This is a genomic window from Pseudomonas cichorii (genome assembly GCF_003700275.1).
GTDB lineage: Bacteria > Pseudomonadota > Gammaproteobacteria > Pseudomonadales > Pseudomonadaceae > Aquipseudomonas > Aquipseudomonas cichorii_B.
Genome location: NZ_RBRE01000042.1, coordinates 1 through 56,838, shown reverse-complemented (window position 1 = coordinate 56,838; position 56,838 = coordinate 1). Strand labels below are relative to the sequence as shown.

Annotated in this window: 53 protein-coding genes (1 of these 53 only partly in view); 26 read left to right on the top strand and 27 right to left on the bottom strand. The window is 59.6% G+C overall.

Annotated features, from left to right (window positions below; all coding sequences use genetic code 11):
- The 4 genes in view from rsmA to ALQ04_RS11775 are tightly spaced (each overlapping or abutting the next) and all read right to left on the bottom strand, a layout consistent with a single transcriptional unit that may run on beyond the window.
- Positions 1–158: the beginning of a 16S rRNA (adenine(1518)-N(6)/adenine(1519)-N(6))-dimethyltransferase RsmA gene (gene rsmA, locus ALQ04_RS11790; RefSeq protein ID WP_122315941.1), read on the bottom strand. Its footprint begins 649 nt before the window's first position; 158 of the gene's 807 nt are visible here — the first part of the coding sequence; the start codon lies at positions 156–158; its stop codon lies off the left edge, out of view.
- Entirely contained in the window at positions 155–1,144 is a 990-nt protein-coding gene (gene pdxA / locus ALQ04_RS11785) for a 4-hydroxythreonine-4-phosphate dehydrogenase PdxA (protein WP_122315940.1), read from the bottom strand. The genes rsmA and pdxA overlap by 4 nt, the downstream gene beginning before the upstream one ends.
- Complete coding sequence (locus ALQ04_RS11780; RefSeq protein WP_183142157.1) at positions 1,141–2,463, bottom strand: peptidylprolyl isomerase; 1,323 nt, start codon at positions 2,461–2,463, stop codon at positions 1,141–1,143. Before ALQ04_RS11780 ends, pdxA begins: the two co-directional genes overlap by 4 nt.
- On the bottom strand, positions 2,444–5,215 hold the full coding sequence (locus tag ALQ04_RS11775) for an LPS-assembly protein LptD (RefSeq protein ID WP_122315939.1): 2,772 nt from the start codon (positions 5,213–5,215) through the stop codon (positions 2,444–2,446). The genes ALQ04_RS11780 and ALQ04_RS11775 overlap by 20 nt, the downstream gene beginning before the upstream one ends.
- A gap of 129 nt (positions 5,216–5,344) precedes the next feature.
- Here ALQ04_RS11775 and ALQ04_RS11770 point away from each other — a divergent pair, with 129 nt between their 5' ends.
- From ALQ04_RS11770 to ALQ04_RS11760, 3 genes are read left to right on the top strand one after another with little or no spacing between them, the layout of a single operon-like run.
- Entirely contained in the window at positions 5,345–6,370 is a 1,026-nt protein-coding gene (locus tag ALQ04_RS11770; RefSeq protein WP_122315938.1) for an aminoglycoside phosphotransferase family protein, read from the top strand.
- A 46-nt stretch (positions 6,371–6,416) separates the two neighbouring features.
- Entirely contained in the window at positions 6,417–7,088 is a 672-nt protein-coding gene (gene murU, locus ALQ04_RS11765) for an N-acetylmuramate alpha-1-phosphate uridylyltransferase MurU (protein ID WP_122315937.1), read from the top strand.
- A complete protein-coding gene (locus tag ALQ04_RS11760) occupies positions 7,089–7,856 on the top strand; it encodes a DnaJ domain-containing protein (RefSeq protein WP_122315936.1) in 768 nt (255 codons plus the stop codon).
- Positions 7,857–7,927: 71 nt separating this feature from the next.
- On the opposite strand, the gene ALQ04_RS11755 is transcribed toward ALQ04_RS11760, so the two are convergent.
- Entirely contained in the window at positions 7,928–8,878 is a 951-nt protein-coding gene (locus ALQ04_RS11755) for an alpha/beta hydrolase family protein (protein ID WP_122315935.1), read from the bottom strand.
- Between the two features lie 112 nt (positions 8,879–8,990).
- Here ALQ04_RS11755 and ALQ04_RS11750 point away from each other — a divergent pair, with 112 nt between their 5' ends.
- The 9 genes from ALQ04_RS11750 to trpE all read left to right on the top strand — a co-directional run bounded on the left by ALQ04_RS11750 (position 8,991) and on the right by trpE (position 19,517).
- Positions 8,991–11,003 carry a histidine kinase gene (locus ALQ04_RS11750; RefSeq protein ID WP_122315934.1) on the top strand — a complete coding sequence of 671 codons (2,013 nt, stop codon included), beginning with the start codon at positions 8,991–8,993 and terminating at the stop codon, positions 11,001–11,003.
- Positions 11,000–11,629, top strand: a complete 630-nt coding sequence (locus ALQ04_RS11745; protein ID WP_122315933.1) for a response regulator transcription factor — start codon at positions 11,000–11,002, stop codon at positions 11,627–11,629. Before ALQ04_RS11750 ends, ALQ04_RS11745 begins: the two co-directional genes overlap by 4 nt.
- Before the next feature lie 274 nt (positions 11,630–11,903).
- A complete protein-coding gene (locus ALQ04_RS11740; RefSeq protein WP_122315932.1) occupies positions 11,904–13,028 on the top strand; it encodes an ABC transporter ATP-binding protein in 1,125 nt (374 codons plus the stop codon).
- A gap of 81 nt (positions 13,029–13,109) precedes the next feature.
- Positions 13,110–14,141, top strand: a complete 1,032-nt coding sequence (locus ALQ04_RS11735; RefSeq protein WP_122315931.1) for a polyamine ABC transporter substrate-binding protein — start codon at positions 13,110–13,112, stop codon at positions 14,139–14,141.
- Positions 14,142–14,219: 78 nt separating this feature from the next.
- The gene (locus tag ALQ04_RS11730; RefSeq protein WP_122315930.1) at positions 14,220–15,467 is read left to right on the top strand and encodes an ABC transporter permease; all 1,248 of its coding nucleotides are present in this window, start codon (positions 14,220–14,222) and stop codon (positions 15,465–15,467) included.
- Between the two features lie 9 nt (positions 15,468–15,476).
- Positions 15,477–16,301 carry an ABC transporter permease gene (locus ALQ04_RS11725; protein WP_122315929.1) on the top strand — a complete coding sequence of 275 codons (825 nt, stop codon included), beginning with the start codon at positions 15,477–15,479 and terminating at the stop codon, positions 16,299–16,301.
- Between the two features lie 174 nt (positions 16,302–16,475).
- Complete coding sequence (gene rpe / locus ALQ04_RS11720) at positions 16,476–17,150, top strand: ribulose-phosphate 3-epimerase (RefSeq protein ID WP_122315928.1); 675 nt, start codon at positions 16,476–16,478, stop codon at positions 17,148–17,150.
- On the top strand, positions 17,147–17,965 hold the full coding sequence (locus tag ALQ04_RS11715) for a phosphoglycolate phosphatase (RefSeq protein WP_122315927.1): 819 nt from the start codon (positions 17,147–17,149) through the stop codon (positions 17,963–17,965). The genes rpe and ALQ04_RS11715 overlap by 4 nt, the downstream gene beginning before the upstream one ends.
- 70 nt (positions 17,966–18,035) lie before the next feature.
- Positions 18,036–19,517, top strand: a complete 1,482-nt coding sequence (gene trpE / locus ALQ04_RS11710; RefSeq protein ID WP_122315926.1) for an anthranilate synthase component I — start codon at positions 18,036–18,038, stop codon at positions 19,515–19,517.
- 63 nt (positions 19,518–19,580) lie between these two features.
- Here the strand turns inward: trpE and ALQ04_RS11705 are convergent, their stop codons facing one another.
- Positions 19,581–20,609 carry a bile acid:sodium symporter family protein gene (locus ALQ04_RS11705; RefSeq protein WP_122315925.1) on the bottom strand — a complete coding sequence of 343 codons (1,029 nt, stop codon included), beginning with the start codon at positions 20,607–20,609 and terminating at the stop codon, positions 19,581–19,583.
- An 85-nt stretch (positions 20,610–20,694) separates the two neighbouring features.
- Between ALQ04_RS11705 and ALQ04_RS11700 the strand changes: the two genes are divergently transcribed.
- Positions 20,695–21,498, top strand: a complete 804-nt coding sequence (locus ALQ04_RS11700) for a helix-turn-helix transcriptional regulator (RefSeq protein WP_122315924.1) — start codon at positions 20,695–20,697, stop codon at positions 21,496–21,498.
- 234 nt (positions 21,499–21,732) lie between these two features.
- Positions 21,733–22,629, top strand: a complete 897-nt coding sequence (locus ALQ04_RS11695) for a PA4780 family RIO1-like protein kinase (RefSeq protein WP_122315923.1) — start codon at positions 21,733–21,735, stop codon at positions 22,627–22,629.
- A 281-nt stretch (positions 22,630–22,910) separates the two neighbouring features.
- Here ALQ04_RS11695 and cueR read toward each other — a convergent pair whose 3' ends face one another.
- The 3 genes from cueR to ALQ04_RS11680 form a co-directional block, all read right to left on the bottom strand.
- Positions 22,911–23,312 (bottom strand): Cu(I)-responsive transcriptional regulator, encoded by a 402-nt coding sequence (cueR, locus tag ALQ04_RS11690; protein WP_122315922.1) that lies wholly within the window; start codon positions 23,310–23,312, stop codon positions 22,911–22,913.
- Entirely contained in the window at positions 23,309–25,507 is a 2,199-nt protein-coding gene (locus ALQ04_RS11685; RefSeq protein ID WP_122315921.1) for a cation-translocating P-type ATPase, read from the bottom strand. The genes cueR and ALQ04_RS11685 overlap by 4 nt, the downstream gene beginning before the upstream one ends.
- A gap of 69 nt (positions 25,508–25,576) precedes the next feature.
- The gene (locus tag ALQ04_RS11680; protein WP_122315920.1) at positions 25,577–25,957 is read right to left on the bottom strand and encodes a hypothetical protein; all 381 of its coding nucleotides are present in this window, start codon (positions 25,955–25,957) and stop codon (positions 25,577–25,579) included.
- 146 nt (positions 25,958–26,103) lie between these two features.
- Between ALQ04_RS11680 and ALQ04_RS11675 the strand changes: the two genes are divergently transcribed.
- On the top strand, positions 26,104–26,301 hold the full coding sequence (locus tag ALQ04_RS11675) for a heavy-metal-associated domain-containing protein (protein WP_122315919.1): 198 nt from the start codon (positions 26,104–26,106) through the stop codon (positions 26,299–26,301).
- A 125-nt stretch (positions 26,302–26,426) separates the two neighbouring features.
- Positions 26,427–27,617, top strand: a complete 1,191-nt coding sequence (locus tag ALQ04_RS11670; protein ID WP_122315918.1) for a multidrug effflux MFS transporter — start codon at positions 26,427–26,429, stop codon at positions 27,615–27,617.
- A 61-nt stretch (positions 27,618–27,678) separates the two neighbouring features.
- On the opposite strand, the gene ALQ04_RS11665 is transcribed toward ALQ04_RS11670, so the two are convergent.
- On the bottom strand, positions 27,679–28,692 hold the full coding sequence (locus ALQ04_RS11665) for a zinc-binding alcohol dehydrogenase family protein (RefSeq protein WP_122315917.1): 1,014 nt from the start codon (positions 28,690–28,692) through the stop codon (positions 27,679–27,681).
- A gap of 114 nt (positions 28,693–28,806) precedes the next feature.
- Here ALQ04_RS11665 and ALQ04_RS11660 point away from each other — a divergent pair, with 114 nt between their 5' ends.
- Both ALQ04_RS11660 and ALQ04_RS11655 read left to right on the top strand, forming a co-directional pair.
- The gene (locus tag ALQ04_RS11660; RefSeq protein WP_122315916.1) at positions 28,807–29,718 is read left to right on the top strand and encodes a LysR family transcriptional regulator; all 912 of its coding nucleotides are present in this window, start codon (positions 28,807–28,809) and stop codon (positions 29,716–29,718) included.
- A 361-nt stretch (positions 29,719–30,079) separates the two neighbouring features.
- Positions 30,080–30,772 (top strand): helix-turn-helix transcriptional regulator, encoded by a 693-nt coding sequence (locus tag ALQ04_RS11655; protein WP_122315915.1) that lies wholly within the window; start codon positions 30,080–30,082, stop codon positions 30,770–30,772.
- Between the two features lie 48 nt (positions 30,773–30,820).
- On the opposite strand, the gene ALQ04_RS11650 is transcribed toward ALQ04_RS11655, so the two are convergent.
- The 7 genes from ALQ04_RS11650 to ALQ04_RS11620 form a co-directional block, all read right to left on the bottom strand.
- Positions 30,821–31,774 carry an adenosine deaminase gene (locus tag ALQ04_RS11650; RefSeq protein WP_122315914.1) on the bottom strand — a complete coding sequence of 318 codons (954 nt, stop codon included), beginning with the start codon at positions 31,772–31,774 and terminating at the stop codon, positions 30,821–30,823.
- A 77-nt stretch (positions 31,775–31,851) separates the two neighbouring features.
- Complete coding sequence (locus tag ALQ04_RS11645) at positions 31,852–32,820, bottom strand: isopenicillin N synthase family oxygenase (RefSeq protein WP_122315913.1); 969 nt, start codon at positions 32,818–32,820, stop codon at positions 31,852–31,854.
- 81 nt (positions 32,821–32,901) lie between these two features.
- A complete protein-coding gene (locus tag ALQ04_RS11640; RefSeq protein WP_122315912.1) occupies positions 32,902–33,996 on the bottom strand; it encodes a BMP family ABC transporter substrate-binding protein in 1,095 nt (364 codons plus the stop codon).
- 163 nt (positions 33,997–34,159) lie between these two features.
- Complete coding sequence (gene fecE, locus ALQ04_RS11635) at positions 34,160–34,951, bottom strand: Fe(3+) dicitrate ABC transporter ATP-binding protein FecE (protein WP_122315911.1); 792 nt, start codon at positions 34,949–34,951, stop codon at positions 34,160–34,162.
- A gap of 4 nt (positions 34,952–34,955) precedes the next feature.
- Positions 34,956–35,924: an iron chelate uptake ABC transporter family permease subunit gene (locus ALQ04_RS11630; RefSeq protein ID WP_122315910.1), complete on the bottom strand. Its 969-nt coding sequence runs from the start codon at positions 35,922–35,924 to the stop codon at positions 34,956–34,958.
- Positions 35,921–36,910, bottom strand: a complete 990-nt coding sequence (fecC, locus tag ALQ04_RS11625; protein WP_183142156.1) for an iron-dicitrate ABC transporter permease FecC — start codon at positions 36,908–36,910, stop codon at positions 35,921–35,923. The genes ALQ04_RS11630 and fecC overlap by 4 nt, the downstream gene beginning before the upstream one ends.
- The gene (locus ALQ04_RS11620; protein WP_122315909.1) at positions 36,911–37,831 is read right to left on the bottom strand and encodes a Fe(3+) dicitrate ABC transporter substrate-binding protein FecB; all 921 of its coding nucleotides are present in this window, start codon (positions 37,829–37,831) and stop codon (positions 36,911–36,913) included.
- Positions 37,832–38,060: 229 nt separating this feature from the next.
- On the opposite strand from ALQ04_RS11620, the gene ALQ04_RS11615 reads away from it, so the two are divergent.
- Both ALQ04_RS11615 and ALQ04_RS11610 read left to right on the top strand, forming a co-directional pair.
- Positions 38,061–39,152, top strand: a complete 1,092-nt coding sequence (locus tag ALQ04_RS11615; protein WP_122315908.1) for a calcium:proton antiporter — start codon at positions 38,061–38,063, stop codon at positions 39,150–39,152.
- A 185-nt stretch (positions 39,153–39,337) separates the two neighbouring features.
- Entirely contained in the window at positions 39,338–40,621 is a 1,284-nt protein-coding gene (locus tag ALQ04_RS11610) for an arsenic transporter (protein WP_122316059.1), read from the top strand.
- Positions 40,622–40,740: 119 nt separating this feature from the next.
- Here the strand turns inward: ALQ04_RS11610 and ALQ04_RS11600 are convergent, their stop codons facing one another.
- The 3 genes from ALQ04_RS11600 to ALQ04_RS11590 form a co-directional block, all read right to left on the bottom strand.
- Positions 40,741–42,099 (bottom strand): 8-oxoguanine deaminase, encoded by a 1,359-nt coding sequence (locus ALQ04_RS11600; RefSeq protein WP_122315907.1) that lies wholly within the window; start codon positions 42,097–42,099, stop codon positions 40,741–40,743.
- 212 nt (positions 42,100–42,311) lie between these two features.
- A complete protein-coding gene (locus tag ALQ04_RS11595) occupies positions 42,312–42,998 on the bottom strand; it encodes an SDR family oxidoreductase (RefSeq protein WP_122315906.1) in 687 nt (228 codons plus the stop codon).
- 36 nt (positions 42,999–43,034) lie between these two features.
- Entirely contained in the window at positions 43,035–43,385 is a 351-nt protein-coding gene (locus ALQ04_RS11590; protein WP_122315905.1) for a MerR family transcriptional regulator, read from the bottom strand.
- Positions 43,386–43,467: 82 nt separating this feature from the next.
- Between ALQ04_RS11590 and ALQ04_RS11585 the strand changes: the two genes are divergently transcribed.
- Genes ALQ04_RS11585 through ALQ04_RS11570 form a run of 4 tightly spaced genes read left to right on the top strand, consistent with a single transcriptional unit; the run spans position 43,468 to position 45,454 of the window.
- Entirely contained in the window at positions 43,468–43,881 is a 414-nt protein-coding gene (locus tag ALQ04_RS11585; RefSeq protein WP_122315904.1) for a hypothetical protein, read from the top strand.
- 43 nt (positions 43,882–43,924) lie between these two features.
- The gene (locus tag ALQ04_RS11580; RefSeq protein ID WP_122315903.1) at positions 43,925–44,422 is read left to right on the top strand and encodes a hypothetical protein; all 498 of its coding nucleotides are present in this window, start codon (positions 43,925–43,927) and stop codon (positions 44,420–44,422) included.
- On the top strand, positions 44,419–44,865 hold the full coding sequence (locus tag ALQ04_RS11575) for a hypothetical protein (protein ID WP_234778570.1): 447 nt from the start codon (positions 44,419–44,421) through the stop codon (positions 44,863–44,865). Before ALQ04_RS11580 ends, ALQ04_RS11575 begins: the two co-directional genes overlap by 4 nt.
- Positions 44,822–45,454: a BRCT domain-containing protein gene (locus tag ALQ04_RS11570; RefSeq protein WP_122315902.1), complete on the top strand. Its 633-nt coding sequence runs from the start codon at positions 44,822–44,824 to the stop codon at positions 45,452–45,454. The genes ALQ04_RS11575 and ALQ04_RS11570 overlap by 44 nt, the downstream gene beginning before the upstream one ends.
- A 178-nt stretch (positions 45,455–45,632) precedes the next feature.
- Here ALQ04_RS11570 and ALQ04_RS11565 read toward each other — a convergent pair whose 3' ends face one another.
- From ALQ04_RS11565 to ALQ04_RS11535, 7 genes are all read right to left on the bottom strand, one after another.
- Complete coding sequence (locus tag ALQ04_RS11565; RefSeq protein WP_122315901.1) at positions 45,633–46,559, bottom strand: ABC transporter permease; 927 nt, start codon at positions 46,557–46,559, stop codon at positions 45,633–45,635.
- Positions 46,559–47,659 (bottom strand): ABC transporter permease, encoded by a 1,101-nt coding sequence (locus ALQ04_RS11560; RefSeq protein WP_122315900.1) that lies wholly within the window; start codon positions 47,657–47,659, stop codon positions 46,559–46,561. Before ALQ04_RS11560 ends, ALQ04_RS11565 begins: the two co-directional genes overlap by 1 nt.
- Before the next feature lie 11 nt (positions 47,660–47,670).
- Positions 47,671–49,224, bottom strand: coding sequence for an ABC transporter ATP-binding protein (locus ALQ04_RS11555; RefSeq protein WP_122315899.1), 1,554 nt, complete (start codon positions 49,222–49,224; stop codon positions 47,671–47,673).
- 511 nt (positions 49,225–49,735) lie between these two features.
- Complete coding sequence (locus ALQ04_RS11550) at positions 49,736–50,329, bottom strand: YigZ family protein (RefSeq protein ID WP_122315898.1); 594 nt, start codon at positions 50,327–50,329, stop codon at positions 49,736–49,738.
- Positions 50,330–50,361: 32 nt separating this feature from the next.
- Positions 50,362–51,024 (bottom strand): TetR/AcrR family transcriptional regulator, encoded by a 663-nt coding sequence (locus ALQ04_RS11545; protein WP_122315897.1) that lies wholly within the window; start codon positions 51,022–51,024, stop codon positions 50,362–50,364.
- Between the two features lie 84 nt (positions 51,025–51,108).
- Positions 51,109–52,506: a uracil-xanthine permease family protein gene (locus tag ALQ04_RS11540; RefSeq protein ID WP_122315896.1), complete on the bottom strand. Its 1,398-nt coding sequence runs from the start codon at positions 52,504–52,506 to the stop codon at positions 51,109–51,111.
- A 184-nt stretch (positions 52,507–52,690) separates the two neighbouring features.
- Complete coding sequence (locus ALQ04_RS11535) at positions 52,691–53,611, bottom strand: LysR family transcriptional regulator (protein ID WP_122315895.1); 921 nt, start codon at positions 53,609–53,611, stop codon at positions 52,691–52,693.
- Positions 53,612–53,723: 112 nt separating this feature from the next.
- Between ALQ04_RS11535 and ALQ04_RS11530 the strand changes: the two genes are divergently transcribed.
- Both ALQ04_RS11530 and ALQ04_RS11525 read left to right on the top strand, forming a co-directional pair.
- Complete coding sequence (locus tag ALQ04_RS11530; protein WP_122315894.1) at positions 53,724–55,070, top strand: aspartate aminotransferase family protein; 1,347 nt, start codon at positions 53,724–53,726, stop codon at positions 55,068–55,070.
- A 62-nt stretch (positions 55,071–55,132) separates the two neighbouring features.
- Positions 55,133–56,626: a CoA-acylating methylmalonate-semialdehyde dehydrogenase gene (locus ALQ04_RS11525; RefSeq protein ID WP_122315893.1), complete on the top strand. Its 1,494-nt coding sequence runs from the start codon at positions 55,133–55,135 to the stop codon at positions 56,624–56,626.
- Positions 56,627–56,838 lie beyond the last annotated feature (212 nt).

The following is a 56,838-nucleotide window of genomic DNA, read 5'->3' as shown; positions in this document are numbered from 1 at the left end:
AGGCCTTCGGTCAGGGCGCCCTGGCCCGGTCCGATTTCCAGCAGCCGGTCTTCGGCCTTGGCGCGAATGGCGCGCAGGATCTTGTCGATAACGCCTGCATCATGCAGGAAGTTCTGCCCGAAGCGCTTGCGCGCCCGGTGTTGGTATTGCTCGGTCATGAATGAGTCTCGGCCATCTGGTAGGCGGTTTGCAGAGCGACTTGCAGGCTGCCGGTGTCGATGTTTCCGCTGCCTGCCAGATCCAGCGCAGTGCCGTGATCGACGGAAGTGCGGATGATCGGCAGCCCGAGGGTCACGTTGACTGCCGCACCGAAACCTTTGTATTTCAGCACGGGCAGGCCCTGATCGTGATACATCGCCAGCACTGCATCGCAGTGCTCCAGATATTTGGGGGTAAACAGAGTGTCGGCGGGCAGCGGGCCTCGCAGGTCGATGCCTTCGCTGCGCAGACGCTCCAGGGTAGGTTCTATGATGTCGATTTCTTCGCGGCCCAGATGTCCGCTTTCCCCGGCATGCGGGTTGAGGCCGCAGACCAGGATGCGTGGCCGGACGATGCCGAACTTGTTGACCAGATCGGCATGCAGGATGCGCGTCACGCGCTCCAGACGTTCCGGGGTAATGGCATCGGCAATGTCGCGCAGAGGAAGATGAGTGGTGACCAGAGCCACGCGTAGATCGCCGGTCGCCAGCATCATCACGACTTGTTCGGTATGGGTCAGTTCGGCAAGGAATTCGGTATGCCCGGAGAAGGCGATGCCGCCCTCGTTGATCACGCCCTTGTGTACCGGGGCGGTGATCATCCCGCTGAACAGTCCGTCGAGGCAGCCCTGTGCCGCACGAGTCAGGGTCTGCAGCACGAATGCTGCATTGGACTTGTCCAGTGTGCCAGTGACCACCCTGGCCGCCAGAGGCGTATCCCAGACATACAGGCTGCCAGCAGGCGCCGGTACGTCGGGAAGGGTGTCAGGGGTGACTTCCAGCAGATTGACGCTCACGCCCAGTTGCGTGGCCCGCTCCAGGAGCAGGTCACGGCTGGTGATTGCGATCAGGGGGTGTGGCTGGGGCTGCGTGGCGAGCAGCAGGCAAAGGTCAGGACCAATGCCGGCCGGCTCGCCGGGTGTCAATGCGAAACGCCTTGGCTTCACTGTGCAGCCTGAGCCGCGCCAGGGAGCTTGATTTCAACATAGGCTTCGTCACGGATCTGACGCAGCCAGGTTTGCAGCTCTTCGTCGTATTTGCGGTTGCGCAATACGCCCAGGGCTTGCTGGTCACGGGCCTGGCTGGTGGCGTCAGTGGCACGGCGGCCAAGGACTTCCAGGATGTGCCAGCCGTAAGCTGTCTTGAACGGTTTGGACAAGGTGCCTTGCGGCGTTTCGCTCATTGCGTCGCGGAATTCCGGAACCAGGGAGTTGGGGTCAACCCAGTTCAGGTCGCCGCCATTGAGTGCCGAACCCGGATCTTCCGAGAAGCTCTTCGCCAGTTCGCTGAAGTCTTCGCCAGACTCGATGCGGTCATAAAGCTTGGAGGCCAGGCGACGGGTTTCTTCTTCGCTGCGGATTTCGCTTGGCTTGATGAGGATATGACGCACATGCACTTCGTCGCGCATCTGGGTCTGACCTTCACCGCCGCGCTTTTCCAGCAGCTTGAGGATGATGAAGCCACCCGGCGTACGTGCCGGTGGAGTGACTTCGCCCGGACGCATCGAACTGAGCATGTCACCGAACGGTGGTGGCAGTTGAGCTGCCTTGCGCCAGCCCATGTCGCCGCCTTCCAGTGCGCTTTCGCTGGCGGATCTTGCAACGGCCAGTTGAGCGAAGTCGGCACCTTTCTGCAATTGACCGTAAATGTCCTGAGCCTGACGGGCAGCAGCCTGGATTGCATCCGACGAAGCGCTGTCCGGAGTGGCGATCAGGATGTTGGCCAGATGGAACTCTTCGGACAACTGAGCCTTGCCCAGATCGGAAGCCAGGAAGTTTTTCACTTCCTGCTCGGAGACCTGGATACGCTCGGCAACACGACGCTGACGCACGCGGCTGATGATCATCTCGCGACGAACCTGCTCGCGGGCATCGTTGTAGGACAGACCGTCATGAGCCAGGGCTGCACGGAACTGCTCGACGCTCATGTTGTTGCGCTGGGCAATGGTGCCGATGGCCTGGTTCAGCTCTTCGTCGGTGATCCGGATGCCGGAGCGTTCGCCGATCTGCAATTGCAGGTTTTCCAGGATCAGGCGCTCGAGAACCTGCGACTGCAGCGCTTCGGCCGGTGGTGTGCCGGCTCCGCGTTTGGCAATGGTCTGCTGGACTTCGCGAACACGCTGGTCCATCTGGCTTTTCATGATCACGTCGTTGTCGACGATGGCCACTACGCTGTCCAGAGGTTGGACCGCTGCATGAACAGCGCCGCTCAGGAGTAATGCGCCCAGCATCAGCGGGCGCAGACAATCAGAAAGCTTGGTCTTCACGTTCACGATAACCTTGAATGCCTTTGTCGAGGAAGGTTTCTACTTTGGCGCCGGTAACGCCGCCAAGTCCCTTCAGCACAATTTGTAGGAATATGCCGCGGTCGCCTTTCTCGTTTTCAGGGGCTGCCTGGCTGTATTCGTCGTAGTCGACCCAGTAGCGATTGATCAGACGCAGTTTCCAGCAGCAGTTGTCGTACTCGAAACCACCAAAGGCCTCAAGGGTACGGTTGCGGTTGTAGTCAAACTGCCAGCGGCTGATAAGGCTCCATTGCGGCACGATTGGCCAGATGACCGAGAAGTCGTGCTGCTGGATCTTGTAGTAGTCCTTCACGTAGCCCGGTTGGCCAGGTGTGCCATAGTCGCCACCGCCCACTGTCCAGCGACCGGTGTTTTCGTCGTAGCGGACCTGGTCGTTGCGATAGCGATAACCGGCGTTGATGATCTTGCCCGGATTATCTTCAGGCTGGTAATGCAGCATGGTGCTGCCCGAACGGGTGCTGCGGCTGTCCGGATCCCAGTTGAAGTCCGAGTTGACGCGCCAGTCGCGGTTGAAGCGATATTCGTGCTCCAGCGCATAAGGCGAAACCTTGGCCTTGGCATCGTCGCGGTCGGCGAAGGTGATGCCTGGCAGTTGAACCTTGCGATCTTTGAAGTACACCGCCTGACCAATGCTGAAGCGCTGACGCTCAAAGCCGCTTTCTTCGATCCAGCGGTTGGTGACACCGAAGGAAAGCTTGTTCTCGTCACCGATGCGGTCATAACCGGTAAAGCGGTTGTCACGGAATAGCGACGAGTAGTTGAACGTGCTTTCGCTGGTATCGAAAACCGGGATGTCGTCCTGGTCCTTCTCCGGTACATAGAGATAGAACAGGCGCGGTTCCAGAGTCTGGCGATAGTCCTTGCCGAACCACTGGGTATTGCGGTCGAAATACAGGCCGCTGTCGACGCTCACGATAGGCAGGCTGCGGGTCTGTTTGCTTTCAAAGTCAGGCACGGCGGCTCTGCCGCGGCTGTCCAGATCCAGATCGTACTGGGTGTAGGCATACTTCAGCTTGGGCGTCAGGAAACCATAGGTCCAGTTCATCGGCAGGCTGACCGACGGAGCCAGGTTCAGACGATCACCGTTGGCGCGAGCCAGGCCGCCTACGTTGGTGTCCAGGCGAGCTTCCGGGTTGCCGTCCCTGTCGAAGTAGGTGCCGCTCTGCAGGTCGCGCTCGAAGCGCACGGCTTCCGTCTCGTAATCGAAACGCAGGCCGGCCGGGTTAAATGGCAATGTGCCGTTGAGCGTGAGCTGTGGCACACGGTCGTACGGTGTAATGTTGGCGATCGATGCCAGCTTGTAGGCATGGACGTTGAACATTGCCCTGTAGCTGTCACCGCGATAGGTCACGGACCCTTGCTGGTTGAGGAACTCGGGTGTGTTTACGCCGATCTGGTCGGTGTCCAGATCCTGGAAGTAGTACGGATCGCTGATGTCGGTGTAATCGACCTTGGTCAGCCAACGGGAGTCCAGACCACCGGTGTGCTGCCAGTTGAGCATCCAGCGTTTCTTTTCGTATTCCGACTGCAGCCTGCGCTCGTCATTCTCGTCATTGAGAAAAGCGCCGCCGAACTGGCCTTCGCTGCTCTTGGTCAGATAACGGAATTCGCCTTCCATCAACAGGCCGCGGTCGGCCATGTAGCGTGGATACAACGTGGCGTCGTAGTTGGGCGCCAGGTTGAAGTAGTAAGGCGTGACCAGTGTGAAGCCGTTGTCGCCACTGACGCCGATGGTCGGTGGCAGGAAGCCGGACTGGCGACGGTCGTCGATCGGGAAGTAGATATACGGCGTGTAGAGTACCGGTATGTCCTTGACCCGCAGCGTAACGTTGGTCGCGGTGCCGAAACCGGTGGCCGGGTTCAGCGTGATGTTGTTGCCCTTGAGCGTCCAGGCGTTGCTGCCGGGTTCGCACGAAGTGTACGTACCGTCCTTGAGACGGATGATCGCGTTCTCGGCACGCTTGGCGTACCGGGCGTTACCGCGAATGTTCGACTTGTGCAGGACGTACTCGGCGTTGTCGATCTGGGCTTCGCCGGTGTCGAGTTGCAGCTCGGCCTTGTCGCCGACGATCAGGGCGCCGTTGTCGCGCACGCGGACGTCGCCGGTGAGTTCACCACGGTTCTCGGCCTGATACAGCGCAGCTTCCTGAGCCTGGGCCTGCATGCTGCCCTGACGCAGAACGACATCGCCAGCGAGTGTGGCGATCTGCTCTTCCTGCTGATAACGCGAAACCTTGGCACCGACGAACATCGGAGCATCGCTTTTCGGCGTCTTGTCATCCATGCCAGGGCGGATCGGCTCGACATAGGCACCTGAACAATAAGGCCCGGTTTCGGCCAATTGTGCAGGCGTGAGCTTTTCACGGGGAACCCAGTCAAGGTGGCTGTAGTCTGCACTGCGCGACTGCAGGCCTTTGCCTTTGGCTTCGGTGACCAGTTGGGTAGTGGCGGCAGACTTGCCAGCCGGGGCGCTTTCCGAAATCACGGTGCCGTTGGAACTGACCGCTGTCGCGTTGTGCACGGGACGTGGCGGTAGCTCTACAGCAGCCGTATTCGATTTCGGCGCACAGTTCCAGGCACCCGAAGCAGAGACTGAGCAGTCATACTGTTCCGCGGCAACCACGAACTGAGTGGCCAGGGGTTGCATCGCCAGCAGACTGCCGGTTACGAGCAACGGAAATTTTTTACGAAACGCGGGGGATTTCAATGCCATCTTATTAGTCCGGGCTTCCTGCGCGCCATCTGCCCGCGGGGGGGCCGCACGCCTCTCGATGGGCTGAAAAAGATCCCGGATAATAAAGCATGACCCGCTTGACGGCTAGCGCCGTCGGAGACCCTTGTAATGTCAGACCAAGATATACGCCTTCAATCCCTGAAAGTTTGGCTCGATGCGCAGTTGCCAGCGCTCTTCGCCGAACAGCAATGGGGCGCCGTACCCCCGGCCACGTTGACTGCGGCCAGTAGCGACGCAAGTTTCCGTCGCTACTTCCGCTGGGAAGGCGGTGATAAAACTTTTATTGTCATGGATGCACCTCCACCACAGGAAAACTGCAAACCCTTCGTGGACATCGCTCATTTATTGGCCAGTTCGGGCATTAATGTTCCGAAAATTTATGCCGAAGACCTGACGCAGGGCTTTTTGCTGCTCAACGATCTGGGACGTCAGACTTATCTTGACGTGATCGATGCGGATAACGCCGATGCACTGTTTGATGATGCGATCGCAGCATTGCTGGCTTATCAGCAACTGCCGATGGATGCGCCATTGCCCAGCTATGACGTAGCCTTGTTGCGCCGCGAGCTGGAGTTGTTCCCCGAGTGGTATGTGAAGCGCCACCTGGGTATCGACATGAATTCGACGCAACTGGCCGCATGGCAGCATGTCAGCGACCTGTTGATCGAAAGCGCCCTGGCGCAGCCCAAGGTGCTGGTACATCGCGACTATATGCCGCGCAACCTGATGATCAGCGAGCCCAATCCGGGTGTCCTGGATTTCCAGGATGCGGTCTACGGCCCGGTCACTTATGACATCACCTGTCTGTTCAAGGATGCCTTCCTGAGCTGGCCTCAGGAGCGTGTTACCGCCTGGTTGCAGACCTACTGGGACAAGGCACGTGCGGTGGGCATTCCGGTTCATGACGACTTCGCTGCATTTGCGCGTGCCAGCGATCTGATGGGCGTTCAGCGGCATTTGAAGGTCATCGGGATTTTTGCGCGTATCTGCCATCGTGATGGCAAACCGCGTTACCTGAGCGATGTACCGCGCTTCTTCGCTTATATAGAAGCGGTTCTGTCGCGGCGTCCGGAACTGGCGGAACTGGGTCAATTGCTGACCAGCCTGCAGCAACCCGCCGATGCGTCGGCGTGAGGCCGGATTATTTTGAAAAGGGATCGATTGTGTTGAAGAGGCTTGCATGAAAGCGATGATTCTCGCCGCCGGCAAAGGCGAACGGATGCGTCCGTTGACCTTGCACACGCCAAAACCCCTGGTACGTGCCGGCGGTACTCCATTGATCGAGTACCACCTCCAGGCATTGCAGCAGGCCGGGTTTCACGAACTGGTCATCAACCATGCCTGGCTGGGGCAGCAGATTGAAGACCATCTTGGCGACGGCCAGCGCTGGGGCCTGAATATCCGCTATTCACCCGAGGGCGAACCGCTGGAAACCGGTGGCGGCATCTTTCGTGCGCTGCCGTTGCTGGGTGATGAGCCATTTGTGGTGGTCAATGGCGATATCTGGACCGATTACCCGTTTGCCGGACTGCGCCAGCCGCTGAGCGGGCTGGCTCATCTGGTGATGATCGATAACCCCGAGCACAACCCGACGGGCGACTTTTCGTTGGTCGACGGCCAATTGCATGACCTCGCTACGGATGCGCCGCGCCTGACTTACAGCGGCATTGCGGTCCTGCATCCCCGGTTGTTCGCCGCTTGTACTGCTGGTGCCTTCAAGCTGGCGCCGCTGTTGCGTCAGGCGATGGCGCAAGGGCAGGTCAGCGGCGAACATTTCCGCGGGACCTGGATCGACGTCGGTACCCATGAGCGTCTTGGCGAAGTCGAGCGATTGCTTTCGGGGAGCCGCTAGATGCTATGGCCAGGCACGCTGATCGGCGCCGGAGCCGGATATGCCATCGCCAGCATTCCGGGCGCGATGCTCGGGGCGTTGTTGGGGCAGGCCCTGGATCGCCGTTTACAGTTGCACACCTGGGCGCATGTGCGTGAGCGTCTGGGTGGTCGGCCTGCGGTGCGCGACGAGGAACTGTTGTTCGTACTGTTGGGGCGTCTGGCCAAGAGTGGTGGCCGGGTTGCTGCCAGTCATATCCATCAGGCGCAGGCGGAAATGCGCCGCCTGAACATGGATGAAACTGCACAGCGTCTGGCCATTGCGGCGTTCAATCGCGGCAAGGACGGAACCGACGGGCTGCGCAGTTACCTGCGTCGTCTGCGCGGCCAGCCTGGCATGGCCGAAGGATTGTTGCGGGCTTGCTTGCGCATGGCCTGGGCCGACGGCCGGGTGACGCGCATCGAGCGCGAGCTGATCGGCGCGTGGGGCATGTGGCTGGGCTGGTCGGAGCTGAAAATCGAGGCGCTGGCTGCCGAGCATGACCCGATGAAAAGGACGCCGATCGGCAGCAAGGACGAATACAACGATGCCTTGTCCCTGTTGGGAGTGCAGGCCGATAGCGATCCGCAGAGCATCAAGCGTGCGTATCGTCGTCTGCTCAGTCGTCACCATCCGGACAAGATTGCGGGCGGTGGCGCCAATGCCTTGCAGGTGCGGGTTGCGACGGAACGAACCAGCGAGCTGCACGGCGCCTATCGGGTGATCAAGGCGCGTCGCGGGTTTCGTTGAGTGTGTCTGTTTGTTCGCGAAGGCATTCGCTCCCACAGTGATTGTGTGAGCGAATTCATTGGCGAAAGTCGTTATTGAGCCTCTATCCAGCCACGAATGCGGCGGAAGATCTGTTCCTGTTCGGCGTCTTCATTACCGGCAATATTGGTAATCCCGACCTGGGTAAAACCCGCACCCTTGGCGCGCTTGCTGGCCTGCAGGCGGTCATTGGCGGCACGGGCAGCCTGATTCCGGTAGACGAAATCTGCCGTTTTCATTTTCAGCGCCGGCACCAGTTCCAACAGTGAAGGCTTGCTGTCGACCGGCTCGCGGGCGGCGACCATCACCAACTTCTGAACCGCCGGTGATTGCCGCTCATTCAGAAAACGCGCGGCCCAGTAGGCGCCGCTGCTATGGCCGACCAGCACGATGCTGCGTGCCTTGTTCTGCTGGGCAAAGCTGATCGCGCTTTCGATACGGGCAAAAACATGTTCGGCCTCTGCCTTGACGCGCTCCTCAGCGGCGGCGGCCCTGGCAGTTTCGTCAGTGGCCTGCGTTTGCGCCTCGGTCAGTTTGGCGGCTTCGTCCTTGGGGGCCTCCTCGGGTTTCTCTTCGGTATCCGGTTCGCGAGGCATCAGGGCTTCGTCCTGTACGTCTGGCAATGTGATGCTCAACGTGGCCCAGCCGGTATCGGGGAACTTGCGCCGCAGCGGGCCGATGACATCCGGCCAGTCCGCGGATTCGCCGGCACCCGGCAGAAGAATGATCGCGCCTTGTGGGTCGGCGCTGTTGGCCGGTTTCCAGAGCGCCAGGAAGTTATCGTCGCCGGCCTGCAGTTGTTGCAGATCCTGCGCGGGCAACTGGCGTTCGAGGGCGAGGGCATCTTCCTGTGAGCGGGTCAGCAGTGGTGCGCGTTCCGCAGGCGCCTCTGTAGACGCTGCATCCTTGGCGGGTGCAGGATCGGCAGCCAGCGCTGGCAGGCCACAAGGTACTATCAGCGACAGGAGCAATGCGCTAAACGTTGCGCGAACGGTATGGGACATCGGATATTCCAGGCCAGAAACTATCCTGGCAGCCTAATGGGTTGATGGGTATTTGTCAGGTCTCTGGACTTCCTGTGACCGCCAAACGAAAACACACGAGAACGACACGTTGATGATTGCTCTTCTGCGCACCGGTTTTATCGGCTGCCTGGCTTTGCTCTTGATGGCTTTGGCAGTGAATGCACGGGCTGACGAGCCTGATGCCGCTGCAAAAGTCCTGCTGAGCCAGGAGCAGCGTACCTGGCTGGACCAGCATGGCCCGTTGCGGGTCGGCCTGGTGATGCATGCGCCTTATGCCCAGTTCGATCAGCGTCTGCAGCAATTGTCGGGTGCCAACGTCGATTTGATGAACGCGCTGGCGGCGGTCCTGCAAGTGGAGTTGCTGTGGCGCAACTTTCCCGATCAGGCAGCCCTGGAAAAGGCCGTGGCAGCCGGGCAGGTGGATCTGGCGCCCGGCCTGATGCAAACCCCGTCCGGGCTGCGCAGCTGGCTGTTTTCCGACCCTTACCTGCGGGTTTCGCAACTGGTGATCGGCGAGCGCGATGGCAGTTCGGCGGTCGATCTGGAAAAGGTCGATGAGCGTTCGCGGGTGGCCGTACGCATGCCGGGTCCGACCGCCGATTACCTGCGCAGCAATTATCCCCATCTGAATCTGCAAGGCGTGCCGCTCGAACGTCAGGCCCTGCAATTGCTGCTGAGCCAGCAGGCTCGCTATGCGGTGGTTGACGAGGCACAACTCAGCCGCCTGTTCCGCGAGCCGGAGTTTGCCGGATTGGCGGTGGTGGGCGATATCGGTCTGCCGCAACTGCTGCGCGTGGCCACCCGTCGCGATGCGCCGCAACTGGCGGCGATTGTCAGCGAGGGGTTGCATGTCATTCCGGCCAAAGAACTGGATCAACTGCATTCGCGCTGGATGCCGCTCAAGTCTTCGCGCTTCAGCGAGTCGCCCGGCCTGTGGCAGAACCTCTGCCTGTTGCTGCTGGTGATGTTGCTGGCGTGCTTTGCCATCGTCATCTGGCAGCGTCGTCAGCAGCAGGCCCTGGAATATGAACTGGTCGAGGCGCGTGAGGACATAGCGCGGCGTGTGGCAGGCGAGGAGGCATTGCGTCTGGCGCAGTTCTCCATCGACCAGAGCACGGTGGGCATTCTGTGGGTCAACTGGGACAGCCGCGTGCGCTATGCCAACCATGCAGCGGAATCCATGCTCGGTTATGCGCCAGGCGCTGTGGTCGACCGGCCGCTGATCGATTTCGAGCCCGGCCTGCATATGGACCGCTGGATGAATCTGTGGAAGAACGCACGCTCCAGTGAAGACAGTCCGCAAGTGTTCGAGACCAATTGCATCCGTGCCGATGGCAGTGTACTGCCCACGGATGTGTCCCTGAGCTTTCTGCGCTTTCGCGAGGCGGAATATCTGGTGGTGTTCCTTAGCGACGTCAGTGAACGGCGCCGTGCCCACGACCAGTTGCGTGAGTTGTCGGCGCATCTGGAGAGCGTCCGCGAAGAGGAAAAGGCCCGCATTGCCCGGGAAGTGCATGATGAACTGGGCCAGATGCTGACCGTGCTGAAGCTGGAAACTTCCATGTGCGAGCTGGCTTACGCTGGCCTCGATCCGGGGCTGGAAGAGCGCCTGAACAGCATGAAGCGTCTGATCGCGCAGCTCTTTCAACTGGTCCGCGATGTTGCCACCGCATTGCGTCCACCGATTCTCGATGCCGGTATCGCTTCGGCCATCGAATGGCAGGCCCGGCGTTTCGAGGCGCGTACGCAGATTCCGTGTCTGGTGCAGGTGCCGGACAACCTGCCGCCGCTCAGCGATGCCCGCGCCACCGGTATGTTTCGCATTCTTCAGGAGGCGCTGACCAATGTCATGCGCCACGCCCAGGCACATACCGTGGAGGTCAGCCTGACCTTGGACGACGATGTGATGTGCATGAGCATCGCCGACGACGGGCAGGGGTTTGTGATGCAGTCGGAGCGGCCTGCTTCGTTCGGTCTGGTGGGCATGCGCGAGCGGGTCCTGATGCTCGGTGGCAGACTGGAACTGGACAGCGAGGTCGGTGAAGGCACAACCTTGCGCGCATACATCCCGTTGGACCCTGTTGGACAGGAGCGAGAAAATTGATTCGTGTACTGGTAGCTGAAGACCACACCATCGTGCGTGAGGGCATCAAGCAGCTAATCGGCCTGGCCAGGGATCTGCAGGTGGTGGGCGAGGCCAGCAATGGCGAGCAGTTGCTGGAGACCCTGCGCCATGTGCCCTGCGAAGTGGTGCTGCTGGATATTTCCATGCCCGGCGTCAACGGTCTGGAGGCGATTCCCCGAATTCGGGCGTTGAGCAATCCTCCCGCGATTCTGGTGCTGTCAATGCATGACGAGGCACAGATGGCCGCCCGTGCATTGAAGGTCGGCGCGGCGGGTTATGCGACCAAGGACAGCGATCCGGCCTTGCTGCTGACTGCCATTCGTCGGGTCGCGGCCGGTGGCCGTTATATCGATCCGGAGCTGGCTGACCGTATGGTCTTCGAGGTCGGCCTGACTGACAGCCGTCCATTGCATTCACTGTTGTCGGAGCGCGAATTTTCGGTGTTCGAGCGCCTGGCACAGGGCGCCAACGTCAATGACATCGCCCAGCAACTGGCGCTGAGCAGCAAGACCATCAGCACCCACAAGGCGCGGCTGATGCAGAAGATGAACCTGCACTCGCTGGCGGACCTGGTGAAATATGCTATGGAACACAAGCTGCTGTGATCTAAAAACGACCCGTAGGAGCGAGTTCATCCGCGAGCAGGGCATGTATCCCGAAGCCAGAGAGTACGCCATTCCCGAATGAATTCGGTCCTGCGGGGGTTCGCCTGTACATGACACGGCATATTTGCACTTATCCAATCCCGTCATCCGTGTAGGGCAATCCCTACAGCGCCCCTTCCAGCCTGCCTAGGCAAATCTCTCATGGTCCCCGATTTGCGCGGTATGGGGGCTGTTCTAGTCTTGAACTCACGCAGATAAAACAAAGGTGTGGGTAATGAGCGACGTCGATTCAAGCGCTGGGGCGAATGATGTTCTGGTCAGCTTTCGTGGTGTGCAGAAGAGCTACGACGGCGAAGCACTGATCGTCAAAGACCTGAATCTGGACATTCGCAAAGGCGAATTCCTCACCCTGCTCGGGCCATCGGGTTCCGGCAAGACCACCAGTCTGATGATGCTGGCCGGTTTCGAGACGCCGACTGCAGGTGAAATCCTGCTCGGCGGCCGCGCCATCAACAACGTGCCGCCGCACAAACGCGACATCGGCATGGTGTTCCAGAACTACGCCTTGTTTCCGCACATGACGGTCGCCGAGAACCTGGCGTTCCCGCTGTCGGTGCGCGGCATGAGCAAGACCGATATCGCCGAGAAGGTCAAACGTGCACTGGGCATGGTGCAACTGGACTCCTTTGCGCATCGCTATCCGGCCCAGTTGTCCGGCGGTCAGCAGCAGCGTGTGGCACTTGCCCGCGCCCTGGTGTTCGAGCCGCAACTGGTGCTGATGGACGAACCCCTCGGCGCGCTCGACAAGCAACTGCGCGAATACATGCAGATGGAGATCAAGCATCTTCACCAGCGTCTGGGCGTGACCGTGGTCTACGTGACCCACGATCAGGGCGAAGCGCTGACCATGTCCGACCGGGTAGCGGTTTTCCATCAGGGCGAGATTCAGCAGATCGCTCCACCGCGCACCTTGTACGAAGAACCCAAAAACACCTTCGTCGCCAACTTCATTGGCGAGAACAACCGTCTCAACGGGCGTCTGCTCAGCCAGAGCGGCGAACGCTGTGTCGTCGAGCTGGAGCGCGGCGAGAAAGTCGAGGCGCTGGCGATCAATGTCGGCCAGACCGGTGCGCCGGTCACCCTGTCGATTCGCCCGGAACGCATCAGCCTCAACGGCCGTAGCGAAAGTTGTGTAAACCGTTTCTCGGGCCGTGTTGCCGAGTTCATTTACCTGGGCGACCACGTTCGCGTGCGTCTGGAAGTGGCAGGCAAGACCGACTTTTTCGTCAAGCAGCCTATCGCCGAGCTGGATCCGGCGCTGAGCGTTGGCGATGTCGTGCCCATTGGATGGCAAGTCGAGCACGCCCGCGCGCTCGATCCCTTGCAGCAAGTGCATTGATCTATCGATAAAAGCAACAACAGAGGCGAACGATCGCCCATCCCAATCGCTTACCAACACTGCTCGTGGAGAAAAGAATAAATGCTGAAATCATTGAAGTTCACCGCTATCACGTTGGGCATGATGTGCGCGGCGCAAGCCATGGCCACTGATCTGACTGTCATTTCCTTCGGCGGCGCCAACAAGGCCGCGCAGGAGAAGGCTTTCTATGCCCCGTGGGAAAAGGCTGGCAACGGCAAGATTATCGCTGGCGAGTACAACGGTGAAATGGCCAAAGTCAAAACCATGGTCGACACCAAAAGCGTTTCCTGGGATCTGGTCGAGGTCGAGTCGCCGGAACTCTCTCGTGGTTGCGACGAAGACATGTTTGAAGAGCTGGACCCGGCTCTGTTCGGCAAGGCCGAGAACTTCGTGCCTGGCGCACTGACCACTTGCGGTGCGGGCTTCTTCGTATGGTCCACCGTACTGGCCTACAACGCCGACAAGGTTGGCTCGGCACCGACCGGTTGGGTCGATTTCTGGGACACCAAGAAATTCCCGGGCAAGCGTGGCCTGCGCAAGGGCGCCAAATACACACTCGAATTCGCCCTGATGGCCGACGGCGTTGCGCCCAAGGACGTCTACAAGGTGCTGGCCAGCAAGGACGGTCAGGACCGCGCCTTCAAGAAGCTCGATGAGCTCAAGCCAAACATTCAATGGTGGGAAGCGGGCGCCCAGCCTCCGCAATACCTCGCTTCCGGCGACGTGGTCATGAGCTCGGCCTATAACGGTCGTATCGCGGCCGTGCAGAAGGAAAGCAACCTGAAAGTGGTCTGGACCGGTGGCGTTTATGACTTCGACGCATGGGCCATTCCAAAGGGCTCGAAAAACGCTGAAGCGGCGAAGAAGTTCATCGCCTATGTCCTGAGCCCGGAGCAGCAGAAGACCTATTCGCAGAACATCGCCTACGGCCCGGCCAACACCCAGGCGGTTGCCTTGCTGGACAAGGAAACCCTGCAGAACATGCCGACCACTCCTGAAAACATCAAGGATCAGGTGCAGATGGACGTGACTTTCTGGACTGACAACGGCGAGTCGCTGGAACAGCGTTTCACTGCCTGGGCAGCCAAGTAATCGCGTCAACCTGAGTTAGATCCAGGAGCGTTCCCGACCGCCGGGAACGCTCCCCCCGTTAAGATTTCGGAGTTCGCTATGGCCACCGCCGTGCCCCTGACTGAAGGCGCCAGCCCCAACTTGAAGCAACGCCTGGCTCGCGCCGAGCGAGTCAACCGCTGGAAAGCCCAGGCCCTGATCGCTCCGTTGGTCATTTTTCTGTTGCTGGTCTTTCTGGTGCCCATCGCTGCGCTGCTCTACAAGAGTGTCGGCAACCCGGAAGTCGTTACAGCACTGCCGAGCACCGTTATCGAAGTCGACAAATGGGATGGTAAAGGGCTGCCGCCCGAGTCGGTGTACAAGGCGCTGAGCCTGGACCTGGCTGAAACCCGCAAGAATTCGACTCTTGGCGAATTGTCCAAGCGTCTGAACATGGAACTGGCCGGTTATCGCAGCCTGCTGAGCAAGACCGCTCGCGCGCTGCCTTTCAAGACCGAGCCCGCTTCCTACAAGGATGCACTTGAAGCGCTGGATGAACGCTGGGGCGATCCCGCCTACTGGCAGGCGATTCGGCGCAATACCAGCAGTTTCACCCCTTATTACCTGTTGGCGTCTGTCGACCATCGGATCGATGACGTTGGCGAAGTGGCTGCTGCAACTCCGGATCAGGCCATTTATCTGGACATCTTTACCCGCACGTTCTGGATGGGGCTGGTGATTACCTCGATCTGTCTGGTACTGGCCTATCCGCTGGCCTATCTGCTCGCCAGCCTGCCGGCACGGCAGAGCAACCTGCTGATGATTCTGGTCCTGCTGCCGTTCTGGACCTCGATTCTGGTGCGGGTCGCGGCCTGGATCGTGTTGCTGCAATCGAGTGGCCTGATCAATGGTGCGTTGATGGCCATGGGCATCATCGACAAGCCGTTGGAACTGGTCTTCAACCGGGTCGGCGTCTACATCGCGATGGTGCATATCATGCTGCCGTTCATGATCCTGCCGATCTACAGCGTGATGAAGAACATTTCCCCGACCTACATGCGTGCGGCCATTTCCCTGGGCTGCCATCCGTTCACCAGTTTCTGGCGCGTGTACTTCCCGCAGACCTATGCCGGGATCGGTGCCGGTTGCCTGCTGGTCTTCATCCTGTCGATCGGCTACTACATCACTCCGGCATTGCTCGGCAGCCCGAACGATCAGATGGTCAGTTATTTCGTGGCCTTCTACACCAACACCAGCATCAACTGGGGCATGGCGACGGCGCTGGGCGGCCTGCTGCTGTTGGCGACTGTTGTGCTGTACCTGATCTATAGCTGGCTGGTCGGCGCCAGCCGCCTGCGTTTGAGCTGAGGAATCGTCATGCTGAATTCTTATTCGTCGCCCATCGAGCGCATCTGGTATTACGCGCTGCGCATCATCTGCGCGCTGGTGCTGTTGTTTCTGGTGTTGCCGGTGCTGGTCATCATCCCGTTGTCGTTCAACTCGGGCAGCTTTCTCGTCTATCCGCTGCAAGGCTTTTCATTGCAGTGGTATGAGGACTTCTTCAGCTCCGCCGAGTGGATGCGCTCGCTGAAGAACAGCATGATCGTCGCTCCGGCTTCGACACTGCTGGCGATGATCTTCGGCACCCTGGCCGCGATTGGCCTGACCCGTGGCAACTTCCCGGGCAAACCGCTGGTCATGGCACTGGTGATCTCGCCGATGGTGGTGCCGATGGTGATTGTCGGCGTTGCCAGCTATCTGTTCTTCGCGCCGCTGGGGCTGGGCAACAGCTACACCTCGCTGATCCTGGTGCATGCGGTGCTGGGCGTGCCGTTCGTGATCATCACCGTGTCGGCCACCCTGCAGGGCTTCAACTACAACCTGGTTCGCGCCGCTGCCAACCTGGGAGCATCGCCGCTGACCGCGTTCCGTCGGGTAACCCTGCCGCTGATCGCGCCGGGGGTGATCTCCGGTGCGCTGTTCGCCTTTGCGACCTCGTTCGATGAAGTGGTCGTGACCCTGTTCCTCGCCGGCCCCGAGCAAGCGACCCTGCCGCGCCAGATGTTCAGCGGCATCCGCGAAAACCTCAGCCCGACCATTGCCGCCGCCGCAACCCTGCTCATTGCCTTCTCGGTGATCCTGCTGCTGGTACTGGAATGGCTGCGCGGGCGCAGCGAAAAACTGCGTACGCAAGTGGAGTAATTGCTTTTACAGGAGCGGATTTATCCGCGAAGGAGGGCACTTCACGCCTGTTTCGCGAATGAATTCGCTCCTGCGCTCGCAGGAATTCATCCGCGAAAAACCATCCCCCAAGGCATATCCCGATCTCTTGGAGTACAATGCGCGCCACCGTGATTCTGCTCAAACAGGTGCGCCATGCAGCCCTTCGTTATTGCTCCATCGATCCTTTCCGCCGACTTCGCCCGTCTGGGTGAGGAGGTCGACAATGTGCTTGCCGCTGGCGCCGACTTTGTCCACTTCGATGTCATGGACAACCACTACGTCCCGAACCTGACCATTGGCCCGATGGTGTGCAGCGCGCTGCGCAAGTATGGCGTCACTGCACCCATCGACGTGCACCTGATGGTCAGCCCGGTGGACCGTATCATCGGCGACTTCATTGAAGCCGGTGCCACGTACATCACCTTTCACCCGGAAGCGACCCAGCACATTGATCGTTCGCTGCAACTGATCCGTGAGGGCGGTTGCAAGGCGGGTCTGGTGTTCAACCCGGCGACGCCGCTGAACCTGCTGGAATATGTCATGGACAAGGTCGACATGATCCTGCTCATGAGCGTCAACCCCGGTTTCGGTGGCCAGAAGTTCATTCCCGGCACTCTCAACAAGCTGCGTGAAGCGCGGGCCCTGATCGATGCTTCTGGGCGCGATATCCGTCTGGAAATCGATGGTGGCGTCAACGTCGCCAACATCCGTGAAATCGCCGCAGCCGGTGCCGATACATTCGTGGCCGGCTCGGCGATCTTCAATGCCCCCGACTACAAGGAAGTGATCGAGAAAATGCGCAACGAACTGGCGTCTGCACGCGCATGAGCGGCTTCGAGCAACTGTTTGCGGGCAAGTTGCCCAGGCTGATCATGTTCGATCTGGACGGAACCCTTGTGGATTCCGGGCCTGACCTGGCCGTGGCCGTGGACAGAATGCTGCTCGAACTCGGCCGTCCTCCGGCCGGCCTTGAGTCGGTTCGCCAGTGGATCGGCAATGGCGCGCCGGTGCTGGTGCGCCGTGCACTGGCCAACAGCATCGACCACAGCGGCGTCGATGACGCCCAGGCCGAGCAGGCACTGGAAATCTTCATGCAGGCTTATGCCGAAAAGCATGAGTTCACCGTGGTCTACCCCGGTGTTCGGGAAACCCTGAAGTGGCTGCAGAAGATGGGCGTTGAAATGGCCCTCATCACCAACAAGCCGGAGCGCTTCGTCGCTCCGCTGCTGGATGAAATGAAACTGGGGCGTTTCTTTCGCTGGATCATTGGCGGCGACACCATGCCGCAGAAAAAACCCGATCCGGCGGCCTTGTTCTTTGTCATGAAAATGACCGGTATTCCGGCCTCGCAATCACTGTTCGTCGGCGACTCGCGCTCTGACGTACTGGCGGCCAAGGCCGCCGGCGTGGCCTGTGTCGGGCTGAGCTACGGCTATAACCACGGCAGGCCCATCGCTGAAGAATCTCCGGCGATGGTGATCGATGATCTGCGCAAGCTGATTCCCGGTTGCCTGGATCAGGACGCTGAGATACTGTTGCCCGATATTCAACGTCCCTCCCTTAGAGATTCCATCGTGGTGGTCACCCGCAAGCTCTGGATGAAAGTCATCAAGGCCCTGGCCCGCTGGCGTTGGCGCGCCTGACTCGATCCCGGCCGCCTGCGCGGCATGCTTGCCTACCTGACCGTTTTACCCTCAAACCACGAGGCTGCTCATGAACCGTGAAGAATTCCTGCGTTTGGCTGCTGCTGGCTATAACCGCATTCCGTTGGCCCACGAAACCCTGGCCGACTTCGATACGCCACTGTCGATCTACCTGAAACTCGCCGATCAGCCGAACTCCTACCTGCTGGAGTCGGTGCAGGGCGGCGAGAAGTGGGGTCGTTATTCGATCATCGGCCTGCCTTGCAGCACCGTGATGCGTGTTCATGGTCACCAGGTCCGCGTGACTCACGACGACGTGGAAATCGAAAGCCTGGAAGCCGAAGACCCGCTGGCCTTCGTCGAAGAGTTCAAGGCGCGCTACAACGTGCCGACGATTGCCGGCCTGCCGCGCTTCAATGGCGGTCTGGTGGGTTATTTCGGCTACGACTGTGTGCGTTATGTCGAGAAGCGTCTGGCCAACTGCCCGAATCCGGACCCGCTGGGTGTGCCGGATATCCTGCTGATGGTTTCCGATGCAGTGGTGGTGTTCGATAATCTGGCCGGCAAGATGCACGCCATCGTACTGGTCGATCCGGCGCAGCCGGATGCCTACGAAAGCGGTCGGGCGCGTCTCGATGAGTTGATGGAAAAACTCCGTCAGCCGATCACTCCGCGTCGAGGTCTGGCGCTGGACCGTCCGCCTGCCGCCGAGCCGGTGTTCCGCTCCAGCTTCACGCAGAACGATTACGAAAACGCGGTCGATACCATCAAGCAATACATCCTGGCCGGGGATGTGATGCAGGTCGTGCCGTCGCAACGCATGTCCATCGACTTCAAGGCCGCGCCTATCGATCTGTACCGGGCGCTGCGCTGCTTCAACCCGACGCCTTACATGTACTTCTTCAACTTCGGCGACTTCCATGTGGTCGGCAGCTCGCCGGAAGTGCTGGTGCGTGTCGAGGACAATCTGGTGACCGTTCGCCCGATTGCCGGTACGCGTCCGCGTGGTGCCACGGAAGAAGCCGACCGTGCTCTGGAAGAAGACCTGCTGTCCGACGACAAGGAAATCGCCGAGCACCTGATGCTTATCGATCTGGGTCGTAACGACACCGGGCGCGTCTCGGAAATCGGTTCGGTGAAACTCACCGAGAAGATGGTCATCGAGCGTTATTCCAACGTGATGCACATTGTCTCCAATGTCACCGGCCAGCTGAAAAGCGGCCTGACGGCGATGGACGCCCTGCGCGCGATTCTGCCTGCAGGCACCTTGTCCGGTGCGCCGAAAATCCGCGCCATGGAAATCATCGACGAGCTGGAGCCGGTCAAGCGTGGCGTCTACGGCGGTGCGGTGGGTTATATGGCCTGGAACGGCAACATGGACACGGCGATTGCCATTCGCACCGCAGTCATCAAGAACGGTGAACTGCATGTGCAGGCGGGCGGCGGGATCGTGGCCGACTCGGTGCCGGCACTGGAATGGGAAGAAACCATCAACAAGCGCCGGGCGATGTTCCGGGCTGTGGCACTGGCGGAGCAAACGGCAGAGGGCTAAGCCGCAAGCTTCTGGCTGCAAGCAAACGCGGTGTCTGCCTTGGGGCGGCACCGCGTTTTTTGTTCAGGCAGCGCGGGCTTCTTCCAGGGCTTCGGCTGACAGTTGCCGGTTGTGGCGGTTGGCGTAGTTCTCGGCCATCACCGAGCAGACGATCAACTGCATCGGGTGATAGATCATGATCGGCAGCAGGATCAGGCCCAGGCCGGGATTTGCGCCGAAAATCAGGGCTGCCATCGGCGCGCCGGCTGCCAGGGATTTCTTGGTGGCGCAGAACACTGCCGCGACTCGGTCGCCATGATCGAACTTCAGGGCGCGGGCCGTGCGGGTGGTCATCAACAGGATCACGGCGAGCAGGATGGCGGTGCCGATAAAGGCTGTCAGAATCACGCTGCTGCCCTGAGCCTGCCACATTCCGGAAATCATCGAGTTGCAGAACGCGGCATAGACCAGCAGCAGGATCACGATCTTGTCGATCAGGTTGGTGTATTTCTTGTGCCGCGCAAAGAACTTGCCTGCCAGTGGACGGATCAGTTGGCCGAGGACCAGAGGCAGCAACAACATGGCGCACAGATCGAGCAGTGTGGAGCCCAGATCGATCCCGCCCGAGCCGGTGCCGACCACCAGGCTGACCAGCCAGGGCGTGATGAAAATTCCCAGTACGCTGGACAGGCTGGCGTTGAGAATCGCAGCAGGTACGTTGCCTTTGGCACTGCCGGTCAAGGCCACCGAAGAGGAGATGGTGGACGGCAGCGCGCAGAGGTAGAAGAAACCCAGCATCAGCAGGGCAGGGATGTGTGAGCCTAGCAACTTGTCGCCGATCAGCCACAGCACCGGGAACACCACAAAGGTGAACGCCTGGATCATCAGGTGCAGGCGCCAGTTCTTCAGGCCGTTCTTGATCTGCTCGCTCGACAGGTTGACGCCATGCAGGAAGAACACCACGAACACGCCGATATTGATCACGTACTCGGCATGCATGCCGCCGCCCGTGGCGCCGAAGTGGGGGAAAAAGTACGCCAGGACCGTGGCCAGGACCATTCCGCAGAGGAACCAGTCGGTCACGACGCGCTTGAGATGTTTGAGTGCTTGCATGGGAGGCTCGTGCATTCTTTGTAAAAATGAATGTCTGCAGGCTACTCTGTTGACCTGTAGCCGTCTTGCGACATAAGGCCATAAGATGCCGAGTAACGGACAAAACAACGTTCATCCTGTCACCGGCGAGCGGCAGATTCCCGTCCTGGAGGATTTGCCGCGTCCGCTCTATGCGCGTGCGGAAAGCTTGGGTGCCGGGTCCTGGACGCCGCCACATCGACATGACTGGGTGCAGTTTTCCTATGCCATCAGTGGCGTACTGGGCGTGCACACTGATGAAGGCAGCTTCTTCGCGCCGCCGCAGTGGGGTGTGTGGATACCTGCCGGGCTTGAGCATGAAGTGGTGACGTCCATGCGTGCCGAAATGCGCAGTCTGTATGTGCGAACCGAGGATTGCGCCTGGGCGCCGGAGCGATGTCGGGTGCTGGAAGTCACGCCCCTGGCGCGGGAGCTTATAAAGAGTTTCTGCCTGCTGCCAGTGACCTATCCGGAAGGCGATAGCCCTGAGGCGCGACTGGTACAGGTGTTGCTGGATCAGTTGTCCCATTTGCCCGAAGTGGGGTTTTCCCTGCCGTTGCCCAGGCACCCGCGTTTGTTGGCGCTGTGCAACGAACTGATCGAAAACCCCGCTCGACCGATTACCCTGCATGACTGGGCGGCACGTCTGGGGACCTCGGAGAAAACCCTGATGCGCCTGTTTCAGCGCGAAACCGGCCTGAGCTTTCGCGGCTGGCGCCAGCGGGCGAGATTGTTGTCCTCGTTCAGTGCGCTGGAGGAGGGCGGCAGTGTGACCAGTGCCGCGCTGGCGTGTGGTTATGACTCCACTTCCGCTTTCATCGCTGCCTTCAAGGGGCTTTTCGGTTACACGCCAGGGGAACTGTTCAAGTAGATTTCGGCACGAAAGAGCTTCGTATTGCTGTCTTTTCCTACAGCAAATGTTTTTGAATTCGTAATATCTTTCACTGAGCGTACGGCACGAAAGGTGCTTGAATCCGGGAGTTGAGGCCGTTTTCCACGAAAACTATTCAATCCCGACTGCCGTTACCCCTACTCGCTGGCGGAGGATTGCCGTATAACGGCAACAATCGCGTATCTGGCAACAAAGGACCCACAATAAAAGCTGATGAAAACTCCTAAACGCATTGAACCCCTGATCGAAGACGGTCTGGTCGACGAGGTGCTGCGCCCGCTCATGAGTGGTAAAGAGGCAGCTGTTTATGTGGTGCGCTGTGGCAAGGAGCTGCGGTGTGCCAAGGTTTACAAGGAGGCGAACAAACGCAGTTTCCGCCAGGCGGCCGAGTATCAGGAAGGCCGCAAGGTACGCAACAGTCGGCAGGCCCGGGCCATGGCCAAGGGCTCCAAGTTCGGTCGCAAGGAAACCGAGGATGCCTGGCAGAACGCCGAGGTTGCAGCCTTGTTCCGTCTGGCTGGCGCCGGTGTCAGGGTTCCCAAGCCTTTCGACTTCCTCGATGGCGTGCTGCTCATGGAGCTGGTTGCCGACGAGTACGGCGATGCGGCGCCACGTCTGAACGATGTGGTGCTGGAGCCGGATCAGGCACGTGAGTACCACGCTTTCCTGATCGAGCAGATCGTGCTGATGCTATGTGCCGGTCTGGTGCACGGTGACCTGTCCGAGTTCAACGTGCTGCTGGGGCCGAGCGGTCCGGTGATCATCGATCTGCCCCAGGCGGTCGATGCTGCCGGCAACAACCACGCTTTCAGCATGCTGGAGCGCGACGTTGGCAACATGGCTTCCTACTTCGGCCGCTTCGCGCCGGAGTTGAAGGAAACCCGATACGCCAAGGAAATGTGGTCGTATTACGAGGCCGGTACGCTGTCGCCGTCCACGGTGCTGACGGGCCTGTTCGAGGATACGCAGGAGGCTGCCGATGTGGGCGGCGTGTTGCGCGAGATCGAAGCTGCACGTCTGGACGAGGCACGCCGTCAGGCTGCCCGCGCAGCCGACGACGCACCACCGGGCAAGCCCAACGAAGAACCGCCTCCGCCCTGGATGCAGTAATACACACACTGCGCAGGAGCCAATTCATTCGCGAATGAATTGGCTCTGTCTGCATTAAGTGTTGCCAGTCCGTCAGAGGACTGTGGGAGGCAGCTTGCTGGTGACTTCATCGTTGTCGCCAGCAAGCTGCCTCCCACAGCATTACCCGCGCTGTACCAGAGACACCACAACACTTAACGAGGACAGAGCCAATGAATTGGCTCCTGCCGGTGGCCTGTTTATGGGGTGGCCGGGCTGCCGCAGTCGCGGCAAGACCGTATCTACCTGCTCTGAAGAGCGCTTCAGGTACAACAGCCGCCCGACGCCAGGTCCTTGAGGATCGGGCAATCGGGACGCTGGTCGCCGTGGCAGTGCTCCACCAGTTCCTGCAGGGTATCGCGCAGGCTCGCCAGTTCCTCGATCTTCTGATTCAGCTCGACGATATGCTTGTGGGCCAGCGCCTTCACATCGGCACTGGCGCGCTGGCGGTCCTGCCAGAGGGTCAGCAGCTTGCCGACCTCTTCCAGCGAAAAGCCCAGGTCCCGCGAGCGCTTGATGAACGCCAGGGTGTGCAAGTCTTCAGCACTGTACAGGCGATAGCCGCTGTCACTGCGAGAGGCGGCGCGCAGCAGACCGATGGATTCGTAGTAGCGAATCATCTTGGCGCTCAAGCCGCTTTTCCTGGCCGCCTGGCCGATATTCATCGCGTGTCTCCCATGTCATCCGGTTTCCAGGTTTTCAACAGCAGTGCGTTGCTCACCACGCTGACGCTGGACAAGGCCATTGCGGCTCCGGCCAGGACCGGGTTGAGATAACCCAGGGCTGCCAGCGGAATACCGATCAGGTTATAGACAAAGGCCCAGAACAGGTTCTGGCGGATCTTGCTGTAGGTCTTGCGGCTGATCTCCAGCGCTGCCGGTACCAGGCGTGGATCGCCACGCATCAGGGTAATCCCGGCCGCATGCATCGCCACATCGGTGCCACCGCCCATGGCGATGCCGATATCGGCTGCGGCCAGGGCTGGCGCATCGTTGATGCCGTCGCCAACCATCGCCACGACATGATCCTTTTTCAGGAAGTCCACAATCGCGGCCTTTTCGGCCGGCAGGACTTCGGCATGCACATTGTGGATGCCCAGCGCCTGGGCGACGACCCTGGCGCTGCCCGGATTGTCGCCAGTCAGCAAATGGCTGCTGATGCCCCGAGCGTTCAACTGCTGCACGGCCTGTTCGGCGCCGGGCTTGAGGGTGTCACCAAAGGCGAACATTCCCAGCACGGCCGGTTGCGGGTTTTGCTCGATCAGCCAGGACAGGGTCCGGCCTTCGGCTTCCCAGTTGCTGGCGGACTCGGCCAGCTCACCCATCTGCAGGTCACTTTCTTCCAGCAACCGCCGGTTACCCAGCGCCAGTTGGTGGCCGGCCACGGTCCCGGCGATGCCGCGTCCAGTGAGCGCATGGCTGTGCTCGGCGCTGTCGAGCTTCAGTTGCCACTCATGACAGACATCCAGCACCGCTTTGGCCAGTGGGTGCTCGCTGCCACGTTGCAGGGCACCGGCCCGCTGCAGCAATTGCTCCTCGTTGCCCTCTACCGCGCTCATGTTGGTAATGCGCGGGGTGCCGGACGTGAGTGTCCCGGTCTTGTCGAACACCACTGCATCGACCTCATGGGCGCGTTCCAGCGCTTCGGCGTCCTTGATCAGAATGCCGTAGCGCGCCGCAACGCCTGTCCCGGCCATGATGGCGGCGGGGGTCGCCAGTCCGAGTGCGCATGGGCAGGCAATCACCAGCACCGCGACGGCATTGATCAGGGCGACCTCCAGCGAGGCACCGGCCAGCAACCAGCCCGAAAGAGTGAAAAAGGCGATGACCAGCACGGTCGGTACGAAGACCTGACTGACCTTGTCCACCAGCCGCTGGATCGGCGCCTTGCCTGCCTGGGCGTCCTCGACCAGCCGAATGATGCGCGCCAACACGGTTTGCGTGCCCAGCGCCGTGGTTTTGATCAGCAGCACTCCTTCGCCATTGATGGCGCCGCCGGTGACACTGTCGCCGGGCTCCTTGGCAATCGGCAGGCTTTCACCACTGATCAGCGCTTCATCCGCATGGCTGCGGCCTTCCATGACCTGACCATCGACCGGGAAACGTTCACCGGGTTTGACCAGCACCAGATCGTCGATGTGCAAGGCACTGATCGCGACATCGTGTTCCTGGCCATCGATTACTTGCCGGGCGCGCTCCGGGCGCAGGGCTTCAAGGGCGCGGATGGCGCTGGCGGTCTGGCGCTTGGCGCGGCTTTCCAGATATTTACCCAGCAGCACCAGCGCAATGACCACGGCCGAGGCCTCGAAATACAGATGCGGCATATTGTCGGGCGCTGCATTGATCCATTGATAGACACTCAGGCCGTACCCGGCACTGGTACCGATGGCCACCAACAGATCCATGTTTCCGGCACCGGCCCGCAGGGCTTTCCAGGCGGCTACATAAAAGCGTGCGCCGAAGATGAACTGCACTGGAGTGGCCAGGGCAAATTGCGCCCAGGCGGGCAGCATCCAGTGCACGCCCAAAGGGCTCAACAGCATGGGCAAGACCAGCGGCAAGGCGAGGATCAATGCCAGCACCAAGGCCCAGCGTTCATGGTTCAAGTGGCGGATTTTTTTCTCGGTATCGACCTGCTGGTCTTGCACCAGGGTCGCGCCGTAGCCTGCCTGGCTGACGGCAGCGATCAAGGCTTGCGGTTCGGTCCCTGGCTGGGTCTGGACATGGGCACGTTCACTGGCCAGATTGACCGTGACGCTGGTAACCCCGGGTACTTTGGCCAGGGCACGCTCGACCCGCCCGGCACAGCTTGCGCAGGTCATGCCGGTGATCGGCAGGTCGAAGGTGGTGGGTTCATGCATCGTTTCACTCCCTGAAGGCTTGATGCCTGCAAGGTTCAACCTTGCCACATGGGCAAGGTCAAGGGCGAATCAATAGTTCAGGTCGGCTTTCTTCAGGTACATGCCGTTCAGGTCGGTCGCAATGCGGTACTTGAGAATGTCCCCGGCGCGCAGTTTGATTCTGGTGCTGCTCTGCGCCTCCATGCCGGCGGCACAGCCGACCACGGTGCCTGGCAGCCGGCGCAGGCGCACCGAGACATCGCCCGGCGGCAGGTTGAAGGATACGGAATCTTCCTGGAACAGGCGGCCGGCCAACTGGTCCTGAATATAGATACCGATTTCGCAGGAGGTCGCGACTTCCAGGCGCTCTCGGGAAATGATCAGGATGCCGTAGTCCTGAGCGGCCTGAACGCTGGGGGAAGTAGCCAAAAGACCGAGAATGCCGAAGAGGCTCAATACTGACCAGCGCATGGCTGATACTCCTGCTGTAGACGTCGATGACGAAGCTTGGCCCAGCACCGCGAGTAATACCAGCCCGGCAGGAAAAACAGAAACTTGACCTTGCCATGATGACAAGGTTGAAGATGCCAGCCATCCATTACTGAGGGAGTAGCAGCATGCAACTATTCAACGTACAAGGCATGACCTGCGGGCATTGCGTCCGGGCGGTAACCCAGGCCATCCACAGCGATGATCCGGCCGCCGAGGTGCAGATTGATCTGGCCAGTTCTCAAGTGCGTGTGCAGAGTTCTTTATCCACGGAGCGGGTCATCGAACTGATTGGCGAAGAGGGCTATCAGGCACAACCGGCTTGATCATCGGGCGCAGTTTCCATGTGGTCCTTCTGAAAAATGCTGAATTAATTTCCTGAGGTCGAGGTTATTGGCAAGGCAAGCCGGTTAGACTAGCCAGCTGCCTTGCACACGTTCATGGACCTCCGATGAATCTGAAAACCATCCTTATTCTGGGTGCCCTGAGCGCCTTCGGCCCTTTGGCCATCGACTTCTATCTTCCCGGCTTTCCGGCCATGGCTGCGTATTTCGCGACCGATGAACAGCATGTACAGCTGACCCTCGCGGCTTATTTCCTCGGCTTGTCGATTGGCCAGCTGGCCTACGGTCCGGTGGCGGACCGTTTTGGTCGGCGGGTGCCTTTGCTGGTCGGCGTGACGCTGTTCACCCTGGCTTCGCTGGCCTGCACTTTTGCCCCGAACCTGGAATGGCTGATCGGCGCGCGTTTCGTTCAGGCGCTGGGCGGTTGTGCCGGGATGGTGCTGGCGCGGGCCATCGTCGTCGACAAATGCAATGCTGTGGAGTCGGCCAAGGTCTTCTCGCAACTGATGCTGGTCATGGGGCTTGCGCCGATTCTGGCGCCGATGCTTGGTGGCGTGCTGGTCAATGCCTATGGCTGGCAATCGATTTTCGTCTGCCTGACGATTTTCAGTGTGCTGTGCCTTACCGCAGTGGCCGTCGGCTTGCCGGAAAGTATTCCGGCCGGCGTACCGCGCCAGCCGCTGCGAGGCGCGTTGAAGCAGTACGGCAACCTGCTCAAGGACCGGGTCTTCATCGGTCATGCCTTGACCGGCGGGATTGCCATGGCCGGGATGTTTTCCTATATCGCTGCCTCGCCTTTCGTATTCATCAAGCTGTATGGCGTACCGGCCGAGCATTACGGCTGGCTGTTCGGCATGAATGCGGCCGCTTTCATTCTGGTGGCTCAGGTCAATGCGCGCCTGCTACGGAAAAAGGGCCCTGCGCTGTTGTTGCAGCGCGCCGTGTGGGTCTATCTGCTGGCAGCACTTGCCTTGTTGGGCGTTGCCGGTCTGCGTACCGAACAACTGTGGCCGTTGCTGGTGCCTTTGTTCATCTGTATGGCCAGCCTGGGTTGCATCATTCCCAATGCTTCGGCCTGCGCCATGAATGGCCAGGGCGCGCGTGCCGGCAGTGCATCGGCATTGCTCGGTTGCCTGCAATTCAGTGTCGCGGCGGGCGCCGCCAGTCTGGTGGGAGTGTTGCACGACGGCACGGCCACGCCGATGGCCACCGTGATCAGCCTGTGCGGTGTGCTGGCGGTCGGCGCATCGGTGTATACGCGCCGTTTGCAGATGCGTCGTGAAGCGCTGGTTCAGTAACGAAACTACCTGACAGGCCACCGCGGTTGACCGCGCTGGCCTGTTTCAGGCGCACAACCGGTCAGAAACCTTCCAGCACGATCTTGCCCCTGGCCTTGCCGCTTTCCAGCAATTCGTGGGCTCGGCGCAGGTTGGTTGCGTTGATGGTGCCGAAGTGTTCGCCAAACGTGGTCTTCAACGTCCCGGCATCGATCAGCTCGGCAACCCGGTTGAGCAGGTTGTGCTGTTCGATCATGTCCGCAGTCTCGAACATCGAACGGGTGTACATGAACTCCCAGTGCAGCGACAGGCTCTTGCGCTTGAGCTTGGTAACATCCAGCGCCTTGGGATCGTCGATCAAGGCCAGCTTGCCCTGCGGCTGGAGCGATTCGACCAGTTGATCCAGATGCAGATCGGTCTGGGTCAGGCTGGCCACATGGCTGACCTGATGCTGGCCGATGCGCTTGAGTTCTTCACTCAACGGCTGGCTGTGATCGATGACCTCATGAGCACCGAGATCGCGTACCCAGCTTGTAGTTTCCGGCCGTGATGCGCTGCCGATGACTTTCAGCGAAGTCAGTTGCCGCGCCAGTTGCGTCAGGATCGAGCCGACACCGCCCGCAGCCCCGACGATCAACAGGCTTTGCCCGTTCTCAGCCTGGCCTTCGGCGATCTGCAGGCGCTCGAACAACAATTCCCAGGCAGTGATCGCGGTCAGCGGCAGCGCTGCTGCATGGGCGAAACTCAGCGAACTGGGCATGTGCCCGACGATCCGCTCATCCACCACAGGCAACTCGCTGTTGGCGCCCGGACGGGTCAGCGAACCGGCGTAGAAAACCTTGTCGCCCGGCTGGAACAGCGTCACTTCGCTGCCGACCGCCTTTACCACACCGGCCACGTCCCAACCCAGCACCTTGGCGGCGCCTGCTTCAGGCTGGACGTTTTGCCGGACCTTGGTATCCACCGGGTTCACGGAAATCGCTTTGACCTCCACCAGCAGGTCGCGAGGGCCTGCAACCGGCTCCGGCAGTTCAACATCCTGCAGCGCGTTGAGGTCGCTGACCGGCAGGGACTGGTAATAGGCGATGGCTTTCATGCAGTGCTCCAGAAGGTGAAAAGTGGATGAACGAATGATTGGTCATTTCCCTTGAAGATAAAAGCGGCTAAAACGGCAGTCTCTTTCAATTTTATTTTGATAATCGGGGCTGACATGTTGCGTTTCGATGACTTGCAGTTGTTTGTTCGGGCCGCAGATCTGGGCAGCCTGTCTGCGGCTGCGCGAGGCATGGACATGTCGGCAGCGGTCGCCAGCGCGGCGCTCAAGCGTATCGAGCAGCAACTGGGCGTGCGCCTGCTGGCCCGCTCCACGCGCAGCTTGCGACTGACCGCCGACGGTGAAGGGTTTCTGGAGTACGCGCGTGCGGCGCTGGGCAGCCTGGAGGATGGCCGACGCCTGCTGGCCAGCAATCAGGAAAGCTGCAATGGCGTCCTGCAACTCTCGGCACCCTCGGATTTCGGACGCAACGTGCTGTTGCCGTGGCTCGATGAGTTTCAGCAGCAACATCCGCAATTGTCCGTGCGCCTGCTGGTGGGCGACCGGGTGGACGATCTGTTTCGCCAGCCGGTGGATGTAGCCCTGCGCTATGGCGAGCCAGGCGATTCGAGTCTGGTGGCAAGGGCTGTGGCTCCCGACAATCGGCGGGTGCTGTGTGCTGCCCCTGATTATCTGGCACGTCAGGGTGAGCCGCAAAACGTCGGCGATCTGGCGCAGCATAACTGCCTGCTGCTGATGCTCGGTGACCGGGTTCACGATCACTGGAGCTTTCACGACGGCAAGCGCGAAGTGAGCCTGACCGTAAGCGGCAACCGTTTCAGCCCGGACAGTGATGTGGTGCGCCGCTGGGCACTGGCAGGTGCCGGTGTGGCGTACCGGTCCTGGCTGGATATCGCCGCCGATGTCCAGGCGGGGCGGCTGAAGGTATTGATGCCGCACTTGCACGGCGAGGCCGTGCCGCTGAACCTGTTATGTGCGCATCGAGTGCAACTCAACAAACCCGTCAGCCTGTTACTTGAAATGCTGCGTATTCGATGTGCGCAACTCTCTGTACCGGTAAATCGTTAGTTGTTTGTCGGTCTGGAAGACTTTGTGGAAAAGACTGACGGAAACTTCGGAAAATATAAAAGGTAAATACAGTTTTCAATTGCAAAGTGCCAACATAAGGAAGGTATTCAAGACGGCGACTGTCGAGCGCTGGCGGCATCGAGAAATCAGGAGATGTTCGACAAGTTCGTGAAAATGGTGGCCATTGTTTTACAAATGTGTCCGGCAGTGACCCGGCTGCCGGAACTTTTACCTGATCGGCTTGGAGGTCATAGAGTTTATACTTGTCATTTCAGGTTGGATGTACGTTCAACTTTACGGGAGCGGGATTGTCATCAATATGCCATCGCTATAGATGAATGTTTCAACAGGGAGTGAATACATGGAATATGCACCTTGCATCAGTCAGATCGCGACACTACTGGCCGACCCCAAGCGTAGCGCAATGATTTGGGCATTGATGGATGGTACTGCCCGTCCTGCCAACGAGTTGGCGTTACTGGCGGGGCTCTCTACATCTTCTGCAGGTGCGCATTTGGCACGACTGGCCAGTGGCGGGCTGTTGAAGCAGGAGGCACGGGGGCGCAAACGCTTCTTTCGACTGGCAGCACCGGAAATCGGCGCCGCCGTGGAGGCGCTGGCCAATGCGTCGCTGGTGAGTGCCGACCAGATCAGCCGCACGATGGCGCAACCCATACCTCCTTTGCCCATCCGCCGTGCACGGATCTGCTCCGATCATCTGGGAGGCGAAATGGCCGCCGAGCTTTACCAGCGCCTGCTGGGTGCCGGCTGGATCGAGCAGCAGGAGCAGCGCGTCGAGGTGACCAGCAAGGGAATGGCCAAGTTTGCCGAACGAGGCATTTACGTGCCTGCATTGGCGCTACGTCAACGCGAGACGGTCTGTGTCTGTCCGGACTGGAGCGAGCGCAGCCCGCATCTGGGCGGCGCGTTGGGAGCGGGGCTGTTGCAGTTGTTCATTCAGATGGGATGGCTGCGTACCACCGAGGAGTCCAGCACCCTGCAGGTGTCCTCCAACGGGCAGCGCGAGATCGGCAAGATCGCTTCTGCAGCTTGACGAACATTGCGGGCAGGCGGATTGCGCTGCTGCCCGCAAGCTTGCGGATTATGGCTTGACCAGACGCGCATCCAGGCTGTTTTGCGCCAGGCGTCTTGCCTGATCCTGGGTCATGCCCAGATGGGTATGCAACGCCTGGAAGTTCTCGGTGACATAACCGCCGAAGTAGGCCGGGTCATCCGAGTTCACGGTGACTTTCACGCCGCGCTCCAGCATGTCGAGAATGTTGTGCTGCGACATGTGATCGAACACGCACAGCTTGGTGTTGGACAGCGGGCAGACCGTCAGCGGGATCTGCTCGTCGATGATCCGCTGCATCAGGCGTTCGTCTTCGATAGCGCGCACACCATGATCGATACGCTGGATCTTCAGCAGGTCCAGGGCTTCCCAGATGTACTCGGGCGGACCTTCTTCCCCGGCATGCGCCACGGTCAGGAAGCCTTCGTTGCGGGCGCGGTCGAAGACGCGCTTGAACTTGCTCGGCGGATGGCCCATTTCCGAGCTGTCCAGGCCGACTGCCACGAACGCATCGCGAAACGGCAGCGCCTGATCGAGGGTTTTTTCGGCTTCTTCTTCGCTCAGGTGGCGCAGGAAACTGAGGATCAGGCCGCTGCTGACGCCCAGTTTCGACTGGCCGTCCTTCAGCGCTGCGGTGATACCGTTGAGCACCACTTCAAACGCGATGCCACGGTCAGTGTGGGTCTGTGGATCAAAGAACGGTTCGGTATGAATCACGTTCTGCGCCTGGCAGCGCAACAGGTATGCCCAGGTCAGGTCGTAGAAATCCTGCTCGGTGCGCAGCACGTCCGCGCCCTGATAGTAGAGGTCCAGAAACTCTTGCAGGTTGTTGAAGGCATAAGCTCCACGCAAGGCTTCGACATCGTTCCAGGGCAAGGCAATCCTGTTGCGCTCGGCCAGGGCGAACAGCAACTCGGGCTCCAGCGAGCCTTCCAGATGCAAATGCAGTTCTGCCTTGGGCAGGGCGTTCAACCAGTCGTACATGTCTTTTTCTCATCAGGTGCAGATGGCGGGCATTCTACAGATGCTTGTCCATTGCAGGGTAAAACCTGACCGGTAGTTCAGGTAATGGCCTCCTGCTCGCGCCGATAGGCATAGGTATCTGCAAAGCGTGACAGCAGGAATTGTGCGCAGGTCGTTGCAGGATAGCGTGCCGGGATGGTTTCGCTCTGACAGCCCGGCAGGCATTCGATGCGGGTGTCCGGGTGCGGTTCGGCGAAGAACGGCATGGAGTAGCGATCCACGCCCAGCGGGCTGATGACCCGGTGCGGTGTGGAGACATAACGGTCATTGCTCCAGCGCGCCATCATGTCGCCAAGGTTGACCACGAAGGTGTTTGCAAGCGGCGGCGCGTCAATCCATTCGCCACGAACGTCACGCACCTGCAGGCCGCCGGCTGAATCCTGATACAGCAGCGTGATGCAGCCATAGTCGGTATGCGCCCCCGCGCCTTGCTGTTCGGTGGATGTCGCGGTATGGCGCGGCGGATAGTGAATTATGCGCAGTACACTGACCGGATCCTTGAAACGCTGATCGAAGAAATCACGCTCGATACCCAGCGCCAGGGTCATGGCCCGCAACAGGGTTTGCGCCAGCGCCTGCATATCCAGGTAGTGCTGCTCCATCAGCTCTTTCCAGCCGGGCATGTCCGGGTGACGGTTCGGCCCACGCAAGGGTTTGCCTGCCAGTACATCGGGATGATCGGCATCCAGATGCAGGCCCATGTCGAAGGTTTCCTTGAGATCGCTGGGCAGGTTCGGGTCCAGTTGCTCGGTAGCAATCGCCCCGTAACCGCGATGATGAGTGCTCTGGGTGATATCGATCCTGAGTTTTTCAGATTCGGGGCGGGCAAAGAATTGCTTGCCGGCGTCCAGTACCTGCTCGATGCGCCGGGCCGTGATCGGGTGGCCCTGAATGTAGAAAAAGCCCCACTCGCGACAGGCCTGGTCGATCTGTGTGGCGACAGCCTGCCAGGCTTGCTCGTCGGGCGTGTAGAGCGGGGAGATATCGATAACGGGAAGCCGGTTCATGAACCATTCCTGAATGTCAGGTTATTTATTCGCGGGAGCATCCGCGAGCAGGCAAGCATTGCAGGCCTGCTCGCGAAGCGATTATTTCGGCAGTTCTGCCGTAATCCCTTCGACGTAATAGTTCATCGAGGCCAGTTCGGCATTGGTTGCCACCTTGCCTTCAGGAATCTTCACTGCGCCGGTCTGGTCCTTTATCGGGCCGGTGAACGGATGGAATTCACCGCTCTCGATGCTGGCGATGATCTTCTGGGCTTCGGCTTTCACGTCGGCCGGGACCAGATCGCTGATCGGCAACTCAACCGTACCTTCCTTGAGGCCGCCCCAGTAATCCTGTGGCTTCCAGCTTCCGGCGATCACACCTTCGGTGGCCTGGATGTAGTGCGGGCCCCAGTTGTTGACGATGGAGGTCAGTACCGCCTTGGGGCCGAAGTGCGCCATGTCCGAGGCATAGCCGACTGCATAGACGCCACGTCGCTCGGCGGTCTGGATCGGCGCCGGGCTGTCGGTGTGCTGGAATACCACGTCCACGCCCTGGTCGATCAAGGCATTGGCGGCATCGGCTTCCTTGCCCGGATCGAACCAGGAGTTGACCCACACCACCTTGATTTCAGTGCCGGGGTTGTACTTGTTCAGCGCCAGTTGGATGGCGTCGATATCGCGCAGGACTTCCGGGATCGGGAACGAGGCGACATAGCCGACCTTCTTGGTCTTGGTCATCTTCGCAGCAAGGAAGCCACCGACATATCGGCCTTCATAGGTGCGGGCCAGGTAGGTGCCCATGTTCTTGTCCTGCTTGTAGCCGGTAGCGTGCTCGAACTTCACTTTCGGGAATTGCTTGGCGACTTTCAGCGTCGGGTTCATGTAGCCGAAAGAGGTGCTGAAAATGAGGTCGAAGCCACCTTTGGCCATGTTGCGAATCACACGCTCGGCGTCGGCACCTTCCGGTACGTTCTCGACGTAACTGCTGCTGACCTTGTCGCCCAGCGCGGCAACCATCGCCTTGCGGCCTTGCTCGTGCTGATAGGTCCAGCCGTGGTCGCCGATGGGGCCGATGTAGACAAAGCCGACTTTCAGGGGATCGGCAGCCGCAGCGAGCAGGCTGGAACCCAGACCGACAACAGCGGCCATGGCGCACAGCAGTTTTTTCAGAGGACGACGTGGGTTGGTCAGGTGCATCGGGTCTAGCTCCTAGCGATCTTGTTGGCGTGGCCGACTGGGCGGGGTAAGCCAGCAATGCAAAAAACTGACCAGAAAGACAGTTTATGCCGCGCCGCCGCTTCCCGGCCTGTTGGCCTTCAGCGGCATGCAGCGCGAAGGTGCAGGAGTGTCGTGTTCGCTTCTAACTGGTGCAGCGCGTGCTGCGCTCGACAATGCACATCGGTGTGCCGGCCACCGGCTCGCGAAGGATCTGCACTTGCACATCGAACACCCGGCCAACCAGCTCGGCATCCAGCACCTCGTCAGGACTGCCGCTCGCCACCAGACGTCCGGCCTGCATCACCGCCAGGTGGTCGGCATAGCGGCAGGCCTGGTTGATGTCATGCAGCACAGTGATCACGGTCTTGCCTTCGGCACTGAGCTGACGCATCAGATCCAGCAGCTCGACCTGATGGCTGATGTCCAGATAGGTCGTCGGTTCGTCCAGCAACACGATATCGGCATCCTGCGCCAGAACCATTGCCAGCCAGGCCCGCTGACGTTGCCCGCCGGACAGGTCGGACAGCGGTCGTTCGGCCAGTGTTTCCAGCTCCATGCGTTTCAGGGCCTGATCGACACTGGCACGGTCGGCCCCACTCAAGCGTCCCCACAGGCTGTTGTGCGGGCTGCGTCCATAGGCAACCAGTTGGCGCACGCTGACGCCTTCCGGGATCGGCAGCACTTGCGGCAGAAAGGCAATCCTGCGCGCCAGCTCTCGCGGCGAAAGTTTTTCGTAGGCTTGTCCGTCGAGGCTCAGGCTGCCGGCCTGCGGCGTGAGAATCCGTGCAAAAGCCTTGAGCAGGGTGGACTTGCCGCAGCCATTGGGACCGATCAATGCCGTGACCTTGCCGGGCGGCGGACTGAACGACAGCGACTGCACGATGCGCGTCGCGCCGTAGCCGATGTCGAGTTGCTGTGCCTGGAGAATGCTCATGGAATCAACCTTTGAATCGTGCCAGCAGCCAGAGGAAATATGGAGCGCCGATTACCGCTGTGAGAATCCCGGCAGGAATCTCGCTGGGGGCGATCAGCGTGCGTCCCAGAGTGTCGGCCAGCACCAGCAGTAGCGAACCCAGCAACATCGAGGCAGGCAACAGATATTGATGATGACCGCCGACCAGACGCCGGGCCATGTGCGGCGCGACCAGACCGACGAAACCCACCGGCCCGATGATGCCCACGCCAAGGCTGGTCAGCAGCACCGAGCCACCCATCGCCAGCCAGCGGATGCGTTTCAGGCCGGTGCCGAGACTCTGCGCGGCCTCATCGCCCAGGCCGATCAGGTTCAGTGGCTTGGCCAGCAACAGGCAGGCCGGGATCAGCAGCAGAAACGGCAAGGCCAGCAGGACGTGATGCCAGTTACGGCTCCACAGGCTGCCGGTCAGGGCCAGCAGGGCCGTGTTGATATCCAGCGGATTGGAGAGGATCAGGAATTCGGTGATGCTCGACAACGTGACCGCAATCGCCACCCCGGACAGCGCGAAACGTACCCCGGAAAACTGTACGCCGGTGTTGTACAGCGCCAGCAGCAGCGCACCTGCCGCGCCACCCAGGCAGGCCACCAGCGGCAGCCAGACCACCGGCAACTGCGGTACACCGATGATCGCAATGGTCAGCGCCAGCCCGGCCCCCTGAGTGACGCCGAGGATTTCCGGCGAGGCCAGCGGGTTGCGGATCACGCCTTGCACGATAGCTCCGGCAAGGCCGAAGGCACTGCCGGTCAGAATCGCGATCAGGCCACGGGGCAGGCGATGGTTCCAGACCTCGAAGTCCTTGCTGTCGTGGGCGAGCAAGTGATCGAAGACTGCGCCGGGCGTCAGCCAGACCGTGCCCGCACTCAGGCTGAGCAGCAATGCCAACAGCAATAGCGCGAGCAGGATCAGCAATCTTGAGCGTGGCTGATTCATAGTGTACGCCTGGCCAGAAACAGAAAGAACGGTGCACCGATCAGCGCAGTGACAACCCCGGCGGGCGTCTCGACCGGAAAGGCCACGGCCCGGCTGATCAGGTCGGCGGCCAGCACAATTGCAGCACCCAGGCCAGCGCTGATCGGGATCAGCCAGCGGTAATCATTACCCAGCACCTGACGGGCGATGTTCGGTGCAATCAGGCCGACAAAAGCAATCGGTCCCACTGCGCAGACGCTGGCACCCACCAGCAGCAGGCTGACCACGAACACCAGAAACCGTAGCGCACCGATACGCACACCGAGCGAGCGGGCGGCGTCTTCGCCCAGGTTGATCAGATTCAGGCGCGGGGCACAGGCTATCGCCAGTACTGTACCGATCAAGGTACAAGGCCAGAGCAGTTGCAATTGCGCCGCGCCGACATTGGCCAGTGAGCCGGCCAGCCAGTTGAGGACGCTTTGTGCCTGGGCTTCGACGAGAATGACAGTCAGGCGGGTCAATGCCGCACATAGTGCGGCCACGGCGACACCGGCCAGCACCAGTCGTCCCTGAGCCGTGGCAGGCGACCACGCGCCGCCGAGGCTGAATACGGTAATCCACGCCAGCGCACCGCCGATGGCCGTCATCAACAAGGCGCCACCGGGGAATGGCGGTGCGACCAGCCCTGTGGAAAACAGCGCCAGCCCCAGTGCTGCGCCTGCGGTCACACCAAACAGCGACGGCGATGCCAGGCGGTTACGAGTGATGCCTTGCATCAAGGCTCCGGCCACGCCCAGGCAGGCGCCGACCAGTGCTGCACACGCCGCTCGCGGAACACGCAACTGCGCCACGATGTAGGCGATATTGCCGCCTTCGCGGCCGAGAGTGAACAGCCCGTTCCAGGCATCGGCCTGACGAATGCTGAACGGCGATAACGCGAACAGCGAAACCCAGAACAGGCCCAGACACGTCAGGGCGATCACTGTCGCCAGCAGCCAGCGGCGCATTTATGGGTTCAGTACGGCCTTGCCGCCCTTGAGAATGGCCAGCGCATCATCGGCGATCTGCTCGGAGGCCATGATGCCGCGATTGCGTGCCCAACTGTCGCCATCGACTTCTGCGACCTGCTTGTTGCGCACCGCACTCAACACCTGCCAGAGCGGCTGCTTGCTCCAGGTATCTACCAGGCTGGGACGACGGTAATGACCGACCAGCAACCAGCCGGGGTCCAGCGCCAGCAATTGCTCAAGGCTGACAAATTCGGTCGGGGCAGCATTCTTGCGCACTTCAGGGACCTGCAAACCGATGGCCTGCAATACGCTGCCAGCGTACGAGTGCGGACCGTGCACCGAGAAGCTGTCTTCCCGGGCCACCCCGAACAGCGCCTTGGTATTGGCCGGAATCTGTGCCGCGACCTGCTTGAGGTGCTGCTGGTTCTCGGCAATCCGCGCCTGCATCTGCGGACCTTTGCCCAGCGCGACGCCGATCAGCTCGGCGGATTTCAGGCTGCCCTGATAATCCTCGCCTCGCGACGGCAGCATCAATGTCGGCGCGAGGCTCGACAGATCGTTGTACAGCGCTTGATGACGACCCAGGTCGGCAATGATCAGGTCAGGCTTGAGGCGGGCGATCACTTCGATATTGGGCTGCGAACGCAGGCCCACCGATTGCCATTCACCCACGGCCTTGCGCACCTTGGGCAATACCCGGTTGGCATCGCCATCGTCGGCAGCCCCGACCGGCGTTACGCCGACCGAAGCCAGCCCGTCGAGAAACGAGAACTCCAGCACCACCACGCGCTTTGGCGCGTCCGGCAGATGGACCTTGTGCTGGCCGTCATCGATGTCGATCGGAGCGGCCCGGACAGTGCTGGCCGAAAGCACCAACAGGCTGCAAGCCAGCAGGCGGAAGAGGCGGGAAGTACGCATGGCGAATACCTTTGTAGCGGAAACAGTCGCGCCAGAGAGGCCACGAAGAAAACGGCGGGCACTATTTCATATCGAGACGGCAGGATCAAAAGTCATTTGCGCCTGAGGCTGGTTCTCAGCCCTGCGGCTTTATGAAACCTTTTGTCACAGACCGCACTCTCAACCACTTCATCGATGGTTACCTTCATGGAGGCCGCGCGACGATGCGTCGCAGGGCATGAGACACGTAATGGGCTCATTACTCAGGCAAGAAAAGTTTCTGCTGCTGGCGATCATCGCAACCTTTGTCGCCTATCCCCTGGAACACTGGTTGCTGGGCAATGGCCAGACGGTTGCGCTGTTGGCCGGACTGGCGCTGGTCGGGTTCATCGTCTGTGCCTCGATGCGCGTGGCGCACCATGCCGAACTGCTGGCCGAGAAGGTCGGAGACCCTTATGGCACGATGATCCTGACCCTTTCGGCGGTGCTGGTCGAAGTGGTGATCCTGGCGATCATGATGCGCAACGAACCGTCCCCTACATTGGTTCGAGACACGATTTATGCCGCGGTGATGCTGGATATCAACGGCATTCTCGGCCTGGCGGCCTTGATGGGCGGCCTCAAGCATGGCGAGCAGTCGTACAACGATGATTCGGCACGCACCTACAGCGTGATGATCCTGACCGCCATGGGCGTGTCGATGGTGGTGCCCGAGTTCATTCCCGAGGCTGACTGGAAGCTGTATTCGGCGTTCACCATCGGCGCAATGATCGTGCTGTACACCCTATTCCTGCGCATGCAGGTCGGGCCGCACAGCTATTTCTTCAGCTACAGCTATCCCGATAAAAAGAAGCGCAAGGACCAGCCGCAAGAACAGGATGAATCGATCAACCTGACCCGCTCCATTGTGACTCTGGTGCTCGGCGTGGTGGTGATCGGTGCGTTGGCGGAAGTGATGTCCAAGACCATCGATCTGGGCCTGGAAGGCAGCGGTGCGCCACCGGTGCTGACGGCGATTCTGGTGGCGGCGATTTCGGCGGCGCCGGAGATCCTTACTGCCCTGCGTGCCGCCCTGGCCAATCGCATGCAATCGGTGGTCAATATCGCCCTGGGCGCCTCGCTGTCGACCGTGATCCTGACCGTTCCGGCCATGGAAGCCATGGCGCTTTACAGCGGCCAGCCATTCCAGATGGCCATGACCCCGGTGCAAACCGTGATGGTGTTCATTACCTTGCTGGTCTGCGCGATCAACCTCAATGACGGAGAAACCAACGCTATTGAGGGCATGACCCATTTTGTGTTGTTCGCGACTTTCATCATGTTGTCGTGTCTGGGCTTGTAGATTGCGCTTCGCGAATGAATGGTTTTCCAGTTGAACCGCTGATCATATTTGGCACTGCTGGTTTACTCGTGGAACGCCGTCAGGGGCAGTGGGTGTATTACCGCCCAAATCCCGGTTTGCCTGTTTGGGTCACTGCGGTTTTGAACGACCGTGCAACTGATTCACCTCTCAACCGGATTAATGAAATGCTGATTGCCGTAGTGATCTTTATCGCCACCATCGTGCTGGTCATCTGGCAGCCCAGGGGGCTCGGGGTAGGCTGGAGCGCAATGGCCGGTGCCATCGTGGCGTTGCTGACAGGCGTCGTTACGCTGGCTGACATACCGGTGGTCTGGCACATCGTCTGGAACGCTACAGGGACGTTCATCGCGATCATCATCATTAGCCTGCTGCTTGATGAGGCGGGTTTTTTCAAGTGGGCTGCGTTGCACGTGGCCCGGTGGGGGGCTGGAAGCACCCGTAAGCTGTTCGCATTTATCGTTCTGCTGGGCGCGGCTGTGTCGGCGCTGTTCGCCAATGACGGTGCAGCATTGATCCTCACCCCGATCGTCATCGCGATGTTGCTGGCGTTGCGTTTTTCTCCCGCGGCGACGCTGGCATTCGTCATGGCCGCCGGTTTTATCGCCGATACGGCGAGCTTGCCACTGGTGGTGTCCAACCTGGTGAACATCGTTTCTGCCGACTACTTCAATATTGGCTTCAACGAATATGCCTTGATCATGGTGCCCGTGAACATGGTCAGCGTGGCGGCGACATTAGCCATGCTGCTATGGTTTTTTCGCAAGGACTTACCCAGGACCTACGACCTGAATCAACTGGATAATCCGGACGCGGCAATTCACGACCGGGCTACTTTTGTCGCTGGCTGGTGGGTATTGGCGCTGCTCTTGATCGGCTTCTTTGTGATCGAGCCAATGGGTGTACCGATCAGCGCCGTTGCAGCGGTCTGTGCGTTCATCCTCTTTGTCATCGCGGCTCGTGGTCAGGCCATCAACACGGGCAAGGTGTTCAAGGAAGCTCCATGGCAAGTGGTGATTTTTTCCCTGGGCATGTATCTGGTCGTCTACGGCCTGAAGAACGCCGGCCTGACTGACCACATCGCGCAGATCCTCAACGTATTCGCCGGGTATGGCATCTGGGGCGCGTCCCTGGGTACGGGCCTGCTGACAGCATTGCTGTCTTCGATCATGAATAACATGCCCACTGTTCTGGTCGGCGCCTTATCCATTCATGCCGCCGAAGTCGATGGCGTCGTCCAGCAAGCGATGGTGTACGCCAACATCATCGGCTGCGACCTAGGCCCGAAGATCACTCCAATTGGTAGCCTGGCCACGCTGTTGTGGCTGCATGTGCTGGCCAGGAAGAACATCAAGATCAGTTGGGGGTACTACTTCAAGACCGGCATCGTGCTGACCGTGCCCGTTCTCGTCGCCACCTTGTCCGCCCTGGCAGTGCGCCTCAGTTTCTGAGTTCAGCGGGTACCAGAAGGCGTAGAAGCGGTCGGCCCGGGAAGTCTTCCCCGTGGCCATGTGAATCGACGGGCATTGCAAACACTGGAGGCGACGGGGATTTTGTCCCTCAGCGGTATCTACGCCGACTGTATGAGTTGCCGGGCGGCCTGCTGGTGCTCGGCAATCAGTTTCTTCAGATCCAGCCCTTCGACCTGTCCATCGATCACCCGCCAATGACCGGCAATCATCACCCGATCAGCCCGGTCCGCTCCGCACAGCAACAAGGCCGAAAGCGGATCATGGCTGCCGGAAAAGCGCAGTTCATCGAGCTTGAACAGCGCCAGATCGGCCTGTTTGCCGACGGCCAGTTCGCCAATGTCCGTACGCCCCAGCAAGCTGGCCGAGCCCTTGGTAGCCCAGCCCAGCACAAGCTCCGGGGTTATCTCCCGGGCACCGTAGCGCAGGCGTTGCAGATACAGCGCCTGACGCGCCTCAAGGATCATGTTCGAGGCGTCGTTGGAGGCCGAACCGTCTACACCAAGGCCCAATGGCGCGCCTGCTGCGATCAGGTCGAGGGTCGGGCAAATCCCTGAAGCCAGGCGCATGTTCGAGCTTGGGCAATGGCAGATCCCGGTGCCAGCTGCGCCAAGACGGGCGATTTCATCCGGGTTGAAATGAATTCCGTGAGCCAGCCAGGTACGCGGTCCGAGCCAGCCGACGCTGTCCAGATAATCCACCGTGCGCAGCCCGAAACGTTGCAGGCAGAAATCCTCTTCATCCAGGGTTTCGGCCAGATGGGTATGCAGGCGCACGTCGAGTTTTTCCGCCATGGCGGCGCTCTCGGCCATGATCTGCGGTGTTACCGAAAACGGCGAGCAGGGCGCCAGGGCAATCTGGATCTGCGCCCCTGCGCCACGCTCATGGTAAGTCTCGATCAGGCGCTGACTGTCGGCCAGAATCACCTCGCCCTGCTGGACCGTCTGCTGTGGCGGCAAGCCACCGTCGGCTTCACCCAGGCTCATGGAACCGCGGGTCAGCATGGCGCGCATGCCCAGTTCGCGAACACTGTGCACCTGAATATCGATGGCCTGTTCCAGCCCGTCGGGAAACAGATAGTGATGGTCCGCTGCCGTGGTACAGCCCGACAGCAGCAACTCCACCAGCGCCACTTTACTGGCCAGCGCGAGTTTCTCCGGCGTCAGGCGTGCCCAGACCGGATACAGCGTCTTTAGCCACGGGAACAACGGCTGATTGACCACCGGCGCCCAGGCGCGTGTCAGGGTCTGATAGAAATGATGATGGGTGTTGATCAGCCCCGGCAGCAGCACATGCTCGCGGGCATCGAACACTTGGGTGCAGGGCCTTGAGGGTTGTTGGCCGGCAGCCAGCACTTCAACGATCACACCACCCTCGACCACCAGCCCACCACGGGCGTCCAGGTCATTGGCAGTGAATACGGCAAGGGGATTTTTCAACCAGATACGGATCGCAGGCATGGGCCGACTCCTCTGAAGTTATGGGTTCAGGTTAGCCAGCTCAGTGTTGCCCTGTCTGCTGATCCAGGGTTTATCGAAGTCGAGAGCAGATCTTAGCAGCACAATTTCTGATATGTGCAGGAAAATCAGTCCTGATTGTGGGGGCTCGGCGTTCATGGGCGGGTCTGTCATGAAGATCAAAACAGACTCCGTCCATTCATCGGTGTGCTACGTCACCAGGCAATCGTCTCGCCCTTGTAGTTGATGAAGTAATGCCCGCCCTTGCCTGCGTAGGCATCGAGCTGTTTGACCAGGCCGCTGGTGCTGGTCAGTACATCGATATCGGCACCTTCGCCGCCCATGTCGGTCTTTACCCAGCCCGGATGCAGGGAAAGCACAGTGGGGCGGTTGTCGCCCAGTTGGCTGACGAAGGTATTGGTCATGGAGTTGAGCGCAGCCTTGCTGGCCTTGTAGAGTCCTATTTCCGCACCGTCCGGGCAGGCGACGCTGCCCAGCCACGAGCTCATGAACGCCAGAACGCCGGTTTCGGGACGAATCTGCCCGACCAGACGCTCCGCGAGACGAATGGGCGCGACGGCGTTGGTCAGGAACAACTGGCCCAGTTCGGCAGCCGTGGATTGGGCCGCGCTTTGATGTTTTGGCCCCATGATCCCGGCGTTGACGAACAGCACATCGAACACTTCGCCCCTGAGCTTCTGGACCAGCACTTCCAGCGAAGCGATGTCGTCGATATCGAGTGTTTCAACGCGCGTATTGGCGATGGCCTTGAGCGCGTCGGCTTTTTGCGAATCACGTACTGTGGCCGTCACGTTCCAGCCTTGTTCGCTCAGACGCTGGACCAGCCCAAGCCCCAGGCCACGGGATGCACCGATAATCAGCGCGGTTTTGGTAGCAGTCATGAAAAAACTCCTTGGCAGTTGAAAACAGAAAATAGCTCAGGGACTCAGCGGACAACTCTGCTGCAAACGCTCCTGAAGCTCGCTGCGCAGTTCAGCAAGCTCGGCCATGCGCGTGTCGATCAGGGTGAGTTTGTCCCGAAGCAGTTGGGCAATCGCGATATCCGGCGCAGGTGCACTCCACAGTTCGGCCACGTTATGGCCGATTTCGTTCAAGCTGAAACCCAAACGCTGCGCAACCTTGATGAACTGCACCAGTTGCACCGTCTCCACAGGGTAATGACGATAGCCGTTGCCGCTACGCTGGGCGCTGATCAACCCGCGTTGTTCATAAAAACGCAGGGTGTCACGACTGACGGCAGTGGCTTGAGCCAGTTCACCAATGCGCATGCAATCCTGTCCTTGAGGGCTTGACCCTGGAGCGTACTCCACCCTTTAGCCTGTTGGAATCTCAATCAGCAGGACATTTTTCATGTGGCAACTCCAACAATATCGCCAAGTGGTCCGCACCAGCGCCTGGTATGACCTGATCGTCACCGCAGCTTTCGCCACGCCCTGGAGTTTTGCCGCGCTGCATGGGTTTTTGACGACCCTGAGCCAGCACTGGAATCTGTCGGGGGATTTACCGGCATTCGAGCCCATGCATATGTTGATGGCAAACCTGCTGGGTTCCATCGTGTGCGTGTGGGCCATCTTGCGTATCCGCAATCCACAACCGCTGTTCGGACGTTATGACGCAGCAGGACGATTGCTGTTCGCAAGCTGGCAGGCCTATGCACTGATGCACGGAGCCAGCAGCCTGCTGATAGGGTTTCTGCTGATGGAGCTGGCCTGGGCGATTGTGCAGCTTTTGCCGATACAGAGTAGTGGTGAGCAATCATCTTGACATCATTTTTGGCTGTCAGTAGAAAGCATGGATATCCTTGGCCATGGAGAGGCTGATATTGATACCTGCCCCCGAAAAACTTTCCAACAAACGCCCCGTAAAGCCCAGGCATGACTGGGTCGCCCATGATGATTTCTATGATGGCGACTTCCTCCGGGGATGGCATTTCGCAGTCCATCGGGTGCATGCGACTGCCCTCGGTTACAGCCTCATACCTGCTGAAAAGTCAGGAATCAAAGGCTACAAACGCCTGCTCACTGAACAGAATTTTTCATTATCCAGCCGATCACTCATTTTCAATACGCCGCTCGCGGCCAGTGACTGGGACGCAGCCTTGAAAACAGAGCTACGAGCCATCCAGATTTCTCGCGCCGCCAAGGGCAAGGACGGCTACGCGCAAGTGACCTTGTATCGCCTGAACGACGCCAAAACAGGTCTTGTAAGTGAGCTGATTCTGGAAACGACGCAGAGTGCCGTGATCGCCTACCTGCGCCATGGAACCGAGTTGCCGCTGCCTGGAAAGACCGAGGTGTCCGCATGACGACTCTTGTTTATCGCCAGGTTACTGAACCACTCCGATCAGGATTGACTCACGCCCAAATCTGGGATGCCGAAGATAAAGGACTGATCCAGTGTTGGGAAAACGGACGTGAACATGCACTACTCCTCACTGAAATTGCCGAAAAATGCCGGGCAGGTCAATTGCCAATCCTTAACTGGAAAGGTGGGGTAGCGCACAAACTGAAACAACGCGAAAAATTCGGATCGCTGAAGTACTTGGCTCAATGGCAAGGATTGAGGGGAGAAGACCTCAATATCGATCTGGCCAAAGAGTACACATTGACCTGTGCAGCAACCGGCATGGTTATCACGTTTACCCTGGAGCAGTCGAAGTACCTCAGTAAGGCTGCTGGATCAGACAAGGATGGAGAAAAGGTCGATGGTCGACTTGCATCAGGAATTTCAGAACAGTCGCTTTTTTAATAAGGATCGTATGGATCGGCGATCTGTCGATGCCTTGCTGGGTATCAGTGCCGGTCTATGTGCGGACGGTACGATCAATCAGGCAGAGGCCGTATTTCTCAAGGAGTGGATCGAGGCCAATCTCACCCATCTTGACGACCCTGTCGTGAACCTGCTTTATCGGCGGCTGGACAATATGCTCAGTGACGGGATTCTGGATGCAGAAGAGTCTCTTGAGCTTTTTTCCCTGTTAAAGCAATTTGGCGGCGGGCAAAAACTCGCGTCGAGCAACTTTACGACGCCAGGCACCTTGCCACTCAATAATCCACTCCCGGCACTTTATTGGGATGATCGCACTTTCATGTTTACCGGGACGATGGCGTATGGGCCCAGAAAACATTGCGAGGAATTGGTTGTTGAGCGGGGCGGCCTGATTGGGGGCAGTGTGAGCAGGAAGATCAACTTCCTGGTCATTGGCAGTATTGGTAACGATCAGTGGCTGCACAGCAGTTACGGGCTCAAGATCAAAAAAGCCGTAGAGCTTAGAGAGTCTGGCGTTCCTATTGCGATTATCAGTGAAGAGCACTGGCAGCAGGCATTGTTTGGTTAAGCCTGGATCATCTTGAAGCAAGTCGCGGGCAAGCCCCCTCCCACAGGGCTTGCAGCGACAGTGGTGTTCCAGGCAACCAATAAATATGGGCCTCTGTAGGAGCGAATTCATTCGCGAGTGGCCGGTACATCCCATAAAAATTTACCAGCCCCGCATCAATCCGGTCCTGCAGACAATATCAATGCCCGGCCTGCCAGGGTTGGCCGAGGGATACCGGTGCATACAGCCGGGTTCTCAGGGCGTCGCGTGACAGCAGGACCAGCACGATGATGGTCGCCACGTAGGGCAGCATTGCCAGCAGGTTGGAGGGGATCGCCAGGCCGATGCCCTGGGCCACAAGATGCAGAATGCTCGCCAGACCAAACAGGTAGGCACCGAGCAGCAGGCGCCAGACTCGCCAACTGGCGAACACCACCAGTGCCAGAGCGATCCAGCCGCGGCCGGCGCTCATGTTTTCAGCCCACATCGGCGTGTAGGCCAGCGACAGGTAGGCGCCTGCCAGCCCGGCCATTGCGCCGCCGAACAGTACCGCGAGGGTGCGCACCCGCAAAACGGGCAGGCCCATGGCGCTGGCGGCGTCGGGGTTTTCGCCGACGGCCTGGATGATCAGGCCGATGCGGCTTTTGAGCAGCGCCCAGGCCACCAGTGCAAACAGGAGGAACGACAGGTAAACCAGCAGATCCTGAGCGAACAGCATGCGGCCGATCAGGGGAATGTCACTCAGAAAAGGAATGGCGACCGGCTCGAAACCGTGCAGGGGTTTGCCCACCCAGGCAGCGCCAACGAAGCTCGACAGCCCGACCCCAAAGATGGTCAGCGCCAGACCTGTCGCCACCTGATTGGCATTGAATGCCAGAGCGACGACGGCAAACAGCGCCGACAGCAGCATGCCCGCCAGCATCGCCAGTAACACACCCAGCCACAGGTTGCCGGTGCTCAGGGCGATGATGAAGCCAATCACTGCACCGAACAGCATCATGCCTTCCTGACCCAGGTTGATGACGCCGCTTTTCTCGCAGATCAGTTCGCCCAGTGCCACCAGCAACAATGGGGTGCCGCAGCGAATCATGGCGTAGAAAATATTGCTCAGCAGGTCGATATCCATCATGCGGCTTCCGCGACAGGCGCCATCTGGCGTTTGGCCCAGCGCAGTTTCAGGCGCGGGCGATAAAGGATCAGCACATCACAGGCCAGCAGGAAGAACAGCATCATGCCCTGGAATAGCTGAGTGATGGCCAGCGGCAGGTTCAGGGTCATCTGTGCCTGTTCGCCACCCAGATACAGCAGGGCGATCAACAGGCTGGAAAACAGGATGCCGACGGGGTTCAGCCGACCAAGAAAGGCTACGGTAATGGCCGCATAGCCATAGCCGGGTGACACCTGTGGGACCAGTTGACCGATCGGGCCGGTCACTTCGCTGACTCCGGCCAGGCCGGCCAGGGCGCCGCTTATGAGCAGTGCCAGCCATACCAGACGCTTTTCGCGAAACCCGACGAACCCGGCTGCGCGCTTGTCGAGCCCCAGCACCTTGATCTGGAAACCGACAAAACTGCGTTGCAGCAGCACCCAGACCGCCACCAATGCCAGCAGGGCGAAATACACTCCGATATGCGCGCGGCCGTCCTCCATCAAGAGCGGCAGACGGCTCGCCTCACCAAAGGAGGCTGATTCCGGGAAATTCATGCCAGCCGGGTCCTTGAGCGGCCCGTGCACGAAAAACAGCAGCAGGTTCAGGGCGATGTAGTTGAGCATGATGCTGGTCAGGATTTCATTGGCATTGAAGTGCGTGCGCAGCCAGGCGGTCACCCCGGCCCATGCGGCACCGGCCAGCGTGCCGGCGATCAGGATCAGCACCAGCGCCCAACGACTCTCGACTTCGATGACGTTCACGGCCACGGCACTGCCGGCCAGTGCGCCGAGCAATAACTGGCCTTCAGCACCGATGTTCCAGATCCGCGCCTGATAAGCGACCGCCAGGCCAAGGGCGCAGAGCAGAATCGGCAGGGTCTTGACCATCAGTTCCGAGAGACCGTACAGGTCGCTGACAGGAGCAATCAGCAAGGTATGCAGGGTGACCAAAGGGTCCAGGCCCAGGCCGATAAACAGCAATGAGCCGCATATCAGTGTCAGGGCCGCAGCCAGTAACGGCGAACACCACAGCATGGCGCGCGATTGCTGGCCGCGTGGTTCCAGAGAAAGCAGCATTTTCGGCTCCGTTAACCCAGCGCACTGGCTGAGGGATAAGAATGATCGAACTGTCCCGCCATCCAGCCGCCGATCTGTACGGCACTGGTCTGTCCGGTTGGAACCAGGCTCGACAACTTGCCGCTGCTCAGGGCGGCGAGACGGTCGCTGATCTGGAACAGTTCGTCCAGATCCTCGGAAATCACCAGAATCGCCGCGCCCGCATCCCGCAGGGCAATCAAGGCGCGATGAATGGCTGCCGCTGCACCGACATCGACACCCCAGGTCGGGTGAGCCGCTACCAGCAGTTTCGGGTTTTGCAGAATCTCGCGGCCCAGAATGAATTTCTGCAGATTGCCACCCGACAGGCTGCGTGCGGCGGTCTGGGCATCGGGTGTCTTGACCGCAAAGCGGCGAATGATTTCATCGGCCAGCGCCCGGACCTTGCTGCGCTGGATCAGCCCGTTGCTGACCAGACCCTGCTGGAAGGCTGTCAGCAAGGCGTTATCGGCCAGACTCAGTTCCGGCACGGCGCCATGGCCCAGGCGTTCTGCCGGAACAAAAGCCAAGCCGCATTTGCGGCGCGCATCCGGACGCAGGTTGCCGACGTTGTGCTCTGCAAATCTGATGGTCGCCGCCTGAGCCTTGGCCAGTGTCTGTTCGCCGCTGAGCAGGGCAAGCAATTCGTCCTGGCCGTTGCCCGCGACGCCGGCAATCCCGACGATCTCGCCACTGCGTACTTCCAGGTCGATATCCAATAGCGAGCAACCAAAGGGATCGGGGTTATGCCAGGTCAGTTTCTCCACTTGCAGAAAGGGCGCTGTGCCGGTGGCTTTTTCGTACTGTGCGGTCAGCCCTTCAGCATCGCCGACCATCAGACGTGCCAGTTGCAGATCGGTGCATTGCGCGGGGATACAGTGCCCGGATACCTTGCCGCCGCGCAGGACCGTTGCGCTATGGCACAAGGCGCGGACTTCGCCCAGCTTGTGGCTGATGAACAGAATGCTGCAGCCTTCTTCGGCCAGGCGGCGCAAGGTGACAAACAGCTCGTCGGCTTCCTGGGGCGTGAGTACCGAAGTCGGTTCGTCCAGAATCAGCAGCCGAATGTCCTGCATCAGGCAGCGGATGATTTCGACTTTCTGTCGTTCGCCAATCGACAGGCTGTGGACCAGTCGTCGCGGCTCCAGGGCCATGCCGTAACGTTGTGACACTTCACGAATGCGCGGCTCCAGCTGGCTGGGTGTGCCCGCTGAACTGCCCATGGCCAGCGCAATGTTCTGGGCGACGGTCAGGGTCTCGAACAGCGAAAAATGCTGGAACACCATACCGATGCCCAGCCCTCTGGCCTGAGCCGGGTTGCGCATGGCCAGCGTCTCTCCGTGCCAGATGATCGAGCCCTGGTCTGGCTGGGTCACGCCATAGATGATTTTCATCAGGGTACTTTTGCCGGCGCCGTTTTCACCCAGCAGAGCATGAATCTCGCCGGGCTGGATGCTCAGGTCGATAGCGTCGTTGGCCAGGCAGCCAGGGTATTGCTTGGTGATATGGCGCAGTTGCAGGCGCGGGACTGGCGCGTGGTTGGGCATGACAGGCTCGAATCATGGAATGGGTCGCCGGTGATAAAGCAAAATCCTGGCCAGTGAGTCAGGTTTGCGGCGAATGCTTTCAAACGTGCGTGCACAGGGCGCCATGAAATCTCTGAAGTGAGAGCAGCAAGTACTTTGGCACCAGTTCGGGGCGTGTGTGAGAGAGGAGGGTGCAACATGGCCCACAGGGTTGTGCAAAAAACGTACAGCGACCCGTAAGGGCGATACCCCAAGCGATTGCGCGACCCTTGCACCTGTTATCCACAGGTTGTTCCACAGTTACTGTGCGAAAGCTTAAAACCCGGTAATAAAGGAGCCGTCACTAGCTTCCAATGGTGCTAAAGAAGGTTAAAGGCCTGTTTTGTCTCGGCTTTTATCAACGAAGAGAGCGGTTGAGCAAAAATTGATCACTTCTCTGAGCCGTACGTCCGGCAAGGCGTGCAGCCTGATGTGCTCAGCTTATCCACAGCCGGATGCACAGTAGTTGTGGGCAAAATCCGGGAACGTCGGGTTAATGCTCACTGGCCGGATGAAGAAGAATTCTGCCCCGACTCAGGTCCGCCAGTTGCCGTTGCAGTGAGGCGAAGTGTTCCGGACCGATGGCAATCGACATTTCCACACCGTTGGCGGTGAAGTTTTCGGCTTCGACCAAACCCTTGCATTCGCCAAGCCGCACCTTGACCAGCGCCAGTTCGCTGAAGCTGCATTCAAGGTTGAAGTGTTCGCGGTTGATCAGCGGCAGACGCTCAGCCTGTTGCAGGCATTTGTTGGCGCCGCCGCCATAGGCGCGAGCCAGTCCGCCTGTACCCAGTTGAATACCGCCATACCAGCGGATCACCAGCACCACGACCTGGTCGAACTCCTGGGCTTCGATGGCTGCCAGGATCGGTCTGCCTGCCGTGCCGCCCGGTTCGCCATCGTCGTTGCTACGATATTGACCGCCCAGCTTCCAGGCCCAGCAGTTGTGCGTCGCATCCAGATCGCTGTGTTGCTCGATGAAGGCTTGTGCTTCGGCCGGGCTGGCAATCGGTGCCGCAAGGGTGATGAAACGGCTTTTGCGAATTTCTTCACGATATTCGCAAGGGCCGGTGAGGGTAAAAGGCATGGGTGTTTCCAGCAAACGACAAGGCTTGAATATTACAAGACCGGTGGCGTAAGCCCACACCCTTTGAGAATGATCTGGATCAGATTACTGCCCGCATCGTCCATGTCCTGTCTGGTCAATCGGCTGCGGCCGGTGACCTGGCAGATCTGCGTCGCGAAATCGGCATAATGCTGAGTGCTGCCCCACAACAGAAAGATCAGGTGAACCGGATCGATCGGGTCCATCTTTCCGGCATCGATCCACGCCTGGAAAACCGCCGCACGGCCTTGAAACCAGGTGCGGTAATCCTGGCTGAAATGGGTGCTCATGCACTCTCCGCCGCTGATGATCTCCATCGCGAAAATTCTTGAGGCCTGAGGATTGCGGCGCGAAAACTCCATCTTGGCGCGGATATAGCCGGCCAGTGCCTGGGCGGGGTCGTCTTCGACGCTCAGGGCGTTGAAAGTGCTGTCCCAGAGTTCGATGATGTTGCTCAACACCGCGACATACAGCCCAAGCTTGTTGGTGAAGTAGTAGTGCAGGTTGGCTTTCGGCAGACCGGCCTTCAGCGCGATGGCGTTCATGCTGGTGCCCTTGAAGCCATGCCGGGCAAATTCATCTTCGGCGGCCTTGATGATGGCTTCTTCGTTTTTCTGGCGAATGCGGCTCGCAGGCTTGGTGCAGTGAGTGCTGTGCGCTGGGACTTCAAGGGTCATGTGCAGGTCCGGACAGGTCATGGGGTGCAACGGGTGAACAGATAACGCACCCGCGTGAATCCGACAAGCGTTGGCGTAGGAAAATTATTCTTGCTGCTCAATGGGTTTGGCGTGCTGTGGGTAACTTTTTTCGGTGCCGACGGTTTTTTCTTCGGGAATCAGCAGGCACATGGCAATGGCCGTGATCCCTCCGCTGGTAATGGCCGAGTCGAACAGGTTCTGGATCAGTTGCGGCATGTGGTGCAGCAGCGTGGGTTGCGCGGCGATACCCAGGCCGACGCCGAACGAGGTGGCAATGATCAGCATGCTGCGCCGGTCCAGAGGGGCCTGGGCAAGGATCCGTACACCGGCTGCCGCGACACTGCCGAACATCACCAGGGTTGCGCCGCCGAGCACGGGCTTGGGAATCTGCTGCACGATGGCGCCAATGCTCGGGAACAGCCCCAGCATAAACAGCACCACTCCAATGTAGAGGCCGACATGGCGGCTGGCGACACCGGTCAACTGGATCACGCCATTGTTCTGCGCAAAGGTGGTGTTGGGAAAGGCGCTGAAGGTGGCGGCAATCATGCAACTGACGCCGTCGCCCAATACGCCGCCTTTCAGGCGTGACACATAGCCAGGCCCGCTGATGGGCTGGCGTGCCAGCATGCAATTGGCGGTCAGGTCGCCGACGGTTTCGATACTGCTGATCAGATAAATCAGCGCGACCGGCAGGAAAGCTGTCCAGTCGAAGCTGAAGCCGAATTTGAACGGCACCGGCACGCTGATCAGCGGCAGGTCATGGATCGGTTGCGGGATCAGCTTGCCGCACATCCAGGCTGCGACACTGCCAATGCTCAGGCCAATGATGATCGCCGACAGACGAATCCAGGGTGTGCTGCAGCGGTTGAGCGCAATGATGATCGCCAGCACGAAGACGCCCAGCGCCAGATTGATCGGCGCGCCGAAATCCGCAGCATTGAAGCCGCCGCCCAGATCGGTGACGCCGACCTTGATGAGGCTGATGCCGATCAGGGTAATGACAATCCCGGTCACCATCGGCGTGATGACACGGCGCAACTGGCCAATGAAACGGCTGAGAACGATCTGCACCCATGCGCCAAAGAAGCAGACGCCGAAGATCATCGCCATGATGTCTTCCGGGCTGCCGCCGCGTTGCTTGACGAGGAAACCGGCGGACAGGACCGCGCCGAGAAACGCAAAGCTGGTGCCTTGCAGGCAGATCATGCCGGCACCGATGCCGAACGGACGACGAGCCTGGATGAAAGTCCCTACGCCAGAAACCATCAACGCCATGCTGATCAGGTAGGGCAGGTAAGCACTCAAGCCCAGTGCCGAACCGATGATCAAGGGCGGGGTAATAATACCGACGAAGCTGGCGAGCACGTGTTGCAGGGCTGCGAGTGTGGCCGTCAAGGGTTTGGGGCGGTCGTCGAGTCCATAGAGCAGGTCATTGTTGTCGGAATTATCTGGCTGCATGTCGAGCGCTCGGAATGTATGTGGTCAGGTACTGCGTGTCGTTAGCCAATACACTGCAAAAAGCTGTCCACGTGCTCAGGTTATGTTTTATACCGCCTCTATATATCCATTCACTTCAAGCACTTGGCATGTCGATAAGCTGCTCCGGGTTTCTCGTGCAGGATGATATTGCGCTCGCCATGCGTTATCGCGTGGCAGCCAGACTCTCCAGAAAACTCTCCAGCACCAAATGAGGGCGACGGCCTTTTCGGGTCACGGTCACCAGACTCAGGTCATAAAACCGTGACTCCGCTTTCAAGGCTCGCACTCTGCCTTGCTGTACCCAGACGCTGGCGTAGTGGTCCGGCAGATAACCAATATAGCGGCCGGTGAGAATCAGGAAGGCCATACCTTCGCGATCCGATGCGCTGGCCGTGCAGTTGAGTGCCTGATAGTGAGTCTGGATATCGGTCGGCAAGCGAAAGGTGGGGGCAATCGCTTCCTGAGCGCCCAGGCGTTCATCTGCAAGTTCTGCATCGTTCACATAAAACAGGGGATGACCCACCGCGCAATACAGCAGCGACCGTTCGCTATACAGCGGCTGATATTCCAGACCACTGAGGGCGTAGGTCTGAGGGACGACGCCCACATGCAGGCGTCCGTCCAGCACACCTTGTTCCACTTCGCTGGGAGCGTTCATGCGGATATTGATATGGACGTCCGGGCCGCGCTCCTTCAATTGCGACAGGGCATGAGTGATGCGCATGTGCGGCAGGGTGACCAGATTGTCGGTTACCCCGATGTTCAGTTCGCCACGCAGATGGCGATGAAGGCCGTTGACCTCGGTGCGAAAGCTCTCAAGGGCGCTGAGTAACTGCAAGGACGAGTTATAGACCTCGCGCCCTTCATCGGTTACGGAAAAACCGGCGCGTCCTCGTTGGCAGAGACGCAAACCGAGGCGTTGTTCCAGATCGCTCATCTGCTGGCTGATGGCCGAACGGCCTATCCCGAGTGCGCTTTCCGCTGCCGAGAAGCCACCGGCTTCGACTACGCTTTTGAATATGCGCAGCAAGCGGATATCGAAGTCACTGATTTGTGCCAATGGATCGGGGCGGCGAATGCTCATTGTTTAGCCATCCATTAACTAAAGATCTTAAAAGTTGGATTTTTTCAAACCTTGTCGCCGTGGCACCTTGGCTGCAATTACTCCTTTCTTACACTTTGCGAGGCCTGTTCCAATGAATGCGTTCGAACCTTCCGATGTGCCGGTATCCAGCCAATTGAAGCTCGACGCTCACTGGATGCCGTATACCGCCAACCGTAATTTCCAGCGCGACCCGCGGATGGTGGTTGCAGCGCATGGCAGCTACCTGACCGACGACAAGGGGCGCAAGATCTACGATGGTCTTTCCGGCCTTTGGACCTGTGGTGCCGGGCACACTCGCAAGGAAATCCAGGAAGCGGTTGCCAGGCAACTGGGTGTGCTGGATTACTCGCCCGGGTTTCAGTTCGGTCATCCATTGTCGTTCCAGTTGGCGGAAAAAATCACCGATCTGACACCGGGCAATCTGAACCACGTCTTTTATACCAACTCTGGCTCCGAATGTGCCGATACTGCGGTAAAAATGGTTCGTGCCTACTGGCGCCTGAAAGGCCAGTCGAGCAAGACCAAGATGATCGGTCGCGCACGTGGCTATCACGGGGTGAATGTCGCCGGCACCAGCCTGGGTGGTGTAAACGGCAATCGCAAGATGTTTGGCCAGTTGATGGATGTCGATCATCTGCCGCATACCTTGCTGGCCAGCAACGCTTTCAGCAAGGGCATGCCCGAGGCGGGCGGCATTGCGCTGGCCGATGAAATGCTCAAGCTGATCGAGCTGCATGACGCCTCGAACATCGCTGCGGTGATTGTCGAGCCAATGGCCGGTTCGGCCGGCGTGATCGTTCCGCCTCAGGGTTACCTCAAGCGTTTGCGCGAGATTTGCGACCAGCACAACATTCTGCTGATCTTCGATGAGGTCATCACCGGCTTCGGTCGTATGGGCGCGATGTTCGGTGCCGACAGCTTTGGGGTCACGCCTGACCTGATGTGTATTGCCAAGCAGATTACCAACGGTGCAATTCCAATGGGCGCGGTGATTGCCAGCAGCGAGATCTATCAAACCTTCATGAGCCAGCCGACGCCGGAGTATGCGGTCGAGTTTCCGCATGGCTACACCTATTCCGCGCATCCGGTTGCCTGTGCGGCAGGCCTGGCGGCGCTGGAGTTGTTGCAGCGCGAGAATCTGGTTCAGCAGGCTGCAGAAATCGCCCCGCATTTCGAGAGCGCGCTGCACTGTATCAAAGGAACGAAAAACGTTATCGATATCCGCAACTACGGGCTGGCGGGGGCAATCCAGATTGCACCGCGTGATGGCGATGCCATCGTTCGCCCGTTCGAGACCGCCATGAAACTGTGGCAAGCCGGTTTCTACGTGCGGTTTGGTGGCGACACCCTGCAGTTCGGGCCGACCTTCAATTGCAAGGCGCAGGACCTGGACCGAATGTTCGATGCGGTGGGCGAGGCGCTCAACCTGGTTGATTGATTGAGTCCTGAACCCTTCTATAAAGAAAAGATAAGTAGACGCGAATTTCTGGAGTCATTTGCATGAGCAGTATCCAACACTTGATTGACGGTGAACTCACTTCCGATAACGGACGTACCGCGGCTGTATTCAATCCATCGACCGGCAAGGCGATTCATGACGTCGCGCTGGCCAGCCGCGAAACCGTGCAACAAGCCATCGACTCGGCCAGGGCGGCTTTCCCGGCCTGGCGCAATACGCCGCCAGCCAGGCGTGCCCAGGTCATGTTCCGTTTCAAGCAATTGCTGGAGCAGAACGAAGCGCGTATCGCTCAGCTCATCAGCGAAGAACACGGCAAGACTCTGGAGGATGCGGCGGGCGAACTGAAGCGCGGCATTGAAAACGTCGAATATGCCTGTGCTGCACCGGAAGTTCTCAAGGGCGAGTACAGCCGTAATGTCGGACCGAATATCGATGCCTGGTCTGATTTCCAGCCATTGGGGATCGTTGCCGGTATCACGCCATTCAACTTCCCGGCCATGGTGCCGCTGTGGATGTACCCGCTGGCGATTGTCTGCGGCAACTGCTTCATCCTCAAACCTTCGGAGCGTGATCCAAGCTCGACCCTGCTGATTGCCCAATTGCTGCACGAGGCCGGGTTGCCGAAGGGTGTGCTCAATGTCGTGCATGGCGACAAGGTTGCTGTGGATGCGTTGATCGAGGCGCCGGAGGTCAAGGCGCTGAGTTTTGTCGGTTCGACGCCGATTGCCGAATACATCTATAAGGAAGGTGCCGCACGTGGCAAGCGCGTCCAGGCACTGGGCGGCGCCAAGAATCATGCGGTGCTGATGCCGGATGCCGATCTGGACAACGCGGTCAGCGCCTTGATGGGCGCGGCTTATGGTTCATGCGGTGAGCGTTGCATGGCTATTTCGGTTGCGGTCTGTGTGGGTGACCAGATTGCCGATGCCCTGGTCGCCAAGCTGGTTCCGCAGATCAAGAGCCTGAAGATCGGTGCCGGTACCAGTTGTGGTCTGGATATGGGGCCATTGGTGACCGGGCAGCATCGTGACAAGGTCAGTGGCTATATAGAAGATGGCGTTCAGTCCGGCGCGACACTGGTGGTCGATGGTCGTGATATCCAGGTTGCAGGTCATGAAGAGGGCTTCTTCATGGGCGGCTGTCTGTTTGACCGGGTGACGCCGCAGATGCGCATCTATAAGGAAGAGATCTTTGGCCCGGTGCTGTGCATCGTGCGCGTCGACAGCCTTGAGCAGGCGATGCAACTGATCAACGAGCATGAATACGGTAACGGCACCTGCATCTTTACCCGTGACGGTGAAGCGGCGCGGCTGTTCTGCGATGAAATCGAAGTCGGCATGGTGGGAGTCAATGTTCCGCTGCCGGTGCCGGTGGCCTATCACAGCTTTGGCGGCTGGAAGCGTTCGCTGTTTGGCGACCTGCATGCCTATGGGCCGGATGGTGTGCGCTTCTATACGAGGCGCAAGGCTATTACCCAGCGCTGGCCACAGCGGGCCAGTCATGAAGCGTCGCAGTTTGCTTTCCCAAGCTTGTAAGCGATGGATGCCGGGCCGGTCTTGTTGAAGATCGGCCCCTGTTTATTGGGCTAGCAGAGTTTTATGACAGTATTTTGAAATTAACGGTTGACGGGCGATTTAATCTCTCTATAATTCGCCCCACTTCCGGCGCAGACGGAACTGAAAAAGCCTTGTAGATCAATAGTTTACAAGTGTTTAGTCAGGTCGGTCAGCGAAGAAGGGCTTCGGTC

Coding starts and splice junctions, on each gene's coding strand:
- ALQ04_RS11775 (WP_122315939.1), bottom strand. CDS start 5,215: ATGGCATTGAAATCCCCCGCGTTTCGTAAAAAATTTCCGTTGCTCGTA.
- ALQ04_RS11770 (WP_122315938.1), top strand. CDS start 5,345: ATGTCAGACCAAGATATACGCCTTCAATCCCTGAAAGTTTGGCTCGAT.
- murU (WP_122315937.1), top strand. CDS start 6,417: ATGAAAGCGATGATTCTCGCCGCCGGCAAAGGCGAACGGATGCGTCCG.
- ALQ04_RS11760 (WP_122315936.1), top strand. CDS start 7,089: ATGCTATGGCCAGGCACGCTGATCGGCGCCGGAGCCGGATATGCCATC.
- ALQ04_RS11755 (WP_122315935.1), bottom strand. CDS start 8,878: ATGTCCCATACCGTTCGCGCAACGTTTAGCGCATTGCTCCTGTCGCTG.
- ALQ04_RS11750 (WP_122315934.1), top strand. CDS start 8,991: ATGATTGCTCTTCTGCGCACCGGTTTTATCGGCTGCCTGGCTTTGCTC.
- ALQ04_RS11740 (WP_122315932.1), top strand. CDS start 11,904: ATGAGCGACGTCGATTCAAGCGCTGGGGCGAATGATGTTCTGGTCAGC.
- ALQ04_RS11735 (WP_122315931.1), top strand. CDS start 13,110: ATGCTGAAATCATTGAAGTTCACCGCTATCACGTTGGGCATGATGTGC.
- ALQ04_RS11730 (WP_122315930.1), top strand. CDS start 14,220: ATGGCCACCGCCGTGCCCCTGACTGAAGGCGCCAGCCCCAACTTGAAG.
- ALQ04_RS11725 (WP_122315929.1), top strand. CDS start 15,477: ATGCTGAATTCTTATTCGTCGCCCATCGAGCGCATCTGGTATTACGCG.
- rpe (WP_122315928.1), top strand. CDS start 16,476: ATGCAGCCCTTCGTTATTGCTCCATCGATCCTTTCCGCCGACTTCGCC.
- ALQ04_RS11715 (WP_122315927.1), top strand. CDS start 17,147: ATGAGCGGCTTCGAGCAACTGTTTGCGGGCAAGTTGCCCAGGCTGATC.
- trpE (WP_122315926.1), top strand. CDS start 18,036: ATGAACCGTGAAGAATTCCTGCGTTTGGCTGCTGCTGGCTATAACCGC.
- ALQ04_RS11705 (WP_122315925.1), bottom strand. CDS start 20,609: ATGCAAGCACTCAAACATCTCAAGCGCGTCGTGACCGACTGGTTCCTC.
- ALQ04_RS11700 (WP_122315924.1), top strand. CDS start 20,695: ATGCCGAGTAACGGACAAAACAACGTTCATCCTGTCACCGGCGAGCGG.
- ALQ04_RS11695 (WP_122315923.1), top strand. CDS start 21,733: ATGAAAACTCCTAAACGCATTGAACCCCTGATCGAAGACGGTCTGGTC.
- cueR (WP_122315922.1), bottom strand. CDS start 23,312: ATGAATATCGGCCAGGCGGCCAGGAAAAGCGGCTTGAGCGCCAAGATG.
- ALQ04_RS11685 (WP_122315921.1), bottom strand. CDS start 25,507: ATGCATGAACCCACCACCTTCGACCTGCCGATCACCGGCATGACCTGC.
- ALQ04_RS11680 (WP_122315920.1), bottom strand. CDS start 25,957: ATGCGCTGGTCAGTATTGAGCCTCTTCGGCATTCTCGGTCTTTTGGCT.
- ALQ04_RS11675 (WP_122315919.1), top strand. CDS start 26,104: ATGCAACTATTCAACGTACAAGGCATGACCTGCGGGCATTGCGTCCGG.
- ALQ04_RS11670 (WP_122315918.1), top strand. CDS start 26,427: ATGAATCTGAAAACCATCCTTATTCTGGGTGCCCTGAGCGCCTTCGGC.
- ALQ04_RS11665 (WP_122315917.1), bottom strand. CDS start 28,692: ATGAAAGCCATCGCCTATTACCAGTCCCTGCCGGTCAGCGACCTCAAC.
- ALQ04_RS11660 (WP_122315916.1), top strand. CDS start 28,807: ATGTTGCGTTTCGATGACTTGCAGTTGTTTGTTCGGGCCGCAGATCTG.
- ALQ04_RS11655 (WP_122315915.1), top strand. CDS start 30,080: ATGGAATATGCACCTTGCATCAGTCAGATCGCGACACTACTGGCCGAC.
- ALQ04_RS11650 (WP_122315914.1), bottom strand. CDS start 31,774: ATGTACGACTGGTTGAACGCCCTGCCCAAGGCAGAACTGCATTTGCAT.
- ALQ04_RS11645 (WP_122315913.1), bottom strand. CDS start 32,820: ATGAACCGGCTTCCCGTTATCGATATCTCCCCGCTCTACACGCCCGAC.
- ALQ04_RS11640 (WP_122315912.1), bottom strand. CDS start 33,996: ATGCACCTGACCAACCCACGTCGTCCTCTGAAAAAACTGCTGTGCGCC.
- fecE (WP_122315911.1), bottom strand. CDS start 34,951: ATGAGCATTCTCCAGGCACAGCAACTCGACATCGGCTACGGCGCGACG.
- ALQ04_RS11630 (WP_122315910.1), bottom strand. CDS start 35,924: ATGAATCAGCCACGCTCAAGATTGCTGATCCTGCTCGCGCTATTGCTG.
- fecC (WP_183142156.1), bottom strand. CDS start 36,910: ATGCGCCGCTGGCTGCTGGCGACAGTGATCGCCCTGACGTGTCTGGGC.
- ALQ04_RS11620 (WP_122315909.1), bottom strand. CDS start 37,831: ATGCGTACTTCCCGCCTCTTCCGCCTGCTGGCTTGCAGCCTGTTGGTG.
- ALQ04_RS11615 (WP_122315908.1), top strand. CDS start 38,061: ATGGGCTCATTACTCAGGCAAGAAAAGTTTCTGCTGCTGGCGATCATC.
- ALQ04_RS11610 (WP_122316059.1), top strand. CDS start 39,338: ATGCTGATTGCCGTAGTGATCTTTATCGCCACCATCGTGCTGGTCATC.
- ALQ04_RS11600 (WP_122315907.1), bottom strand. CDS start 42,099: ATGCCTGCGATCCGTATCTGGTTGAAAAATCCCCTTGCCGTATTCACT.
- ALQ04_RS11595 (WP_122315906.1), bottom strand. CDS start 42,998: ATGACTGCTACCAAAACCGCGCTGATTATCGGTGCATCCCGTGGCCTG.
- ALQ04_RS11590 (WP_122315905.1), bottom strand. CDS start 43,385: ATGCGCATTGGTGAACTGGCTCAAGCCACTGCCGTCAGTCGTGACACC.
- ALQ04_RS11585 (WP_122315904.1), top strand. CDS start 43,468: ATGTGGCAACTCCAACAATATCGCCAAGTGGTCCGCACCAGCGCCTGG.
- ALQ04_RS11580 (WP_122315903.1), top strand. CDS start 43,925: ATGGAGAGGCTGATATTGATACCTGCCCCCGAAAAACTTTCCAACAAA.
- ALQ04_RS11575 (WP_234778570.1), top strand. CDS start 44,419: ATGACGACTCTTGTTTATCGCCAGGTTACTGAACCACTCCGATCAGGA.
- ALQ04_RS11570 (WP_122315902.1), top strand. CDS start 44,822: ATGGTCGACTTGCATCAGGAATTTCAGAACAGTCGCTTTTTTAATAAG.
- ALQ04_RS11565 (WP_122315901.1), bottom strand. CDS start 46,559: ATGGATATCGACCTGCTGAGCAATATTTTCTACGCCATGATTCGCTGC.
- ALQ04_RS11560 (WP_122315900.1), bottom strand. CDS start 47,659: ATGCTGCTTTCTCTGGAACCACGCGGCCAGCAATCGCGCGCCATGCTG.
- ALQ04_RS11555 (WP_122315899.1), bottom strand. CDS start 49,224: ATGCCCAACCACGCGCCAGTCCCGCGCCTGCAACTGCGCCATATCACC.
- ALQ04_RS11550 (WP_122315898.1), bottom strand. CDS start 50,329: ATGCCTTTTACCCTCACCGGCCCTTGCGAATATCGTGAAGAAATTCGC.
- ALQ04_RS11545 (WP_122315897.1), bottom strand. CDS start 51,024: ATGACCCTTGAAGTCCCAGCGCACAGCACTCACTGCACCAAGCCTGCG.
- ALQ04_RS11540 (WP_122315896.1), bottom strand. CDS start 52,506: ATGCAGCCAGATAATTCCGACAACAATGACCTGCTCTATGGACTCGAC.
- ALQ04_RS11535 (WP_122315895.1), bottom strand. CDS start 53,611: ATGAGCATTCGCCGCCCCGATCCATTGGCACAAATCAGTGACTTCGAT.
- ALQ04_RS11530 (WP_122315894.1), top strand. CDS start 53,724: ATGAATGCGTTCGAACCTTCCGATGTGCCGGTATCCAGCCAATTGAAG.
- ALQ04_RS11525 (WP_122315893.1), top strand. CDS start 55,133: ATGAGCAGTATCCAACACTTGATTGACGGTGAACTCACTTCCGATAAC.